Genomic DNA, 56,790 nt, shown 5'->3' with positions numbered 1-56,790 from the left:
CGGCGAGTACGTCGTACTCCTCTTCCCCGAGCACCGCGTCGAGGAGGGAGACGCCGATGTTGCCGACGGCCGCGGTGCGCAGCCCCGCCGCTTCCAGGATGGAGGCGAGCATCTGGACGGTGGTGGTCTTGCCGTTGGTGCCGGTGACCGCGAGCCAGGGGGCCGCGCCGGGCTTCCTGAGCCGCCAGGCGAGTTCGACGTCGCCCCACACCGGCACCCCGGCCTCGTCCGCCGCCGCGAAGAGCGGCTTGTCCGGCTTCCAGCCGGGGGCGGTGACGATCAGTTCGGTGCCTTCGGGCAGGGTCGCCCCGTCGCCGAGGCGGACGGTGACGCCGAGCGCCTCCAGTTCGGCGGCCTGCTCACGCGCGCGGGCGTCGTCCCCGTCGTTGACGACGGTGACCTTCGCGCCGAGCCCGTGCAGCACCTTCGCCGCCGGCACTCCGGAGACGCCGAGGCCGGCGACGGTGACGTGCTTCCCCTGCCAGTCGGTCACTTGTCCGCTGCCCATCCCGCATAGAAGAGGCCCAGTCCGACGATCACACAGATGCCCTGGATGATCCAGAAGCGGACCACCACAAGGACTTCGGACCAGCCTTTGAGTTCGAAGTGATGCTGGAGTGGCGCCATCCGGAAGACCCGCTTACCGGTGAGCCGGAACGAGCCGACCTGGATGACCACCGACATGGTGATGAGGACGAACAGACCGCCGAGGATGGCCAGCAGCAGCTCGGTGCGGGAGCAGATCGCGAGGCCCGCGAGCACACCGCCGAGCGCCAGCGAACCGGTGTCGCCCATGAAGATCTTGGCCGGGGAGGTGTTCCACCACAGGAAGCCGAGGCAGGAGCCCATCAGCGCGGAGGCGACGACGGCGAGGTCCAGCGGATCGCGCACCTCGTAACAGGCGCCCGGATTGGTCAGCGTATCGCCGTTGGCGCAGGACTCCTGGAACTGCCAGACGCCGATGAAGGTGTAGGCGCCGAAGACCAGGACGGAGGCGCCGGTGGCGAGGCCGTCCAGACCGTCGGTCAGGTTCACGCCGTTCGACATGGCGAGGATCATGAACAGCGCCCAGACGACGAACAGCACCGGGCCGATGGTCCAGCCGAAGTCGGTGATGAACGACAGTTTCGTGGACGCCGGGGTCTGCCCGCGGGAGTCCGCGAACTGCAGCGAGAGCACCGCGAAGGAGATGCCGACGATCAGCTGGCCGGCCATCTTCGCCTTGGCCCGCAGACCCAGCGAACGCCGCTTGACGATCTTGATGTAGTCGTCCAGGAAACCGACCATGCCCATGCCGACCATGAGGCCGAGCACCAGCAGTCCCGAGAAGGTCGGGGGTTTGCCGGTGATCACCTTGGACAGGAAGTAGGCGGCGAGCGTCGCCAGGATGAAGGCGATACCGCCCATCGTCGGCGTGCCGCGCTTGCTGGCGTGCTCGCGCGGGCCGTCGTCGCGGATGTACTGCCCGTATCCCTTGCGGGCGAGCAGCTTGATCAGCAGCGGGGTGCCGATCAGCGTGAGGAAGAGGCCAATGACGCCTGCGAACAGGATCTGATTCATCATCGGGCGGCGACCTCACCCTCGGCACCGGTCTCGAGCAGCGCCTGCGCCACACTCTCGAGCCCGACCGAACGGGACGCCTTCACGAGTACGACATCCCCCGGGCGCAATTCGCTGCGCAACAGGTGGACCGCCCCCTGTGCGTCGGACACGTGCACCGACTCCTCACCCCACGAACCCTCGTTATATGCGCCCAGTTGCAGCCAGGCGGCTTCCCTGCCCCCGACCGCGACGAGCTTGCTGACGTTGAGCCGGACGGCGAGCCGTCCGACCGCGTCGTGCTCGGCGAGCGCCTCGTCCCCGAGTTCGGCCATCTTGCCGAGCACCGCCCACGTACGCCGCCCTCTGCCCATGGCCGCCAGCGCGCGCAGCGCTGCCTTCATGGACTCGGGGTTCGCGTTGTAGGCGTCGTTGACGACCGTCACGCCGTCCGGGCGCTCGGTGACCTCCATCCGCCAGCGGGAGAGGGAGCCCGCCTCGGAGAGCGCGGTGGCGATCTCGTCTGCGGACATGCCCAACTCGTGGGCGACGGCGGCCGCGGCGAGCGCGTTCGACACGTGATGCTCACCGTACAGGCGCATGGTCACATCGGATGCACCGGAGGGTGTGTGAAGCCTGAAGGAAGGCTGTCCGCTGTCCGTGAGTCGCACGTTCTCAGCCCGAACGTCCGCTTCGTCGGACTCTCCGAAAAGGATCACCTTCGCCTTCGTACGGGCGGCCATGGCCCGTACGAAGGGGTCGTCCGCGTTGAGGATCGCGGTGCCGCCCTCCTCGGCCGGGGGCAGGGACTCGACCAGTTCGCCCTTGGCCTGGGCGATCTGCTCCCGGCCGCCGAACTCGCCGATGTGCGCGGAGCCGACATTCAGGACCAGGCCGACCTTCGGCGGTGTCAGGCCGGCGAGGTAGCGGATATGGCCGATTCCGCGCGCTCCCATCTCCAGCACGAGGAACTTCGTCTCCTCGGTGGCGGTGAGCGCGGTCAGCGGCAGTCCGATCTCGTTGTTGAGCGAGCCGGGGGTGAAGACGGTCGGCGCCCTGCTCCCGAGGACCTGGGCGATCAGGTCCTTGGTGCTGGTCTTGCCGGCCGAGCCGGTGAGCGCGACGAGGGTGGCGCCGAGCCGGCCGACGACATGCCGGGCGAGGGCGCCGAGGGCCGCCTGGACGTCCTCGACGACGATCGCGGGCACCCCGACGGGCCGGGAGGCCAGCACGGCGGCCGAGCCCGCCTCGACGACGGCGGCCGCGTAGTCGTGTCCGTCCACGCGCTCGCCGACGAAGGCGACGAACAGACTGCCGGGCCCCGCCTCCCGCGAGTCGCGGACCACTGGTCCGGTGACCTGGACGGACGGGTCCGGTATGTCATGGGTCTGGCCGCCGACGACTTCTGCGATCTCGGCGAGGGAGAGGGCGATCACAAGTTCATCCCTGGGTCTTCTTGATGGCTTCGCGAAGCACCTGGCGGTCGTCGAAGGGACGCACCACCCCGGCGATGTCCTGGCCCTGCTCGTGGCCCTTGCCCGCGACCAGCACGGTGTCGCCGGGCCGCGCCCGGGTGACGGCGGCGGAGATCGCGGCGGCCCGGTCCTCGAAGACCTGCACCTCACCGCGCTCGTGGGCGGGCACCGAGGCGGCGCCCTGGAGCATGGCGGCGAGGATCCGGAGGGGGTCCTCGGAGCGGGGGTTGTCGGAGGTCAGTACGGCGGTGTCGGCGAGCCGTGCGGCGGCGGCGCCCATCGGCTCCCGCTTGGTGACGTCGCGGTCACCGCCGCAGCCGAGCACGATGTGCACCCGGCCCTCGGTGACCTTGCGCAGGGCGCGCAGCACCGATTCCACGGCGTCGGTCTTGTGGGCGTAGTCGACCACCGCGAGGTAGGGCTGTCCGGCGTCCACGCGCTCCAGCCGGCCCGGCACACCCGGCACGGCGGCGACGCCGTCGGCGGCGGCCTGCGGGTCGAGTCCGGCGACGGCGAGGGCCACGATCGCGGCCAGGGTGTTGGCCACGTTGAAGGGGCCCGGCAGCGGTGAGCGGGCGGTGATCCGCTCGTCCTCGGGGCCGACCACGGTGAACGTGGAGTCCATCGGGCCGACCTCCACGTCCTCCGCGCGCCAGTCGGCGTCGGGGTGGCCCTCGGCGGAGTAGGTGACGACCGGGACACCGGCCTCCTTGACGAGCCGGCGGCCGTACTCGTCGTCCACGTTGACCACGCCGAGCCGGCTGCGCGCGGGCGTGAACAACTGCGCCTTGGCCTGGAAGTAGTCCTCCATCCCGGAGTGGAACTCCATGTGCTCCGGGCTGAGGTTGGTGAAGACCGCGATGTCGAAGACGCAGCCGTCGACCCGGCCGAGGACCAGGGCGTGGCTGGAGACCTCCATGGTGACCGCGTCGGTGCCGCGTTCGCGCATGACCGCGAAAAGTGCCTGGAGGTCGGTGGCCTCGGGAGTGGTCCGCTCGGACCTGATGCGCTCGTCGCCGATGCGCATCTCCACCGTGCCGATGAGTCCCGTACTGCGGACGGTCTTCAGGCCGCCCTCGACGAGATAGGCGGTGGTGGTCTTGCCGGAGGTGCCGGTGATGCCGATCTGGAGCAGGTCACGGCCCGGGTGGCCGTAGATGGTGGCGGCCAGCTCGCCCATCCGCGCACGCGGGTCGTCGACGACCAGCGCCGGCAGTCCGGTCGCGGCGACACGTTCGGCGCCGGACGGATCGGTCAGCACCGCGACCGCGCCGAGGCCGGCGGCCTGGGTGACGAAGTCGGCTCCGTGGGCGCGGGCGCCCGGGAGGGCGGCGTACAGGTCCCCGGGGCGGACGGCGCGCGAGTCATGGGTGATGCCCGTGACCCCGGCGGCCTGCTCGGGCGTGGCGGCACCCAGCTGACCGGCGAGTTCCGCGAGGGGTGTGGCGGAGACCCGGTCCGGGCGGGGCGGTCCCGGATATGTCACGGGGTGACCCTTCTGGGTGGTTCGGTACTGATCAGCGTGTGGCACGGCGGTGAGCGTACCGGGCGTACCGGCCGGGGGGCGAAGCGAGGGGCGGCTGCCGTGGTTCCCGGGGGCGGGGCTGTTCGTTGTCACGAGGTGGTTCCTGGTGGCTCGGTGCTCGGTGTACGGATCAGGGGGTGAAGGTGACCGGAAGGTTGGCGGGGGCGGCGCCGGTCGGCGGCACCTGGAGGGTCTTCAGGGTGAACTCCATGACCTGCTTGTACACGGGTCCGCAGATCTGGCCGCCGAAGTAGCTGCCCCGGGTGGCGTTCTGGATGACGCAGTAGACGGTGACCCTGGGCTTGTCGGCGGGGGCGAACCCGGCGAAGGACGAGGTGTAGCCGTGGTACTTGCCGGTGGCCGGATCCACGCGGTTCGCCGTACCGGTCTTCCCCGCGACCCGGTAGCCCGGGATGCGCGCCTTGGTGCCGGTGCCCTCCTCGTCGTCCACGACGGACTCCAGCATTCGGGCGAGCGTCTTCGCGGTCTTCTCGCTGACGACCCTGGTCTCCTTGGGCTTCGGGGCGGGGGTGAAGCGTCCGTCGGGTCCCGTGGAGCCGCGGACGAGGGTGGGTTCGACCCGGACGCCGCCGTTGGCGATGGTCGAGTAGACGGAGGCGGCCTGCATGGCGTTGACCGACACGCCCTGGCCGAAAGGGATCGTGTACTGCTGCGAGGTGGACCAGGTGTCCGGCGGGGCGAGGATGCCCTTGGTCTCGCCGGGGAAGCCGAGGCCGGTGTGCTCGCCGAGGCCGAACCTGCGCAGGTAGTCGTAGAGGACCTTGTTGGCCGCGGTCTGGGTCCTGCCGAGCTGGCCGGTGGCGAGGATGGTGCCGATGTTGCTGGACTTGGCGAGCACGCCGTTGAGCGTGAGGTACCAGGTCGGGTGGTCGATGTCGTCCTTGAAGAGCCGGTCTCCGCGGTGCAGCCGGTTGGGCACCACGACATGGGTGCCCGGAGTGGCCGCGTTCTCCTCGAGGACGGCGGCCATCGAGAGGACCTTGGCCGTGGAGCCGGGTTCGAAGGCGTCCTGGACGGCCGCGTTGCCGAGTGCCTTGGGATCGGCCTCGGCGAGGTTGTTGGGGTCGAACCCGGGAGCGTTGGCCATGGCGAGCACCTCGCCGGTGCGGGTGTCCTGGACGATGACGTAACCGCGGTCGGCCGCGGACTCCTCCACCTGCTTGCTGATGGCGTTCTGCGCGGCCCACTGGATGTCCCGGTGGATGGTCAGCTCGATGTCGCTGCCTGGCACGGCCGGGGTCTCGGTGGCACCGCCGGCGGTCGGGACGAGACGGCCGCCGGACTGGGCGTAGCGGATCTTGCCGTCCTCGCCGGCCAGCCGCTTGTCCAGCTGGAGCTCGATGCCGCCGCCGCCCTCGCCCTCGGCGTTGACCCAGCCCAGTATCCCGGCGGCGAGCTCACTGTTGGGGTACACCCGCTTGCTGGTGGGGACGGAGAAGACCCCGGCCAGGACGTTGGCGGTGCTGTCGTCCTGTTCCGCCTTCTTGGCGAGGGCGGCCTTGAGGTCCTTGATCTGCGTCCAGACCTGGGGGGTCTGGCGGCCGGCCAGCTTGACGTAGCGCAGGGCCTTGTTCTCCGGCCGGAGCTTCCTGACCAGGTCGTCCTGGTCCTCGCCGATGATCGGGGCGAGGAGGGCGGCGGCCTGCTCGGGGCCGTCGGCGATGTCCAGTTCCTCCGGCGCGAACATCGTGGGGTCAGCGGTGATGTCGTAGGCGTCGTCGCTGGTCGCGAGAGCCACACCGGTGCGGTCGGTGATCTCGCCGCGTTCGGCGGCCAGCACCTGGCCGACGTAGCGGTTCTGCTCGGCCTTGCCGGCGTAGGTGCTCGCGTCGACGGCCTGCACCTGGAACAGACGGACGACGAAGGCGAGCAGGACGAGGGTCAGGGTCACGCCGACCAGGCGCAGCCGGGGGCGCGGGCTGCCCAGACGGATGACCTTCGGGCCCGCCGGACGGGGGCCCGCGGGCCGGCGGGCGCCGGGTCCTGGGCGTCGTCCGGCACCCGGCCTGGCGGGCCTGGCGGGGCCGGGCACCCGGCGGCGGGGCGGTTCCCTGTCGGACACTTCCGTCACCTGCCGGGGGTCGGGGTCGATGCGGAGGCGGGCGCGGGGGCGGCGGAGGCGGCCCCGGGTACGCCCCTGACCTTGCCGTCGGGGGACAGGAAGGCGGGATCACCGCCGGGCACCATGCCCAGTTCGAGGGCGCGGCGCTGGAGGGCGTCGGGGGCGGAGTAGCCGCCGATGTCCCGCTGCAGGGCCTGTTCCTCGTCGGTGAGGTCCTTGGTTTCCCGCTGGAGGTCGTCGAGCCGGAAGGCGCCCTCGCTGAGGGCGGAGTTCAGCACCAGGAGACCGATCAGGCCGCCGCCGAGGAGCAGGACGACGAGCAGGACGAAGGGGGTGCGGGCCGCCTGGGCGCGGCCGGTGGGCAGGAGCCGCGCGAGCCGGGCCGCCCGCCCCGTCAGCTCGGGCCGCCCTGTCAGTCCGGGTTTCCTACTCACTCACGCTCCCCTGAGTTCGCTTGTCCCGCCCGTACGCCGGCCCGTCACCCGCCTCGTGCGCCGTCCGTGCCCTTGTGCCGCGTGTGCCCGGTACGGTCGGCGGCTCACCCGACGTCCTCCCGGATCCGCTCGGCGCCGCGCAGCCGCGCGGGGGCCGCACGGCGGTTCTCGGCGATCTCCTCCTCGGTGGGAAGTTCGGCACCGCGCGTGAGCAGCTTGAGCCGGGGCAGGTACTGCTCGGGGACGACCGGGAGCCCGGGCGGGGCGGTGGTGGCGGCGCCCGCCGCGAGTACCTGCTTGACGAGGCGGTCCTCCAGGGAGTGGTACGACAGCACGGCGATCCGTCCGCCCACGGCGAGGGACCCGACGGCCGCCGGGATCGCCCGCTCCAGCACCGACAGTTCGCCGTTGACCTCGATCCGCAGGGCCTGGAAGGTGCGCTTGGCCGGGTTGCCGCCGGTGCGCTTGGCGGCCTGCGGCAGCGCGTCCCGGATCAGCTCGACCAGGCGCGCGCTGGTGCTGAACGGCTCCTTCTCACGCTCACGCACGACGGCGGACACGATCCGCTTGGCCTGCTTCTCCTCGCCGTACGCGCGCAGGATGCGGACGAGTTCGCCGGGCGGGTAGGTGTTCAGGACCTCGGCCGCGCTGATCCCGGTCGTCTGGTCCATGCGCATGTCGAGCGGGGCGTCCTGGGCGTAGGCGAAGCCGCGGCCGGCCTCGTCGAGCTGCATGGAGGACACCCCGAGGTCGAACAGAACACCCTGCACGCGCGGGGTGCCGACCCGGACGAGGACGTCGGGGAGCTCGTCGTAGACGGCGTGCACCAGGGTGGCCCGCTCACCGAAGGGGGCCAGCCGCTCGGCGGACAGCCGCAGGGCTTCCTTGTCACGGTCCAGCGCGACGAGCCGGGCCTCGGGGAACCGCTGGAGCAGGGCCTCGCTGTGGCCGCCGAGGCCGAGGGTGCAGTCGACCACCACCGCTCCGGGCCGCTCGAGTGCGGGTGCCAGCAGGTCCAGGCACCGCTGGAGCATCACCGGGACGTGTCGACTCTCGCTCAAGTGGCCCTCTCAGATACCGGCCCGGCGTGCACGCACCGTCGGTTCCCCGCCGCGCCCTCCCCCGGTGAAGGGGCGGCCGGCACCAGAGGCGTCGGCCGAGCGGCGGCGGGAGGAGGCCGAGCCGTACGTACGCGCCGCGCACGCGGGGAGACTCCCTGGTCGTGGCCTGGGTCTCCGGGGGAAATCAGTGCAGCGGGCAGTGTCGCCTCCCGCTCGGCGTCACTTTAGTCCACCGTCCCGCCCGGTCAATCAACCGGCCTGACCGCGTCGCGGCCCGCTCGGCGGGTCAAGGGATACATCGGGTGAATCATCCTCAGGAGGGGACTCACACCACTCGTGTGGATTACCTCACAACAAGGATCGTTGACCTTCTTTGTCCCGTCTCACAACGGGCCCGCCGCCCTCGTGACCATTACCGTCAGGAGTATGACGACTTCCGCATCGGTTCCCGCAGGCCCCCCGAACACCCCCGTCTCCCCCCGCAAGGTCACCGACCGTCTGGTTGAGGCCAACGAGCAGTACGCGGCCGCTTTCACCGACCCCGGGATGGACGCCCGCCCGATCCTGCACGTGGCGGTGGTGGCCTGTATGGACGCGCGCCTCGACCTGCACGACGCGCTGGGCCTCTCGCTCGGCGACTGCCACACGATCCGCAACGCGGGCGGCGTCGTCACCGACGACGTGATCCGTTCGCTGACCATCAGCCAGCGGGCGCTCGGCACCCGCAGCGTGGTCCTCATCCACCACACCAACTGCGGCCTGGAGTCCCTCACCGAGGAGTTCCGGCACGATCTGGAGATGGAGGTGGGCCAGCGCCCCGCATGGGCCGTGGAGGCCTTCCGGGACGTCGACCAGGACGTACGCCAGTCGATGGCCCGGGTGCGCACCTCGCCGTTCCTGCTGCACACCGATGACGTGCGCGGATTCGTCTTCGACGTGAAGTCGGGCCTGCTGCGCGAGGTCGACCCCGTCTGACCCGGCCGCGCGCCCGCCCCGGGATCCGCTGAACTCCGGAGCCGTTCCGGTCGTAAGACCTGACATATCGCTGTCAGTTGTCCACAGGCGAGTGACACGAATCGGTAACGGCGGCAAGAATGCGGGAGTGGTGTCACGCGGAACTTTTCCCGCGTGGTGTCCGTGATTCGGTGGGCCGGTCCTTGGAGAAGGGTGTCGGCCCGGGACATTTGGGGTGCCCCGCTCCTTCATGGAGCGTGGGAGAAGGCCGAGGAGGGCCGGGTGACGACCTATGACGATCGAGCGAGCCTCACTGATCTGACCGCCGTGGTGGAACGCGTGCGGAATTCGGTGGAAGGCGTGATCGAGGGAAAGCCTGAGGTCGTACGGCTCTCGCTGACCGTACTGCTCGCCGAGGGACATCTGCTCATCGAGGATGTGCCGGGGGTCGGCAAGACGATGCTCGCCAAGGCGCTGGCGCGGTCCATCGACTGCTCGGTGCGGCGGATCCAGTTCACGCCGGACCTGCTGCCCTCGGACATCACCGGTGTGTCCATCTGGGATCAGCAGCGCCGTGACTTCGAGTTCAAACCGGGTGCCATCTTCGCGCAGGTGGTGATCGGCGACGAGATCAACCGCGCGTCACCGAAGACACAGTCCGCGCTGCTGGAGTCGATGGAGGAGCGCCAGGTCACCATCGACGGCAAGACCTACGAGCTGCCCAGCCCGTTCATGGTCGTGGCGACGCAGAACCCGGTCGAGATGGAGGGCACCTATCCGCTGCCGGAGGCCCAGCGCGACCGTTTCATGGCCCGCGTCTCGGTCGGCTACCCGAGTGTGGAGGCCGAACTGCAGATGCTGGACGTGCACGGCGGCGTCTCCCCCCTGGAGGACCTCCAGCCGGTGGCGCACGCGCACGAGATCCTGAAGCTGATCGAGGCGGTGCGCGACGTGTACGTGGCCGAACCGATCCGCCGGTACGCGGTCGACCTGGTCGCCGCCACCCGCACGCACCCCGATCTCAGACTCGGCGCCTCCCCGCGCGCGACGCTGCACCTGCTGCGCGCGGCGAAGGCCGCGGCGGCCCTCGGCGGCCGCGATTACGCCCTGCCGGACGACGTGCAGGCACTCGCGCCGGCCGTCCTCTCCCACCGGCTGCTGCCCACCGCCCAGGCCCAGCTCAACCGCCGGACCGCCGAGCAGGTGGTGCAGGAGATCCTGCAGCGCGTCCCGGTGCCCGCCGGCACCCCGCCGCAGAGCGCCCTCGGTCACCGTGGTCCGGAGTTCGGCCAGCAGCCTCCCCGGAGGCTGTGATGACGGACGCCGGCGCCGTCCACACGGACGGCGACACGGGCGACCGGAGCGGCATCAGGACGGCCCTGGCGGGACTCACCACCCGCGGGCGTTCCTTCCTGGCCGCCGGCGTGGCCGCCGCGCTCTGCGCCTATGTGCTCGGCCAGAGCGACCTGCTGCGCGTCGGGCTGTTGCTGGCGGTCCTGCCCCTGGTGTGCGCGAGCGTGCTCTACCGCACCCGCTACCGGGTCGCCGGCAGCCGCCGGCTCTCCCCCGGGCGGGTGCCCGCCGGTTCCGAGTCGCGGGTGCATCTGCGGATGGACAACGTCTCGCGGCTGCCCACGGGCCTGCTGATGCTGCAGGACCGGGTGCCCTACGTGCTCGGCCCACGCCCGCGGTTCGTCCTGGACCGGGTGGAGGCGGGCGGCCGCCGCGAGGTGTCCTACCGGGTCCGCTCCGATCTGCGCGGCCGCTATCCGCTGGGCCCGCTCCAGCTGCGGCTGTCCGACCCGTTCGGGATGTGCGAGCTGACCCGGTCCTTCTCGACGTACGACACGCTGACGGTGATCCCGCGCGTGGAGCCGCTGCCGCCGGTGCGGCTGAGCGGCGAGGCGATGGGGTACGGCGACGGGCTGCAGCGCTCGCTGGCGCTGGCCGGTGAGGACGACGTCATCCCCCGCGGCTACCGCTACGGCGACGATCTGCGCCGGGTGCACTGGCGCTCCACCGCGCGCTACGGCGAGCTGATGGTGCGCCGCGAGGAGCAGCCGCAGCGCGCCCGGTGCACGGTACTGCTGGACACGCGGGCCATCGCCTACGAGGGCGCGGGACCGGACTCGGCGTTCGAATGGGCGGTGTCGGGCGCGGCCTCCGTGCTGGTGCACATGCTGGAGCGGGGCTTCTCGGTGCGGCTGCTGACCGACACCGGCACATCGGTGCCGGGCGAGGGGTCCGACGGTTTCGCGGGGGTGAACAAGGAGTCGGCGGACGCGGCCGGGCTGATGATGGACGCCCTCGCCGTGGTGGACCACTCCGACGAGGAAGGTATGTCCCGCGCCTACGACGTGCTGCGCGGCGGGAACGAGGGGCTGCTGGTGGCCTTCCTCGGCGACCTCGACGAGGAGCAGGCCGCGGTGCTGGCCCGGATGCGGCAGCGTGGCGGCGGTGCCCTCGCCTTCCTGCTGGACAGTGCGACGTGGCTCCGGGAACCGGCCGGTGTGCCCGGCCCGTTGGACAAGGGCGAGGAACGACTGCGGATGCTGCGCGAGGCGGGCTGGACCGCCCTGGGAGTACCGCGGGGCGCCTCGCTGAACGAGCTGTGGCGGCAGGCGGACCGGGAGCGGTCGGGCCTGGCCGCGGCGAGCGGTGGGGAGGGACCGTGATCAGCGGGCGGGCGAGGCTTGCCATCTGCGCGTGGGCGGCCACTCTGATGGCGGCGTGCGCCTTGGTGCCGCTGGTCGACAAGGCGACCTGGCTCGTCCAGTCGACGCTGCTGCTGGCGGTGCAGTCGGGCGTCGGCGCGGCCGCGCGGCGGGTGCCGCTGGCACGGCCGCTGACGGTGGCGGCGCAGCTCGCCGTCACCCTGGTGCTGCTGACCCTGGTCTTCGCGCGGGAGCACGCCTTCGCCGGGCTGATACCCGGTCCGGACGCCTTGCGGTACTTCGCCGAACTGCTGGAGCAGGGCGGGGACGATGTCAGCCGGTTCGCGATCCCGGCCCCCTTGTCCGACGGCATCCGGCTGATGCTGGTCGGCGGGGTCCTGGTGATCGGGCTGCTGGTGGACACCCTCGCGGTGACCTTCCGCAGCGCGGCCCCGGCCGGGCTTCCGCTGCTCGCGCTGTACTCGGTGGCCGCCGGGCTGTCCGACAACGGCATCGAGTGGCTGTGGTTCCTGCTGGCGGCGGCCGGCTATCTGATGCTGCTGCTCGCCGAGGGGCGCGACCGGCTCTCCCAGTGGGGCCGGGTGTTCAGCGGGACGGCCCGTGGTCCGGGCGCCGACCAGCCGGGGGCCGTCGCGCCGGTGCGCACCGGACGGCGGATCGGGGTGCTCGCGGTGGGCATCGCGCTGGTGGCGCCGCTCGGCCTGCCGGCGATGAACGGCGGGCTGCTGGGCCCCACCGGCGCGGGCGTCGGCTCGGGCGACGGCGGGGGCGGCACCATCTCCGCGGTGAACCCGCTGGTGTCGCTGCGCGACTCACTGAACGTGAACGAGGACCGCCAGGTGCTGTCGGTGCGCACCGAGATGGCGGACACATCGGAGCTGTACCTGCGGATCGTGTCCCTGGACGACTTCGACGGCACCACGTGGAAGCCGTCGAAGCGGTCCATCACCACGGTGCCCGACGGCAGGTTCCCGACCCCGCCCGGTCTCGGCCCCGACATCGCGCGCACGGAGGTCGCCACGTCGGTCTCGACCGCCGACTGGTACGGCCAGAGCTGGCTGCCGATGCCGTACCCGCCGAGCGAGGTGAGCATCGAGGGGAAGTGGCGCTACGAACCCGTGGGCATGACGCTGGTCGGCGACCACGGCCAGAACACCCGCGATCTGACGTACGAGGTGCGCAGCCTCCAGGTGCAGCCCACCGCGGAGCAGCTGGCAGGCGCGCCGGAGCCGTCACCCGTCCTGAAGCACGAGTACACCGAGTTGCCGGAGTCGCTTCCGGCCGTGGTGTCCCGGACCGCCCGTGAGGTCACCGAGGGCGCGGACAACGCCTATGACCAGGCGGTCAAGCTCCAGGAGTACTTCACGCTGAACGGCGGCTTCGAGTACGACACCCAGGTCGACGTCGGCAGCGGCTCGCAGGCGATCGCCCGCTTCCTGCGGGACAAGCAGGGCTTCTGTGTGCACTTCTCCTTCGCGATGGCGTCGATGGCCCGCTCCCTGGGCATACCGGCGCGGGTCGCGGTGGGCTTCGCGCCCGGCACCCCGCAGGCCGACGGCACGATCTCGGTCGGGCTGCGGGACGCGCACGCCTGGCCGGAGCTGTACTTCGAGGGCGTGGGCTGGACCCGCTTCGAGCCGACTCCGACCCGGGGTTCGACGCCGCCGTACACGGTGCCGAACGCGGCGGACAACACGCTGCCCGATCCGGCGCGGCCGTCCCAGGCCTCGCCGGACGAGCCGTCCGCGGCTGCCTCGGAAAGCGAGAGCTGCTCGCCCGAGCGCAGGAGGCTGGACGGGTGCGGGAGCGAGTCGCCGCAGGCCGCCCTGGGCACGGGCGGTGACGGGCCGAAGTGGTACGCGCTGCTGTGGTGGGCACTGGCCGGTCTCGCCGTCCTGGTGCTGCCGCTGTCGCCGATGCTGTGGCGGCTGCGGACCCGGGCGGTGCGCCTCGGCGGCCACGGCCGGTCGGAGGCGGACGCGGCACCGTACGTGCTGGCCGTCTGGGACGAGCTGACCGACACGGCGTGGGACTACGGCATCTCGCCGGACGAGTCGCTGACGCCGCGGGGGGCGGCCGACCGGATCGTGCGGCTCGGCCGTCTCGACCGGGGTGCGGCGGAATCGGTGCACCGGGTCGCCGGCGCGGTGGAGCAGGTCCTGTACGCGCCGCGACCGCGGCCGGCCGCGGGTCTTGCGGACGAGGTGCGCCGGGTGATCGCGGGGCTGCGGGACTCGGCGGGCCGGCGGACGCGGCTGCGGGCGCTGCTCACCCCGCGGTCGGCGGTGCGGGTGGTCTGGTCGGCGTCGGCCCGATGGTCGGGCTTCCGCGCTCGCCTGCCGGCCCTGCGCCCGGCCTGGCGACGACCGTCCCGGCAGCAGAGCTGAGGCAGGCGGCCGGCCCGCGGGGACACCTCCCGCGGGCCGGCCTTCCGCGTCCGCGAAGCGGACCTGCAGCGGGGACCCGGACCGGGGCACGCCCGGTTGCCGGAAATCGCCGTCCGCGCCCTCGCTCGGTCAGCCGAATCATCACGTCGTCCCCGGCCTTGCTCCCGGACCCGCCCTGTCCACCCCGTCCGGGCCCAGGACGCCCTCCGCCGCACCACCGCGCGCCGGCCCGGCCCACCGGCCCTCTCCGCCGCCGCTCCCCCTCCCGGCCGTCTCCGCCACCCGCCCGCGGACCGCCCCGTGTGCGGCCTCCCGATCACACCGACGCCGGGCGACCGGTGACGCGCGGGCCGTGCAGCCCACCGCACGGGGCCGCACGGCAGGTGGACATGGTTGAGGGGGTGACCACCACTCAGGTGGTCACCCCCTCAACCATGTCTCAACGCGCCAGAGGGCGGACCTACCGCCCGCCCTGTTCGTCACGGCGCCGCTGCCAGCGCTCTTCGATACGGTCCATCATGGAGCGACGCTGTCTCCCCTGACGCCCCGCCTGCGGGGCACCTGTCGCGCCGGCGGCCTGCTCACCCGGCTTGGGCGCCTTGCGCCAGCCGGTCACCGCGAGGACCGCGCAGCCGAGCATCACGAGGAATCCCACGACGCTGAGCCAGACCTGCTGGGCGACCATACCGGCCATGAGGAGCGCAATACCCACGAGGAAGCCGGCGACCGCCTGGTAGACCCGTCGCCGGGTGTACGTACGCAGCCCGCTTCCCTGGAGCGCCGTCGCGAACTTGGGATCTTCGGCGTACAGCGCTCGCTCCATTTGCTCGAGCATGCGCTGCTCGTGCTCCGAGAGCGGCACGGAGTCCTCCTCATCGTGCAGTCGCCGGGGCGACCCGGGGGTCCCTTCAGGATAGGCGGGGAATCGCCCCCGTGAAACCCGCCCCTCTACGCCAATTGGCCAACCGGTACCAGCGATCACGTCCCGGCCCGCTGAGGCTTCTCATTCCCCGGCGGCCGACCCGTCATGCCGGGCGGTCTCCCTCGATCATACGGCGCGCAGCCGCCATTCGGGGGGCCTGTGGCGGAGTCCATGCGCGGGGGGACGGCCGGACGCGTCGCTGATCAGCGGCGCGTCACAGGACGCGGCTCAGGCCCCCGCGGTCCCCGGCGTCTCACCGAGCACATGAAGCTGGGTGGCCACGGCGTGGAAGGCGGCGACCTCGGCCGCGGCGGCCTCCAGCTTCAGCAGGGCCTCCAGGGCTCCGGGCTCGGTGTCGACGAGCACACCGGGGACCAGGTCGGCGAAGACCCGCACCCCGTGCACGGCGCCGACCCGGAGGCCCGCGTCCTCCACGAGCGAGGTGAGCTGTCCGGCCGTGAAGCGGCGCGGTACGGGGTCGCCCGAGCCCCATCGGCCGTTCGGGTCGTCGAGCGCCCGCTGGGCCTCCGTGAAGTGACCGGCGAGGGCGCGGGCGAGGACGGCGCCGCCGACGCCCGCGGCGAGCAGGCTGAGCACGCCCTCGGGACGCAGCGCGGCCACCGCGTTGCGTACGCCCTCGGCCGGGTCGTCGACGTACTCCAGGACTCCGTGACACAGCACGACGTCGTAGCCGCCGCGCTCGACCACGTCGAAGAGACCGTGGGCGTCCCCCTGGACTCCCCGAACCCGGTCGGCGACATCGGCCTCGGCCGCACGGCGCTCCAGCGCGAACAACGCGTTCGGGCTGGGGTCGACGACGGTCACCCGGTGGCCGAGGCGCGCGAGCGGCACCGCGAAGTTGCCGCTGCCGCCGCCGGTGTCGAGGACGTCCAGCGCCTGTCGCCCGGTCGCCTTGACCCGGCGTTCCAGGGCGTCCTGGAGGACCTCCCAGACCACGGCGGTACGGAGAGCGGCGCGGGGTCGCATCGGGTCCGACACGGTAGTGACTCCTCGGCGGGGTCCCACCGGGAATGCGGCGGGGCGGTTGGGCTTGGGGTGCTCGCTGTCCACCTTATGGCCTGCGCCGTGGTGGTCGGGGCTCCGCCCCCGGCCACCGTTCGCGCGGCTCCCCGGCGCCCCTGCGGTGAGGGCTCAGCCGGCGTCCGGCATGTGGCCGGGGCCTTCGGGGTCGGTGCGTGGCTGGGGCAGGACCGGCTGGGGGGCCAGCATGCGCTCCACCAGGCGGAGGAAGGTCGTCACGTCCCGTATGAGGTCGTCGGCGTCCCGGGCGGTCGCCGCGCCCTGGATGCCCGCCTCGGCGCGGGCGCGGCGCCGGGCCCCGGAGGCGAACAGCGCGCTCCACTCGGTGAGCTCGGGCGCGATCTCGGGGAGCACGTCCCAGGCGCTGCGGATCCGGGCGCGGCCCCGGGGCGAGCCCTCGGGCCGCCCACGCGCGGCGAGCACGGCGGCGGCGGCACGCAGGGCGGCGAGGTGGGCCGTCGCATAGCGGTCGTTCGGTGTTTCGAGGACGGTGGTCTCGTCGAGTCCGGCACGGGCCTTGGCGAGCAGGTCGAGGGCGGCGGGCGGGGCCGTGGCGCGGCGCAGCACGGGGTGGACGTCGCTCGCCGGACCGTTCAGTGAGGGGGCAGGGCCGGCTGCACGGCGCCGACGGGCGACGGGTGCGGACGAGTTGGCCATGACGAACCTCCTGTCGTCTTCGTGACGGCACGCCCCGAGACGGGATGCCGTATGTGCACATCGTGAGGTATGCCACTGACAATCCGTTCTGACCTGGGCTTTTGCTTCGATCGGCCGTTCGGGCTAGGTTTTTGCACTGACCAGTCAGTTCAAAGCAAAAGCCGGTTCGACAGACAGAGGGGGGACTGTGGACGATCCGCTCGGACTCGCCGTCACGGCCCACGACTTCGGCCTCGAGGGGCCACGAGGCTGGGCGTTCCGCGGCGTCTTCGCCGACGCGGGACCCGGTTCGCTGATCGCGGTGGAGGGGCCGTCCGGTTCGGGCCGCACCTGTCTGCTGCTCGCGCTCACCGGCCGGATGCGGCCCACGGAGGGCCGGGCCGCCGTGGGCGGGCTGGAACTGCCCGGGCGGATAGCCGCCGTACGCCGGCACAGCGCCCTCGCCCATGTCACCGGCGTGACCGACCTCGATCCGGCCCTCACCGTCGGCGAGCACCTGCGGGAACAGGCGCTGCTGCGGCGTCGTTTCGCCGGCCCGTTCACCGATGTCCTGCCGCGCCCGCGCGGGGAGCGCGTGCGCGAGGAGAAGCGGCGCATCGACACCGCGCTGACCACGGCGGGACTGGACCTCGTGACCCTGCCCAAGGGCCCGCGGACGGCGGTACGGGATCTGGAACGGGTGGAAGGGCTGCGGCTTTCGCTCGCCCTGGCACTGCTGGGCCGTCCCCGGCTGATCGGCGTCGACGACACCGATCTCAAGCTCTCCCCCGCCGAACGGGAGGAGATCTGGACCCTTCTGAGGTCCGTCACCGACACCGGCGTCACCGTGCTGGCGGTGTGCAGCGAGGCGCCGCGCGACGCGGTGGCCGTCCGCACCGGAACCGGCCCGCGCGACGAGGCGAAGGAGGCGGCAGCCGATGCGCTCGCCGAAACTGGCCGCTCTTGAACTCCGGCGCTTCGGCCGGGGCACACTGCCGCGCGCGGCACTGGTCGCCCTGCTGGTGCTGCCCCTGCTGTACGGCGCCCTGTACCTGTGGTCGTTCTGGGATCCCTACAGCCGGCTGGACCGGATCCCGGTGGCCCTGGTGAACGACGACAAGGGGGCGAGCGCCGACGGCAGGCGGATCACCGCGGGCGACGACATCGCCGAGGGCCTGCGCGACAGCGACACCTTCGACTGGCGGGAGGTGAGCGCGGACGAGGCCCGGCGGGGCGTCGAGGACGGCACCTACTACCTGTCGCTGACCGTGCCCGCCGACTTCAGCCGCCGTATCGCCTCCAGCTCGGGCGACTCCCCCGGGACCGGCGCCCTGCGGGTGCGGACGAACGACGCCAACAACTACCTCGTCGGGCAGATCTCCCGGACGGTGTTCGGCGAGGTGCGCCGGGCCGCGTCCACCAGGACCGCGCGCTCCTTCCTGGACAAGATCTTCGTCTCGTTCTCCGGCATACACGGCGAGACCGTGAAGGCGGCGGAGGGCGCGGACGAGCTGAACGGCGGCATCGGGAAGGCGGAGAAGGGCTCCAAGGACCTCGCGGACGGCCTGACCGACGCCCGTAAGGGCAGCGGGAAACTGTCCAAGGGCCTCAAGGACCTGCACAGGGGCGCCGGCGACCTGGAGGACGGCTCCCGGAAGGTCGCCGACGGGACACGGCGGCTCGCCGACAGGGTGAACGCGCTCGAAGCCGGGGTGGGCCCGTTCCTGAAGGACAACGAGAAGGCCATCGGCGACACCGCGCGGTTCGTCGCCGACTCCGCCGGCCGGCTCCGCGGCGGCCTCGACGCGATCGAGGAGCGGGCGCCGGCCGCGGCGAAGGACGCCCGCGCGGCGTCCGGCACCATGGACGACGTCCACAGGGCACGCTGCGAGGACCCCGCCCTGCCCGATCCCGCCTGCGCGGATCTGAAGAAGGCCAGGGACGCGGTGGCCACGGCGTCGGCCGTCGCCGAGGACGTCGCCGCCCTGGTCACCGACCGTCGCGAGGATCTGAGGAAGCTCGACGGGCGGCTCGCCGCCCTGGAGAAGCAGGCCCGGGCGCTCGCCGCCCGTGCCCCGCACCTCTCCGAGGACCTCGACGACGCCGTCACCCGGATCAACAAGCTCGACACCGGGGCCGGCAAGGTCGCCGCCGGGGCGAAGAAGCTGAACGCGGGCCTCGGCACCGCCGAGTCCGGCGCCCGGGATCTGGACAAGGGCGTCGGCGCGCTGAAGACCGGTGCGGACGATCTCCGGAGCGGTCTCCACAGGCTCGTCGACGGTTCCGGCGAGCTGGCCGGAGGCCTGCACGACGGTGCCGGGAAGATCCCCGACTACGACGAGCGGGACCGCGACCGGCGCACCGAGGTGATGTCCGACCCGGTACGGCTCGTCTCCAGCGACCCGCACAAGGCGCCCGACTACGGCACCGGCTTCGCCCCGTACTTCATCCCGCTGTCGCTGTGGGTGGGCGCGATGGTGGCGTACATGCTGATCGCCCCGATGAACCGGCGCGCGCTCGCGGCGGGTGCCCCGGCCTGGCGGATCGCGTTGGCGGGCTGGCTTCCGGTCGCGGCGATCGGGGTGCTGCAGACGGTCGCCCTGATGTCGGTGCTGCACTGGGCGCTCGGGCTGCGGATGGCGCGGGCCGCCGGAACGGTGGGCTTCCTGTTCCTGGTGACGGCGTGCTTCGCGGCGATCGTGCAGTGGCTGAACGCGCGCTTCGGCGCGGCCGGCCGGATCCTGGTCCTCGCCCTGCTGATGCTCCAGCTGACCTCGGCGGGCGGCACCTACCCCATCCAGACGAGCCCGGCGTTCTTCAACGCGCTGCACCCGTTCCTGCCGATGAGCTACGTGGTCGAGGCGCTGAGGCGGCTGATCACGGGCGGCGGTCTCGGACCGGTGTGGCAGGCCTGCGCCGTGCTGGCGGCCTTCACCGCGGGCGCCCTCGCGCTGACCGCGCTGTCGGCCCGCCGCCGCCAGGTGTGGACCCTGGACCGGCTGCACCCGGAGCTGAGCCTGTGAACGGGCGGACCGGCACTCCTGTGACAATCGGGGTCATGGAAAGCAGCAGCACCACGCCGGGCGGCAGTGCCCGCCGCGAGGCCACCCGGCAGAAGCTCTACGAGGCGGCCGTCACCCTCATCGCCGAGCAGGGCTTCTCGGCCACCACCGTGGACGAGATCGCCGAGCGGGCAGGGGTCGCGAAGGGCACAGTCTACTACAACTTCGCGAGCAAGTCGGTCCTCTTCGAGGAGTTGCTGCGGCACGGGGTCGGTCTGCTGACCGCCTCGCTCCGGGAAGCCGCCGAGAGGACCGCAGGGGAGGGCGGCGGCAAGGTCGACGCGCTGGACGCGATGATCCGCGCGGGGCTGGTCTTCATCGACCGCTACCCGGCCTTCACCCAGCTGTACGTGGCCGAGCTGTGGCGCACCAACCGAGCCTGGCAGTCCACGCTGCTGGTGGTGCGGCAGCAGGCCGTGGCGGTGGTCGAGGGGGTGCTGCACGAGGGTGTCGCGAACGGCGAGTTCAGCGAGGACATCGATGTCCCGCTGACGGCCGCGGCGCTGGTGGGCATGGTGCTGGTGGCCGCGCTCGACTGGAAGTCCTTCCAGCCCGAGCGCACCCTGGACGACGTGCACGCGGCGCTGTCCAGGCTGCTGCAGGGTCGGGTCAGCGGCCGCCCCTGACTCCTCCGGTCCACCGGCACATGAAGGCGCCGGTCCCCCGGTGGCCGCGTCCCCCCGCGAGCCACCGGTCGGACCGGCGCCTTCCGTGCTCCCCCGTACGTCCCCCGTGAACCCCCGTTGCGGTCGTCCCCCGGGTCCCCCCGTGCCTCACCTCCGCCGACGGCGCCGGCGGAAGGAGCGGATCGCGGGCCGGGTCCGGCTCCGGCGCCCCGTGTCGCCGGTCCCGGGGCCCTGGCCCTTCTCCGTGGTCCCCACTCTCTCGTTTCCGCAGGCCGGGGCCCATCCGCGCGCGTACTCAAGTGCGCGGCTGGGTACAGGTACTCAGGGGTGCGCACCCAGGCCCACGGCTCCGTGCGGGCGGCTGGTCACCCGGTCGGGGGCGCGGGTACTCGGGGACGAGTTGTCGGTGCCTGCGGATAAGGTCCCTGGCATGGCACGAATTGCGGTGATCGGCGCCGGGGCGGGCGCGCTGGCGGCCGCCGCCAGGCTGGCCGTCGCGGGCCACCGGGTGGTGGTGTACGAGCGGACGGACACGTACGGCGGTGCGCTGCGCCGTGTGGAGCGGGACGGGTTCTCCTTCGACACCGGGCCGGGGCTGCTCCCCCTGCCGGCGGTCTACCGCGATCTGTTCCTGAAGACCGGCAAGGAGCCGCTGGAGGAGTGCGTCGAGCTCGTCCAGGTCGATCCGTCGTCGCACCACGTGTTCGCGGACGGCACGCGCGTGTCGCTGCCCAACGCGTCCCGCGCGGGTGTCGTCTCCGCCCTGGAGGACGCCCTCGGCCCGGTGGCCGCCCGGCGCTGGGGCGACTTCCTGGTGCGGGCCCGGGAGGCCTGGGACCGCTCGCGCCGGCCGCTGCTGGAGGAGCCGCTGTGGCCCAACTGGCAGGTGCTGGCCGAGCGCGAGCCCTACCCGGCGGCCGCACACCGGAGGCTGCTGCGCACGCGCACGGCGGGCACAGTCGCCGAGGTCGGCGCGTGGGAGCTGCGCGACCCCCGGCTGACCGCGCTGCTGGAGAGTCACACGCTCGCCTGGGGCCTCGATCCCCGCGACACCCCGGCGAGCGCGGCCGTACTGCCGTACCTGGAGCACGCCTTCGGCACCTGGTACGTGCGGGGCGGTATGCGGGAGCTGGCGCGGGCGCTGTACGAGCGGTGTCTGGCCCGCCGGGTGGAATTCCACTTCGGCGCGGAGGCCACCGGGGTGCGGGAGAAGGACGGGCGGGCGGCGGGGTTGGAGCTGGCCGACGGCTCGGTGGCGGAGGCCGACATCGTGGTCGCCGGGGTGTCCCCCGGGGTGCTGGACCGGCTGAGCAGGGGCACCCGGGTGCGCGGCGAGGGCGGGGTCCCCGCCCGGCGGGGGGCGGCGAGCCGGGTGACGGTGCTGCTGGCCCTGCGGGGAGGACGCCCGGAGGGCACCCCGCACCGTACGGTCGTGCACGCCCAGGACCGTCGGGCGGAGCTGGAGTCGCTGTTCGGCGCCCCCTCGGACCTGCCCGCCCGTCCCACGGTCACGGTGCTGCGGCCGGACGACCCGACGCTGGTCCCGGACGAGGACCACGAGGCGGTCACGGTGACCTCCGTGGTGCCCGCGGGCGCCGGGGACGCCCTGGACGCGCACGCGGAGAACCTGATCACCGTCGCCGGACGGGCGATACCCGGGCTGCGGGACCGGCTGCTCCGGTACGAGGTGCGCACCCCTGCCGACATCGCCGGGGAGACCGGCGCGGAGGGCGGCGCGGTGCCGGCGCCGGCGCTGGCCGCGGCGGGCGGGCGGCTGCTGCACCCGTCCAACAGCACAGGTCTGCCGGGGCTGTTCACGGTCGGCGGCTGGTCGCATCCCGGCGGCGGACTACCGCACGCCGGGATGTCGGGAGCGCTGGTCGCGGGGCTGATCGTGGAGGGGCCGGAGTTCCGCGGCTCCCAGTGAGCGCGCGTCAGTAGCGGTACTGCTGCTCGTCGTACCCGTTGCCGCCCGGGGGCGTCTGTCCGTCGCCCTGGTACGGGTACTGCTGCTCCGGCGGGAGTTCGCCGCCGTAGGGGTCGTCGGCGCTGCGCTGCTGCGGGACCCACAGCCCGCCGGCCGGGGTCTCCCCGCCGTAGCCGCCGGCGTACGGGTCCTGGGAGTAGGCCTGCTGAGCGTACTGCTGCGGATCGGCGTAGCCGGTGTCGTACGAGGTCGCCCCGTACGTCGGGTTGCCGATGTACGGGTCGGAGTACGCGGCGTACTGCTGGCCCGTGGTGTCGTAGCCCTGCTGCTGGCCGTAACCGGAGTAGTCGTAGGCGTAGTTCTGGTCGGTGCCCTGGGCGGTCGCCGCGTACTGGTCCTGGGACGGCGCCGCGTATCCGGTGTCGCCGCCGTACACACCGTAGGAACCGGTGTCGTCGGGCATGGGCTGCGGCTCGTAGACGGAGGTGGTCTCGGCGGCCGTCGTCCGGTCGGTGCGCGCGGCGGGGGTGAACACGTCGTCGCGGTCGTAGTCGTCGTCCGCGCCGTAGCCGGTGCGGTCGCGGTGGCCGTCGGCGTCGTCGTGGGACGGCTCCGGGTCGGAGAACTCCAGGCCGGGTTCCTCGCGGCCGCGGCCGCCGCGGCCGCCCTTGACGGCGGCCAGTTTCGGCGAGTTGACCGCCCAGCCCGCCGCGAACCCGCGGCGGAACGACAGCGTGACGTAGGTCTGGCCGACCGCGAAGGCCGCGGCACCCAGCCCGATGACGATCACGGACGGGATCAGCACACCGAGCACGACGCCGAGGAAGCCGGCGAAGGCGAGCAGCCGCCAGCGCAGCCGCGCCTTGTACTGCAGCAGCACCTCGCCGAGCAACCACAGCGCGACGATGCCGAACGCGATGTAGAGGACCGTCCAGCCCATGTACGCCCCTCTCCCAGTGGTCGCTACGCAGTGTGTCGTATGTCCGTGCGACCGGTCTAGGCCCGCGGTCGGTGGTGCAGGCCCAGGTTCTCGTAGATTTCCAGCGCCGCCGTGGAGTTGTTCAGCGTGATGAAGTGCAGTCCCGGCACTCCCTCGGCCAGCAACCGCGCGCAGAACTCCGTGGCGAAGTCGATACCGATGGAGCGTACCGCCGCCGGATCGTCCTTCGCTGCGAGGATCCGCTCTTTGAGGGCGTCGGGGAACTCGGCATTACTGAGTTTTGGCAACCTCTCCAGCATCTTCACGCTGGTCACCGGCATGACTTCGGGGATCACCGGGGTTTCGCAGCCCGCGGCGTGTACTCGGTCACGCAGGCGCAGATAGGAGTCGGGCCGGAAGAACATCTGAGTGATCGCGTAGTCGGCACCGGCCCGGCACTTGTCGACGAAGTGGGCCACGTCGGTGTCCCAGTCGGCGGAGCGGGGGTGCATCTCCGGGAAGGCGGCGACGCCGACGCAGAAGTCGCCGGACTCCTTGATGAGCCGGACGAGGTCGGCGGCGTAGGTCAGGCCCTGCGGGTGCGGCACCCACTCACCCATGGGGTCGCCGGGCGGGTCGCCCCGTACGGCGAGCATGTTGCGGATCCCGGCGTCGGCGTACTGGCCGATGATGTTGCGCAGTTCGGCGACGGAGTGGTCGACGGCGGTGAGATGGGCGACCGGGGTGAGGGTGGTGTCGGAGACGATCTGCTCGGTCTCCCTGACCGTTCCGGCGCGGGTGGAGCCGCCGGCTCCGTACGTCACGGAGACGAAGTCCGGGGCCACCGCCTCGACCCTGCGCAGCGCGCTCCACAGGTTCCGCTCGCCCTTGGGGGTCTTCGGCGCCGAGAACTCGAAGGAGTACGTCGTTCTGCCTGCGGCGAGCATGTCGCGCACGGTCCGTGCGCGGTCAGTCCACGTGGATGCGGTTCCGAGGGCCATACCGGCAGGTTAGCCAGGGGGCGGCGGTCCCCCAACCAGAAGCGGGATATTTGTCTGATTTGCCGACTTGCTGTCCACCCCTTGGACGGATGTGAGACGCGCGGTGGTCATCCGGCATCCGGAACGGCCTGCCGTATCCGCCGCGCGAACCCGGCGGCCGCCGCACCCGGGTCGTCGGCGTCGGTGATCGCGCGGACGACGACGACCCGGCGGGCGCCCGCGTCCAGGACCTCGTCGAGGTTGCCGAGGTCGATACCGCCGATGGCGAACCAGGGCCGGTCGGTGCCGAGGCCGGCGGTGTAACGGACCAGGTCCAGGCCCGGGGCGTGGCGGCCCGGCTTGGTGGGGGTGGGCCAGCAGGGGCCCGTGCAGAAGTAGTCCGTGCCGGGCTGGACGGCGGCCGCGGCGGCCTCGGACTCGGCGTGGGTGGAGCGGCCGATCAGGACGCCGTCGCCGAGCAGGGCACGGGCGGCGGGGACCGGGAGGTCGCCCTGGCCGAGGTGGAGGACATCGGCTCCGGCGGCGTGGGCGACGTCCGCGCGGTCGTTGACCGCGAGCAGCTTGCCGTGCCGGGCGCAGGCGTCGGCGAAGACCGCCAGGTGCTCCAGCTCCTCGGCGGCCTCCATCCCCTTGTCCCGCAGCTGCACGATGTCGACCCCGCCGGCCAGCACCGCGTCCAGGAACTCCAGGAGGTCCCCCTGTCGCTTGCGCGCGTCGGTGCAGAGATAGACCCGGGCGCCGGCGAGCCGGAGGCGTGCGGTGTCGGTCATACGAGTGTCCCCCCAGGGTGTCGTGGGCGTACGGACCGGACAGGCCCGACGGCTGGCGCCGGGCCTGTGCGGCCCGGCAGGTCGTGCGCGGGCGCGTCCCGCACCCGGCGGGCCGTCCACGGATGTCCCCCGCCGGCACACCGCCCACGGCGGGCCGACAGCTGGCACACGCAGACGCCTCAGCCGCGCCCAGGGTGTCATGAGCCTGCGAACCCGGTGGACCCGGCGGGCCTCGCCGGGCGGCCACCGCCCACGGCGAGCCGGGACGCGCAGCTCCCTCGGCCACCCCCGAAGCACCCTGCCCGTACGGACTCGGCGGGCCCGGCGGCCTCGTCACACAGCCCCACCCGGCACACCGCCCACGGCCGGCGGCCCACACCCGCAGCCCCCTCGGCCGCGCCCAGGGTGCCAGGCGCGCACGAACCGGTGGACCCGGTGGACCCGGCGCGCGGCCTCCGCCCGGCAGGTCGTCCGCGGATGCCGCCGGCCGAGACCGGAGCGGAGGGCTGCCCGCACAGGCGGGCCCCCGGCCGGGGCTCACCCGCCCCGGCCGGTGTGGTCCATGACTGCGGTCGGGTGCCGGTCAGACGGCGAGTGCCTGGGCCCGGCGCTTCACCTCCGTGCCACGATTCTCGCCGAGCGCCTGCGCGGGGGTGCCCGGCAGGCTCGGGTCGGGGGTGAACAGCCACTCCAGCATCTCTTCGTCCGTGAAACCGTCGTCCCGCAGGAGCGTCAGGGTGCCACTGAGGCCCTTGACCACCTTGTCCCCGTCGATGAAGGCGGCGGGGACGTGCAGCGCGCGGTTCTCACCTCGGCGTACGGCGATGAGCTGGCCGTCCTTGACCAGCTGCCGGACGCGCGTCACCTCGACGCCGAACTGCTCGGCGATGTCGGGGAGAGTGAGCCAGGCGGGGACGAGAGCATCGATCTTTGCGTCAATCTCGGTCACGGGACAAGCCTGCCACCTGCCACTGACAGTCGGAAGTCAGCCCCCACCACCTGGGCGGACGCCCGGGCCGGGCGCGCCGGTGGGGCGCGCCGGCCGGAAGCCCGTCAGGCCGTCGCCGACTTCAGCGGCCGCGCCGGGTCCGCCAGCAGGTCCGCGTCCATCGCCGTACCCGCCTCGATCAGCCGGCGCCCCTGCGCCAGGTCCCGGGGCCGCCCCACGGCGAGCAACGCGACCAGACGGGACTCCCGCAGCCAGCAGACGCTCCACGCCGCGTCCGCCGGGTCCCCGCGCCACATGGTCCGGTCGGCGTCCGCGTGGTGGCCCGCGTACTGGACGAAGCGGCCGAACTGCTCGGACCAGAAGTACGGCACCGGGTCGTACACCGCCGGGCCGCGCCCGGCCTGCCCGGCGAGGATGTTCGTCGCGACCGTGCGCGGCCCCTGGAGGGCGTTGTCCCAGTGGTGGACCAGCAGACGTTCGCCGTAGCGCCCGGACGGGAAGGACGCGCAGTCGCCGACCGCGTACACGTCCGGCAGGGAGGTCATCAGATGGTGGTCGGCGGCGACCTCGTCCCGTGCCCCGAGTTCGATCCCGGAACCCGCCAGCCACGCCGTGGCGGGCCGGGCCCCGATGCCGACGACCACCGCGCCCGCGGGCAGCCGCGACCCGTCGTCCAGGACCACGGCACCGGCCTCGACACGCTCCACGCGCGCATGCGTGCGCAGCGCGACACCCGCCTCGGCGTACCAGGCGGTCATCGGGGCGGCCACCTCGGCGGGCAGCGCCTCGGCGAGCGGCCGCTCCGCGGCCTCCACGACGGTGACTGCGCAGCCCGCCTCACGGGCCGCGGTGGCGAACTCCGCGCCGATCCAGCCGGCGCCGACCACCACGACGTCGTGCTGCCGCGCGAGCACCGGACGCAGCCGTTCGGCGTCGTCCAGGGTGCGCAGCAGATGCACGCCCCGGACGCCCTCCGCGCCGGGCAGCCGCACCGGCTCCGCGCCGGTGGCGATCACCAGCACGTCGTACGGGACGGGCCCGGCCTCCGTGTCCAGTTCGTGGTCGCCGGGGCGCAGGCCGCGCACCTCGCAGCCGAGCCGCAGTTCGATACCGAGTTCCTCGAAGTCGACGTCGAAGGCGGAGTCCTCGGCCTTGCCGAGCAGGACCGCCTTGGACAACGGCGGCCGGTCGTAGGGCTGGTGGGGCTCCGCGCCGATCAGGGTCACGGTGCCGGTGAATCCCTGTTCCCGCAGGGCGACCGCGGTCCGCACGCCTGCCATGCCCGCGCCCGCCACCACCACCCGCCGCGGTGCCGACCGTCCCGGTTCCAGCGTCTGCTCGCTCACCCGCTCACCCTAGTCACTCGGTCACCGACGGGACGGCGTGGTCCGGGAGCTGCTCCACCACGCTCGTCCCGCTGCCCGGCTGCGACTCCCACTCCCAGCGCTCCTCCAGCCGTACCCGCCCGTCGGGCAGCTCCACGACCGCGGACACACAGTGCCCGCAGGACGTCGTACCGTCCCGTTTGAGCTGTACGTACCGGAAGTCCAGCCGGTCCCCCTCGCGGGTGCCCACCAGGTGCCCGCGCACGACGTCGCCGCCCGCGTACTCGGCCCAGATCTCACCGCCCCGCTCGTGGTAGAGGAACCGGGTACGGGTGCCGACCTGGCCCGGAGCCTGGTCGGCCACAGGGGCGAGGACAAGTCCGTCGAGCGATCGGGCCACGTGGGGTCTCCCTTGCAGGCGCTAGGGTGGCCAACGTAAAGCACTCGCGGGAGCCCGGACGCACCGGGCTGAGAGGGAGGCTGGCGGCCTCCGACCGTACGAACCTGATCCGGGTCATGCCGGCGAAGGGAGGGGCTGGACGCCCATGTCGCCCACGCGTACGTCAGACGTCCTCGTCATAGGGGGCGGAATCATCGGCCTGGTCACGGCCTGGCGGGCCGCGCAGCGCGGTCTCGTCACGACCGTGGTGGACCCCGAGCCGGGCGGTGGCGCCGCCCAGGTGGCCGCCGGGATGCTGGCCGCCGTCACCGAACTGCACTACGGCGAGGAGACCCTGCTCGGCCTGAACCTCGCCTCCGCGCGGCGCTACCCCGACTTCGCGGCCGAGCTCACCGAACTCACCGGCCACGACCTCGGCTACCGCCGCTGCGGCACGCTCGCCGTGGCCCTGGACGCCGACGACCGCGCCCACCTGCGGGAACTGCACGCCCTGCAGCAGCGGTCGGGGCTGGACGCGCAGTGGCTGTCCGGGCGGGAGTGCCGGCGCCTCGAACCGATGCTCGCGCCCGGGGTGCGCGGCGGACTGCGGGTGGACGGCGACCATCAGATCGATCCGCGGCGGCTGGCGGCCGCGCTCGTCGCCGCCGGTGAGCGCGCGGGCGTCGCCTTCCACCGCGCGTGGGCCGAACGGCTCGTGGTCGCGGGCGGCCGCGCGAGGGGCGTTCTCACCTCCGACGGCACCGAACTGGGCGCCGGGCAGGTGGTACTCGCGGGAGGCAGTCTCAGCGGCCGGCTCGCGGGCGTCCCGGCGGACGTACTGCCGCCCGTGCGGCCCGTGAAGGGGCAGGTGGTGCGGCTGGCGATGCCGGAGGGCCCCGGCCCCTTCCTGAGCCGGACCGTGCGCGCCGTGGTGCGCGGCAGTCATGTCTACCTGGTGCCGCGCGAGAACGGTGAGTTGGTGATCGGCGCGACCAGCGAGGAGAAGGGCTGGGACACGACGGTGACCGCGGGAGGTGTGTACGAACTGCTGCGCGACGCCCACGAGCTGGTCCCCGGGATCACCGAACTGCCGCTGACCGAGACCCGGGCCGGGCTGCGTCCCTGCTCCCCCGACAACGCGCCCCTGCTCGGCCCGACCGGGCTCGACGGGCTGCTGCTGGCCACCGGCCACCACCGCAACGGCGTCCTGCTGACACCGGTCACCGGCGACGCCCTGGCGGATGTCCTGACCACCGGTGAACTGCCCTGGGAAGCCCGCCCGTTCAGCCCTCTCCGGTTCGGCGTCACCGCCCTCACGGAGCAGCCCGTATGAACATCTCCGTCAACGGGGAGCCCCGGGAGTACCCGCCCGGCACGGCTCTCCACCTCGTCGTGACCTCGCTCACCGCGGCGCCCTCCGGAGTGGCCGCCGCCCTCAACGAAACCGTCGTTCCCCGCGCGCAGTGGCCCACCACCCCCCTCTCCGAGGGAGACCGGGTGGAGGTCCTGACCGCCGTCCAAGGAGGCTGACCATGGCCGACGATCCGTTCGTCCTCGGCGGTACGTCCTTCACGTCCCGTCTGATCATGGGCACCGGAGGGGCGCCGAGCCTCGATGTGCTGGAGCGGGCGCTCGTGGCGTCCGGGACGGAGCTGACGACCGTCGCGATGCGGCGGGTGGACCCCTCGGTGCACGGGTCCGTGCTGTCGGTGCTGGAGAAGCTGGGCATCCGGGTGCTGCCGAACACGGCGGGGTGCTTCACCGCCGGGGAGGCCGTGCTCACGGCACGGCTCGCGCGGGAGGCGCTCGGCACGGATCTGGTCAAGCTGGAGGTCATCGCCGACGAGCGGACACTGCTGCCGGATCCGGTGGAACTGCTGGACGCGGCGGAGACGCTCGTGGACGACGGGTTCACGGTGCTGCCGTACACCAACGACGATCCGGTGCTGGCGCGGAAACTGGAGGACGTGGGGTGTGCGGCGGTCATGCCACTGGGGTCTCCGATCGGGTCCGGGCTGGGCATTCGCAACCCGCACAACTTCGAGCTGATCGTGGAGCGGGCGGGGGTGCCGGTGATCCTCGACGCGGGGGCGGGGACGGCGTCGGACGTGGCGCTGGCGATGGAGCTGGGGTGTGCGGGGGTGATGCTGGCGTCGGCGGTGACGCGGGCGCAGTCGCCGGTGCTGATGGCGTCCGCGGTGCGGGCGGCGGTGGAGGCGGGGCGGCTGGCGCGGCGCGCGGGGCGGATTCCGCGGCGGTGGTTCGCCATGGCGTCCTCTCCTGCGGAGGGCCTGGCGGTACTGGATCCGGAGCGACCGGCGTTCTAGGTGCCCTGCCCTGGCCGGGCGGGGGCCGGGTTCCGCTCGCCGACGCCTGCGAGGGGCCGCCGCGCGCTCCAGGGGCCGCCCAGGTACAGCTTGCCGGTGCGGGGCAGGGGCGGGTTTCACTTGCCGGCGCTTGCAGGGTGCCGCCGCGCCCACCCGTGCCGCCCCAGCGGCACGACTGCCCGCGGCTGGGGCGGCAGGCTGGCCGGCCCGCAGCCGGGGCGGCGGGCTGGCCGCGGCTGGGGCGTGGGCTCACAGCCCGACGGGAACTGCCCGCGGCCGGGGCGGCAGGCTGGCCCGGTGGGCTGTGCGTGGCTTCGGTTGGGAGGGCTGCACGTCACAGGTCCGCTGCAACAGAGGGTGAACAGGGCGGCGGTGTCGGTGCGGCCTCGTAGACTCGGCGCGTGGACACGACCCTTCAGGACCCTCTGGTCGGGCAGGTGCTCGACGGCCGCTACCGCGTCGACGCGCGGATCGCGGTCGGCGGGATGGCCACGGTCTACCGGGCCATGGACACCCGCCTCGACCGTATCCTCGCGCTCAAGGTGATGCACCCCTCCCTCGCCTCCGACGCCTCGTTCGTCGAGCGGTTCATCCGCGAGGCCAAGTCCGTCGCGCGGCTGGCCCACCCGAACGTGGTGCAGGTCTTCGACCAGGGCACCGACCGGGGGTACGTCTATCTGGCGATGGAGTACATCGCCGGCTGCACCCTGCGCGACGTGCTGCGCGAGCGCGGGGCGCTGCAGCCGCGGGCCGCGCTGGACATCCTGGAGCCGATGCTGGCCGCGCTCGGCGCCGCGCACCGGGCCGGGTTCGTGCACCGGGACATGAAGCCCGAGAACGTGCTGATAGGGGACGACGGCCGGGTCAAGGTCGCCGACTTCGGACTGGTCCGCGCGGTGGACTCGGTGACGAACACCTCGGACACCGTGCTGGGCACGGTCTCGTACCTGGCCCCGGAGCAGATCGAGAACGGCGTCGCCGACCCCCGTGTGGACGTGTACGCCTGCGGCATCCTCCTCTACGAGATGCTGACCGGCGAGAGGCCGCACGAGGGCGACTCCCCCGCGATCGTGCTGTACAAGCACCTGCACGACGACGTGCCGCCGCCGTCGGCCGTCGTGCCCGGCATGGCGTACGAGCTGGACGAGCTGGTGGCGTCGGCGACCGCGCGCAACCCCGAGGTGCGTCCGCACGACGCGGTGGCGCTGCTCGCGCGGGCCCGCGACGCGCGCGGCCGGCTCACCGGCGAGCAGCTCGACGCGATGCCGCCGCAGGCGCTGATGGCGGAGCACGCTCGGCACGACAACAGGGACGACCGTACGAGCGTCATCCCGCGCGCCCTCACTGTCCCCCGCCCGTTGCCCGTCAACGAGGACGAGGGCGCGGGCCCCGTGCATCACACCAGCCGGTTCGCGTCACCGCCGCCGCTGCCGCCCCGGCGCCGGACCACCGCGCTGTGGCGCGGCCCGACGGCGATCGCCGTGGCCGTGCTGCTGGTCCTCGGGCTCGGCGCGGGCGTGTGGTACATCAACTCCGGCCAGTTCACCAAGGTCCCGCCGCTGCTGACGAAGACCGAGCAGCAGGCCCGGGACCGGCTGGCCGAGGCCGGGCTGGACGTCGGCCAGGTGGAGGAGGAGTACAGCGACACGGTGGAGCGGGGCAAGGTGATCAGCACCGACCCGAAGGCCGGCGCCCGCATCCGGGGCAACGACTCGGTGTCGCTGACCCTCTCCAAGGGACCGCGGACGGTGCGGGTGCCCGACCTCGACGGTTACCCGCTGGACACGGCACGCTCGATGCTGGAGGACGAGGGCCTGAAGCCGGGCATGGCCACCAGGGAGTTCAGTGACACGGTGCCCGCGGGGTCCGTGATCTCCACGGAGCCGGGCAAGGGCACCGAGGTCCGCGCGGATTCCGCGGTGGCGCTGACCGTGAGCAAGGGAAGCCCGGTGGACGTGCCCGATGTGACGGGTGACGCGCTGGAGGACGCGCGCGCGGAGCTGGAGGAGGCCGGCCTGAAGGTGGAGGTCGCCGCCGAGCGGGTGAATTCCGAACACGACGCGGGCGAGGTGGCCCGGCAGACCCCGGCCCCCGGCGGGGAGGCCGCCGAGGGCGACACCGTGACGCTGACGCTGTCCAAGGGCCCGGAGATGGTCGAGGTGCCGGACGTGGTCGGCGACAGCGTGGGCGACGCCAGGGAGCGGCTGGAGGGCGCCGGTTTCCGGGTCAAGGAGGACCGCGGGCTGTTCGGCCTGTTCAGTGACACCGTCAAGGGCCAGTCCGTGGACGGCGGCGACACCGCGCCGAAGGGTTCGACGATCGTCATCGAGATCGGCTGACGGGAGGGGCCGGACGGGGGACTTCCGCGCTCATGTCACCCTTGACGCGTGAAGAGTCACCCGTCCGGCCCCGCCCGCAACCCGATCGGCGGCCACGTTCCCGTGGCCGGCGGCCTGCACTCCGTCGGCCTGTCCTACGCCCGTGAGCTGCGCGCCGAGACCGTGCAGGTCTTCGTCGCCAATCCGCGCGGCTGGGCCACCCCGGCCGGTAACCCGAAGCAGGACGAGGCCTTCCGCGCGGCCTGCGCGCAGGGATCGATCCCGGCGTATGTGCACGCTCCCTATCTGATCAACTTCGGGTCCCACACCGAGGCGACCGTGGAGCGGTCGGTGGAGTCACTGCGGCACTCCCTGCGGCGCGGCCGGGAGATCGGCGCGCGGGGCGTGGTGGTGCACACCGGCAGTGCGACCGGTGGCCGGGAGCGGTCCGTCGCCCTGCGGCAGGTACGGGAGCGCCTGCTGCCGTTGCTGGACGAGCTCACCCATGACGACGACCCGTTCCTGCTGCTGGAGTCGACCGCCGGCCAGGGCTCCTCACTGTGCTCACGGACCTGGGACTTCGGACCGTACTTCGAGGCGCTGGACGCCCACCCGAAGCTGGGTGTCTGCCTGGACACCTGCCACGTCTTCGCCGCCGGACACGATCTGACCGGGCCGGACGGGATGCGTCAGACGCTGGATCTGCTGGTGGGCACGGTCGGCGAGGGGCGGCTGAAGCTGATCCACGCCAATGACTCCATGGACGTGGTCGGCGCGCACAAGGACCGGCACGCCAACATCGGCGCGGGGCACATAGGCGAGGATCCCTTCCGGGCGCTGATGACGCATCCGGCGACCGAGGGCGTACCGCTGGTCGTCGAGACGCCCGGCGGCAGGGAAGGACACGCGGCGGACGTGGAGCGGCTGAAGAAACTCCGGGACTCCTGAGCGCGCCCCCGGGTCAGATCTCGGGGCCCTCTCCGGGCTGCTCCTGGTAGGAGTAGCGCTGCTCCCGCCACGGGTCACCGACGTTGTGGTACCCGCGCTCCTCCCAGAAGCCCCGGCGGTCGGCGGTCATGTACTCCACACCGCGCACCCATTTGGGGCCCTTCCAGGCGTACAGATGGGGGACGACCAGCCGCAGCGGGAAGCCGTGCTCGGCGGTCAGCAGCTCGCCGTCCTTGTGGGTGGCGAAGAGGGAGCGCCCGGAGGTGAAGTCCGCGAGCCGCAGGTTGGAGCTGAACCCGTACTCCGCCCAGACCATCACATGGGTGACGTCGGGCGCGGGCGGTGCGATGTCCACGATGGTCCGCGCCGGGATGCCGCCCCACTCGGCACCGACCATGCTGAACTTGGTGACGCAGTGCAGATCGGCCACCACGGTGGCGTACGGCAGTGCCGTCAGCTCCTCGTGGTTCCAGCAGTGCTTCTCACCGTCGGCGGTGGCGCCGAAGACCCGGAACTCCCAGCGCTCGGGACGGAACTTGGGGACCGGTCCGTAGTGCGTGACCGGCCAGCCCTTCTGCAGCCGCTGCCCCGGCGGGAGCTCGGGATGCGCCGCTCCTTGTGCCGCGTGCTCCCCCGTTTCGCGTTCCGCCGGCTGACCCATGTCTCCATCCTGACAGACCGGGGGCGATGCCCCTGAACCGGGCCAAGCAGAATCCGGCAATCAAGGACACTCAGGGGCGAAAATCGCCAAGTATTCCTTTACTCACTAAGTCAACACTTACTGGACGATCTTCCGCATCGGGTGCCATCATGCGCCCCAACCCGCCAGTTCCCCCGCGCGGAAGGAGTCCATGCGATGCAGGGCGACCCCGAGGTCATCGAATTCCTCAATGAGCAGCTGACCGCCGAGCTCACGGCGGTCAACCAGTACTTCCTGCACTCGAAGCTGCAGGACCACAAGGGCTGGTCCAAACTCGCCGAGTACACGCGCGCCGAGTCCTTCGACGAGATGCGCCACGCCGAGGTGCTCACCGACCGCATCCTGCTGCTCGACGGCCTGCCGAACTACCAGCGCCTGTTCCACGTACGGGTCGGGCAGACCGTCACCGAGATGTTCCAGGCCGACCGGGAGGTCGAGCTCGAGGCGATCGACCGGCTGCGCCGCGGGGTGGAGGTCATGCGCAACAAGAACGACATCACCTCGGCCAATATCTTCGAGGCGATCCTGGCCGACGAGGAACACCACATCGACTACCTCGACACCCAGCTGGAACTGATCGAGAAGCTGGGCGAGGCGCTGTACCTGTCGACGGTCGTCGAGCAGTCCCAGCCCGACGCGTCGGGCCCGGGCACGGGCGGCTTCTCGACCCGCTAGGTGCGGTGAGGCCCCGGCGGGCGGACCCTCAGGCGGCTTCCGGAAGCTCGGCGGTGAGCGGCTGGTCGCCCTGGTCGATCAGTTGCCGGCGGGGGCAGGAGCCGCGGCCGAGCAGCGCCTGGATGCGCCGTACACAGCCGCCGCAGTCGGTGCCCGCCTTGCAGGCGGAGGCGATCTGCCGGGGCGTGCACGCTCCGGCCTCCGCGTGCCTCTTCACCTGTTCCTCGGTCACGCCGAAGCAGCTGCAGACGAACACGCTGGTCACCTCCCGACGAAGTGCTGGGCCGAGCCGTACCGACCCCTGATCGGTGAGGCTAACCTAACCTTACCTGCCGCTCGGAGGGCACAAAAGAGGGGTGGGACGCGATCCGATGTGATCCGCGCCCCACCCCGTGCCGCCGGGTCACCGGCCGGTCCCGCTACTGGTCGCGGTACATCTCCGCGACGAGGAACGCCAGGTCCAGGGACTGGCTGCGGTTGAGCCGCGGGTCGCAGGCCGTCTCGTAGCGCTGGTGCAGATCGTCGACGAAGATCTCGTCGCCGCCGCCCACGCACTCGGTGACATCGTCTCCCGTGAGTTCCACGTGGATGCCGCCCGGGTGGGTGCCGAGCTCCTTGTGGACCTCGAAGAAGCCCTTCACCTCGTCGAGCACGTCGTCGAACCGGCGGGTCTTGTGACCGGAGGCCGCCTCGTAGGTGTTGCCGTGCATCGGGTCGGTGATCCAGGCGACGGTGGCACCGGACGCGGTGACCTTCTCGACCAGCTCCGGAAGCCTGTCGCGGATCTTGTCCGCGCCCATCCGGACGATGAAGGTCAGCCGGCCGGGCTCACGCTCCGGGTCGAGGCGCTCGATGTACTGCAGCGCCTCCTCGGCCGTCGTGCTCGGGCCGAGCTTGATGCCGACCGGGTTGCGGATCTTCGAGGCGAACTCGATGTGCGCGTGGTCCAGCTGCCGGGTGCGCTCGCCGATCCACACCATGTGCGCGGAGACGTCGTACAGATGCCCGGTGCGGGAGTCCACGCGGGTGAGCGCGGACTCGTAGTCCATCAGCAGCGCCTCGTGCGAGGAGAAGAACTCGACGGTCTTGAACTCCTCCGGCTCCGCGCCGCAGGCCTGCATGAAGTTCAGCGCCTGGTCGATCTCGCGGGCGAGCTGCTCGTAGCGCTGGCCGGACGGGGACGACTTCACGAAGTCCTGATTCCAGGCATGCACCTGGCGCAGGTCGGCGTAACCGCCGGTGGTGAAGGCGCGCACCAGGTTCAGCGTGGAGGCCGACGCGTGGTACATGCGCTTCAGCCGCTCGGGGTCCGGGATTCGGGCCTTCTCGGTGAAGTCGAAGCCGTTGACGGAGTCACCCCGGTACGTGGGCAGCGTCACCCCGTCACGGGTCTCGGTCGGCTTGGAGCGGGGCTTGGAGTACTGGCCCGCGATCCGCCCGACCTTCACCACGGGCACGGACGCGGCGTACGTGAGCACGGCGCCCATCTGGAGGAGCGTCTTCAACTTCGCCCGGATGTGCTCGGCGGACACCCCGTCGAAGGATTCGGCGCAGTCACCGCCCTGGAGCAGGAACGCCTCACCCCGGGCGACCGCCGCCATACGCGCGCGCAGCTGGTCGCACTCGCCGGCGAACACCAGAGGGGGATACGTTTCCAGCTCGGCGATCACATCGCGCAGAGCCTGGGCATCCGGGTACTCGGGCTGCTGCGCCGCGGGCAGGTTCCGCCATGTCGCCTGAGCGGCGAGGCTTCGAGAGTCAGCGTTCACGGTCACAGGCTCAACATTACGCGGTCGGTTCGGGTGCCTTTCGCCTCGCTCATCCAGTGAGACGGCTCCGTGGGACCTCACGCGGCGCACGTCACATCGTGTAGCGTGCCTGCCATGTTCGCGCACTCGACCCGCACCTGGTGGTGGACCGCTCTCCCGGCGGCCCACTGACTGCGCGTACGCATCAAACTTCGCGAAGGCCGCCCGAGGGGCGGCCTTCGGTGTTTCCCGGGGTCGTTCCTCTCCCCCTGACGAGACGAGGAACGCACGATGGACCTGGCACGGCTCCCCCACGACGACCGTCCCTTCGCCCTGCTGCGCCGCCGCACGCCGGGCCACGACCACGACATGGTCGAGCTGCTGATCGGCCCGGTCGGCACGCGCGAGCACCTGGCCGACCTCCCCGACGAGGGGCTGGCGCTCGTCCCCTTCCGGCAGATCCGCGAGCGCGGCTTCGATGTGCGCGACGACGGCACCCCGCTGCTGGTGCTGACCCCCGAGGAGCGCCACGAGATCCCCCTCGCCGAAGCCCTCGACCGGCTTCCCGCCCATGACGTCCGCGTTGAGGGCGGCGGCTTCGACGTCGGTGACGAGGAGTACGCGGAGATCGTCGGGCGGGTCCTCGACGAGGAGATCGGGCGGGGCGAGGGCGCCAACTTCGTGATCCGCAGAACGTACGAGGGCGAGATCTCCGGGTTCGGGCGGGCCGACGCGCTGGCGCTGTTCCGGCGGCTCCTCGTCGGCGAGCGGGGCGCGTACTGGACGTTCGTCGTCCACACCGGGGAGCGGACCCTGGTCGGGGCCAGCCCCGAGGTGCATGTCAGGGCCTCCGGCGGGACGGTCGTGATGAACCCGATCAGCGGGACCTACCGCTACCCGGACGGGGGACCGACCCCCGAGCACCTGCTGGAGTTCCTGGCCGACGGCAAGGAGATCGAGGAGCTGTCGATGGTCGTCGACGAGGAACTCAAGATGATGTGCACCGTCGGCGACATGGGCGGGGTGGTGATCGGCCCCCGGCTGAAGGAGATGGCGCACCTCGCCCACACCGAGTACGAGCTGCGCGGCCGGTCCTCGCTGGATGTGCGCGAGGTGCTGAAGGAGACCATGTTCGCGGCGACCGTCACCGGGTCGCCGGTGCAGAACGCCTGCCGGGTGATCGAGCGGCACGAGGTCGGCGGACGCCGCTACTACGCGGGCGCGCTGGCGCTCATCGGCCGCGACGAGGGCGGCGCCCAGACGCTCGACTCCCCCATCCTCATCCGGACCGCCGACATCGACGCGGCCGGACGGCTGCGGGTGCCGGTCGGGGCCACGCTGGTGCGCGGCTCGGACCCGGCCGACGAGGTCGCGGAGACGCACGCCAAGGCGGCCGGGGTACTGGCCGCGCTGGGCGTGCGCCCCGGGCGCCCGCGCGAGGAGTCCGTACGGCCGAAGCTGGCCGACGACGCGCGGGTGAGGGCGGCGCTGGACGGGCGCCGCTCCTCGCTGGCGCCGTTCTGGCTGCGGATGCAGGAGCGGTCGGACGCACTCACCGGTCATGCCCTGGTGGTCGACGGGGAGGACACCTTCACCGCGATGCTCGCCCATGTGCTGCGCGCCGCCGGCCTCGAAGTGACCGTGCGCCGCTACGACGAACCGGGCCTGCGCAGGACGGTCCTGGCGCACGAGGGGCCCCTGGTGCTGGGACCCGGCCCCGGCGAGCCGTCCGACACGACGGACCCGAAGATGCGGTTCCTGCGCGCGCTGACCGCCGACGTGATCCGGGAGGACCGGCACGGCGTCCTCGGCGTCTGTCTCGGCCACGAGCTGATCGCGGCCGAGCTGGGCCTGGAGATCGTCCGGAAGGACGTCCCGTACCAGGGGGCGCAGACCCAGATCGATCTCTTCGGGCGGCCGGAGACGGTCGGCTTCTACAACAGTTTCGTGGCGCACTGCGACGACGACACCGCGCGGGAGCTGGCCGCGCACGGCGTCGAGGTGAGCCGCACGGCGGGCGGTGAGGTGCACGCGCTGCGGGGCGCGGGGTTCGCGTCGCTGCAGTTCCATCCCGAGTCGGTGCTGACCCTGAACGGCGCGGCGGTGGTGCGGGAGCTGATGGGTCAGCTGCGCGGCACCAGCACGTTCTCGGAGCGCCGGCCCGCGGTGTAGTCGAGGACGTTGTTCACGGTGGTCTCGACGATCTGCCCCACGGCGTCCTCGGTGTAGTACGCCTGGTGGGAGGTCATCAGCACGTTGGGGAAGGTGACGAGGCGGGCCAGGGTGTCGTCGTCGACGGCCTCGAGGGACTTGTCGAGGAAGAACAGGCCCGCCTCGGCCTCGTACACGTCGAGGCCGACGCCGGTGAAGCGGCCCGCGCGCAGCTCGGTGACGAGAGCCGCGGTGTCGATGAGGCCGCCGCGGCTGGAGTTCACCAGGATCGCGTCGTCCCGCATCGTCTTCAGGGCGTCGGCGTCGATCAGGTGCTGGGTCTGCGGCAGCAGCGGGACGTGCAGGCTGATCAGGTCGGACTCGGCGAGGAGCTGCTCCTTGGGGACGTAGGTCATGCCGAGTTCCCGGCAGGCGGGGTTCTCGGCGATGTCCCAGCCGAGCAGCCGCATGCCGAAGCCGTGGGCGATCCGGGCGAACGCCTCGCCGATCTTCCCGGTGCCGAGGACGCCGACGGTGCGGCCGTGCAGGTCACGGCCCATCAGTCCGTTGAGCCGGAAGTCGAAGTCGCGGGTGCGGATGGAGGCGCGGACGACCCGGCGGTTGACCGCCATGGCGAGGGTCCAGGCGAACTCGGCGACCGAGTACGGGGAGTAGTACGAGACCCGGGCGACCGTCAGGCCGAGCCGTTCGGCGACCTCCAGGTCGATGTTGTTGAAGCCGGTGGAGCGCTGGGCGACCATCCGGGTGCCGCCGGCCGCGAGGTCGGAGAGCACCTCGGCGCCCAGGTCGCAGTTGACGCTGGTGGAGATGATCTCGTGACCGGCGGCGATGGGCGCGGTGTCCGTGTTGAGGAAGACGTCCAGCCCGCGCACCGGGTGGTGGCCCTCGAAGGCCCGCTCCACCAGGGGCTTCTCGTCGGCCTGCACACCGAACGCCAGGATCTCCACAGGTTTCCTCCGGGGGTTGCGCCGGGCCCATTGTCGTACCGGCGACGAAGTGACGAATATACGGGAGTCCCAGAGCCGTCCAAGGCAGGCGCGGTGACGCGCTACTCGTCGTCCAGGCCGCGCTCTATGGCATAGCGGACGAGTTCCACGCGGTTGTGCAACTGGAGCTTGCCGAGGGTGTTCTGTACGTGGTTCTGCACCGTGCGGTGGGAGATGACGAGCCGTTCGGCGATCTGTTTGTAGCTGAGGCCCTTGGCGACCAGGCGCAGCACCTCGGTCTCACGGTCGGTCAGCCGGGGCGCCCCCGGCTCGCCGTCGGCGGGCGCGGCACCGGCTGGTTCGGAGGCCAGGCGGCGGTACTCGCCGAGGACCAGCCCGGCCAGGCCCGGGGTGAACACCGGGTCACCGACGGCGGTACGGCGCACCGCGTCCTGGAGGTCCTCGGTGGAGGCCGACTTCAGCAGATAGCCGGTGGCGCCGGACTTCACCGCCTCCAGGACGTCGGCGTGCTCACCGCTGGCGGAGAGGACGAGCACACGGACGGCGGGGTTCCCGGCGACGACCTCCTTGCAGACCTGGACGCCGGGCTTGCCGGGCAGGTTCAGGTCCAGGACGAGGACGTCCGGTGCGGCGGCCTTGGCGCGGCGCACCGCCTGGTCGCCGTCGCCCGCGGTGGCGACGACCTCGAAGCCGGACTCGGAGAGGTCGCGGGCGACGGCGTCGCGCCACATGGGGTGGTCGTCGACGACCATCACCCTGATCGCCGGGTCCGTGTGCTGTCCGGTGCTGTCCGTCATCGCTGCTCCGCCTTCCCCCGCGGGTCGTTCACGTTCTTCGTCTCCTTGGGCACCCTGAGCTCGACCTCCGTGCCCTGCCCCGGTACCGAGACCAGGTCGGCGCTGCCGCCGAGGTCGCGCAGCCGCCCCCGGATGGAGAGGGCCACGCCGAGCCGGCCCTCGCCCTCGGCCTGGGCGAGCCGGCCTTCGGGGATGCCGGGTCCGTCGTCGCGGACGGTGACGATCACCTCGTCCGGTTCGTCCTCGACCAGGATCCACGCTCGGGCCCGCTCACCGGCGTGCCTGCGCACATTGTCCAGGGCGGCCCCGACGGCGGCGGCGACCTCCCGCGCGGCGGCCGGGGCCAGCCGGACCGGCGCTCCGGGCTCGGCGAGGCTGACCAGGGCTCCGGCGTAGGGGGCGAGCAGGGGACGCAGGTCGACCGGCCCGTCGTCCCCGGTGCCGTCCCCGTCGTCCTCCGGGTCCACGGCCCGCACGACGGCGCCCCGGCCGGCGTCCTCCGAGGCGCGGGAGACCGGGACGAGGCCGCCGGAAACGAGCGTGCGCAGGGCCACCTCCTGTTCACCGGCCATCCGGCCCAGCTCCGCGGCCTCGCCACCGATCACGGCGCCGCGCCGCTGGACCATCGCGAGCACCTGGAGGACGCCGTCGTGGATGTCCCGCGCCAGCCGCTCCCGTTCCCGGGTCGCGGCCTCGATCTCCAGGGCGCGGGCGAGGGTGCGCTCGGAGGCGCGGGCGACCTCGACGACGTAGCCGATGGCGATGGAGGCGACCCAGACCAGGATCACGTTGTGCACGGTGTCGCGGGCGGGGCCGCCGCGCTCGACGAGGTTGGCGGCGGCGACGAGGGTGGAGGCGAGGGCCGCCCAGCGCCAGCCGCCCTTGATGGCGAAGGCCAGCACGGATCCGGCGGTCCAGATCGACGGCAGGGTGGGGCCACCCGCGTGGACGCGGTCGGGGTCGTCGGCGAGGGGGGTGAGCAGGACGCCGGTCAGTGCGATGGTCAGGTCGGCGGTGAGGAAGGGTTTGGTGCAGGCGGCGGCGCTCGCGACCTTGGGCAGCGTGGCGAGGGTCCACACCGCCAGCACGGCGAAGAACGAGACGGCGAGCCAGGGGCGGGCGAATTCCCGGTGGGCGGCGGCGAACAGGCCGACCGCGTACATCATGGTGAGGACCCGGTAGCCGGCCAGCGCCCGCCACAGCGGCTGCTCGACCGACATGCGCATGACTCTCTCGCGTCCGGCCATGTCCCCCACGCCCCCCACTGACGTCCGGCCCGGTTACGGGCCGGACGGTCTCTCGGTCTGCTCCCGGTCGGCCTGCTCCATCGCGGCCCTCAGTTTCTCGGCCTGTTCCTTCTCCGCGCGGGCGAGGGCGGCCTTCGCCGCCTTCTCCGCCTCCTTCTCGGCCTTGACCGCCTCCGCCAGCCGGCGCTTCATGGCGGTGGCGTACATGTCGACGTACTCCTGGCCGGAGAGCTTCATGATTTCGTACATGACCTCGTCCGTCACCGCGCGGAGGACGAAACGGTCGTGCTCCATGCCCTGGTAACGGGTGAAGTCCAGCGGCTTGCCGATCCGGATGCCGGGTCGCATCAGCTTCGGCCTGACCTGCCCGGGAGGCTGGATCTTCTCCGTGTCGATCATCGCGACCGGGATCACGGGTGCCCCGGTGGCCAGCGCCACGCGCGCGAGGCCGCCCGGCTTGCCGCGGTAGAGCCGGCCGTCGGGCGAGCGGGTGCCCTCCGGGTAGATCCCGAACAGCTCGCCGCGCTCCAGCACCTCTATGCCGCTCTTGATCGCGGCCTCACCGGCGCCGCGCGCACCGGAGCGGTCCACCGGGAGCTGGCCCGCGCCCTTGAAGAAGGCGGCCGTCAGCCGGCCCTTCATCCCCGGTGTGGTGAAGTACTCCGCCTTGGCGATGAAGGTGACCTTGCGGTGCAGTACGGCCGGAAGGAAGAAGGAGTCGGAGAACGACAGGTGGTTGCTGGCCAGGATGGCGGGGCCCTCGGCGGGGATGTTCTCCAGGCCCTCCACCCAGGGCCTGAAGGCGAGCTTCAGCGGCCCTCCGATGGCGACCTTCATCGTGCCGTACAACAACCGAGTGCCTCCTGTGTGTGTAGGTCAGACCATATCCCGGGACACCGTCAATGGCTCCGACGGCCCTGGTCGGTGTCAGTACCGTCGCGTACGGTGAAGGTCCTGCAATCCGTGTGCCCTACCGCGCTTCGCGCGACCCTTCATGCCTACTTTCATCACGTACCTTCCTACGAACAGGAGGCCGAGCGTGTCGGTCCTGACCGGAGCCGAGCCGTTCCGCCACGAGGGCGGGGAGACCGCCGTGCTCCTCTGCCACGGCTTCACCGGTTCGCCGCAGTCGCTGCGCCCCTGGGCGGAGCACCTCGCCGGACACGGCCTCACCGTCTCGCTGCCGCTGCTGCCCGGACACGGCACCCGCTGGCAGGACCTCGCGGCCACCGGCTGGCAGGACTGGTACGCGCAGGTGGACCGCGAGCTGCGGCTGCTGCGGGACCGCTCCGAGCGGCTGTTCGTGGCCGGGCTGTCGATGGGCGGCGCGCTGGCGCTGCGGCTGGCGGCGCGGCACGGGGACGCGGTGAGTGGGGTGATGGTCGTGAACCCGGCGAACAAGGTGCACGGCGCGGCCGCACACGCCCTTCCCGTACTGCGTCATCTTGTCCCGACGACGAAGGGCATCGCCAGCGACATCGCGAAGCCGGGGAGCAGTGAGCTCGGGTACGACCGGGTGCCGCTGCACGCGGCGCACTCCCTGCGGAACTTCTTCCGGCTCGTCGACGGCGAGCTGCCCCAGGTCACCCAGCCGCTGCTGCTGATGCGCAGCCCGCAGGACCATGTGGTGCCGCCCGCGGACTCGGCGCGGATCCTCGGCCGGGTGTCGTCGACGGACGTGACGGAGGTCCTGCTGGAACAGAGCTACCACGTGGCGACGTTGGACCATGACGCGGAGCGGATCTTCGAGGAGAGCACCGCGTTCATCGGCCGGCTGGCGCCCGGCGCCGTGAAGGAGCAGGAGCCCGGCCTCGGCAAGGAAGGGACGACCACAGGTGGCTGAGAACGACTCGGACCGTGAAGGCCGCGAGCCGGAGGAGAAGGGCGTGCCCTTCGACGAGGCCGCCGCGTGGGAGGCGATCGTCTCCGGGTACGGCGAGGAGCCGCCGGACCCGCCGGGCGCCAAGCCGTTCAAGTCGATCGAGGATCTGGCGCTGCTGGAGGCGGAGACCAACGACGAGGACGGCGGCGACACGAAGACGTCGCCCCGCAAGGCCGAGGACAAGCCGGCCAAGCCGCTCGGCGGCTCCGTCTCCTTCGCCCCCGGCGTCGGCGGCGCGGGCCCCCGCGACTACAGCGTGGCCGAGCCGGCGGAGGACGACCTCGACGAGTCCGACGAGGGCCACTTCGTCCCGCCGGAGCCCCCGCCCCTCCCGGAGGCCGACGTCACCTCCCGGTTCGCCTGGCTCGGCGTCCTGGGCGGCCCGCTGCTCCTGCTGCTCGCCGTGCTCCTCGGCTGGGACATGACCTGGTGGCTGACCACGCTGTGCATCGGCGGCTTCCTGGGCGGCTTCGCCACGCTGGTGATGCGCATGCGCACGGACGACGACGATGATGACGACCCGGGGCGGGGCGCGGTGGTCTGAGGGTTCCGGCGTCTACCCGGCCGGAATCCGCAGGGCCGCCAGCACCGGCAGATGATCGGTGGCCGCCGCGAGGTCGCGCTCGCTCACCCCGGGCTGCTCCAGCGGCACGCCGCACCCCAGCACCTCGACGCCCTTGCTCACGAAGAGGGCGTCGATCCGGCGCTGCGGTTCGGTGCGGGTCCAGGTGGGCTCACCGCCCCAGGGAGCGGCGTCCCAGCAGTCGGTCAGGGACTCACCGAGCCGCCGGAAGGTCCGCCCCTCCGGCCCCTCGTTCAGATCCCCGCCCGCCACGGCATGCTCCACACCCATCCCGGCGATCCGGTCGAGCAGCATGCTCCCCTGCTCGTACCGCTCGCGCTTGTCCAGCGACAGATGACAGCTCACCACGCCGACCCGCGCCCCGCCGAACCGTACGACGGCGGTGGCGAACCCGCGCCGGTGCTGCCCCGGGGTGAGCGGCAGCAGCACGTCCTCGGTCCGCTCGACGGTCGCCCGCAGCGAACACAGGAGGGCGGGCCCGGCGGCGGTGGCGCCCCCGGAGAGCATCACCAGCCCGGACTCCGAGGCCAGCGTCGCCAGCTTCTTCCGCCACCGGAAGAACCGCGGTGCCTCCTGCACCAGCACCAGATCGGGCGCACAGGCACCGATCACCCGGGCCAGCGCGTGGACGTCGTCCCGCATCGAACGGATGTTGTAACTCAGCACCCGGACAACGGCCGAACCGTCGGACTCGGTCCGGGAGTCGGGCAGCAGCTGACTCATCGTCATGAGATCAAGATAGTCCGCCCCACAGCCCTTGCCGCGGGTCAGCGCCCCACACGGCCGAGGAAGTCACGCCAGGCGGCCGAGGAGGCTACGAACCCCGGCCGACCCCTCTCCTTGGAGTCCCGCACGTGTACAGCACCGAACGCGTGGGCGACCTCGACGCAGTCGTCTCCCTGAGACCCGCTGTAGCTGCTCCTGAACCAGTTCAGCTGCTGATGCGAGTTCATGACGCTCCTCAGTGACTCACTCGCTCAAGGAAGTCACGCCACGCAGCCGAGGAGGCCACGAACCCCGGCCGACCCCTCTCCTTGGAGTCCCGCACGTGTACAGCACCGGCCGCGAACGCCACCTCGACACAGCTGTCGCCCTCAGACCCGCTGTAGCTGCTCTTGAACCAGTCCAGCTCGCTGTAGATGCTCATAGCGCTCCCCTCAACCGCTGCAACAACTCCACCGAGTCCGCTGGGGACAGGGCTTGTGAGCGCATCTTGGCATAACGCATCTGCATGACGCTCACTGCTTCTCGGTCACAGACGAGCTGCCCCGTCTTCTGCCCTTCCGCGTAACCCACCCACTGCCGCTCCGAGGTCTCGAGAAGCTGCATGGGCCCATCCGTACCGGCGTGATACGGCTGCCGCAACGGCATGATCTGCAGCTCCACATTCCACAACTCGGTGCACGCGAGGAGGTGGCCGATCAGCTCCCGGGTGACCTCCTCACCCCCCGTGTGCCGCAGCAGCACCGACTCCTCGACGATGAAGCTGAACGCGATCGGCGGCCGGCGCCGGAGCAGTTCCTGCCGCGCCAGCCGGGCCGCGATCCGCTGCTCCAACTGCTCCTCGCTGGGCGGAGGCGGCACGTTGAGCATCACGGCCCGGGTGTACGCCTCGGTCTGGAGCAGCCCCGGCACCACCCGGCACTCGTAGGTGCACAGGCCGACCGCCATCTCCTCCAGCTGGGCCCACTCGCGGAACCACACCGCGAGCCCCCGCTGCCGCCCGAGGTGCCGGACCATGGCCCGCAACACCCCGAACGCCTCCAGCTCCTCCTCCGCCCGCTCGACGAAGGCGGCGGTCGGCATGCGCCGCCCCTGCTCGACCGAAGCGACGGACGCGTGGGAGTAGTTGAGCCGCTCGGCGAGCTGCTCCTGCGTCATCAGGGCACGTTCTCTGAACGTCTTCAAGGCCGCCCCGAATGCCTTGAGACTGTCGGACGACTCAAGCGTGCTGCCGTTCGCCATGGACGACGACCCCCTTGTCGCGTTACCGGCACACCGTGCAGCCGTACAACGCGCGGGCATCCGGGCGGGGTTACGCGCCGAGCGCGGCCACAGCCCGTACACGCCCTCGTGTACGGGCTCCCGTCACATGTGGACGCTCCGTGAACACGCCACAAGCTGATCTTTATATGAGTAATATGCCGCCTGATCTGCCCGTTGCTGTTCGGAGCGAAATGTCCTCCCTCCCCCTACTCAAGGCGCGCTCGGCGTGTCCGCCCCTCGTTCTTCGGCGGGAGCACGCCACGAACAGAGGCTCTGAGCTGGGACTTCGGGCAGCAGGCCGCCACAGACGGTGGCGGGACGGACGTGCCCTCTTCTTATCCACATCGCCAAGTCCGCCGGCCGAGCGTGGGTGTCCCCTCGTCTCCCGACATGTGCAGGCGGCTGGCCCTCACTCTGCGAGGACCCCCAATCCGTGACCCCGAATCCCGAAGCCGCCGTTGCGGTGCTGGGCGCGACAACCGCCGTGGGCGCCGTGGCCGTGGTGGCTCTGGCCAGATCCCGTGCGGTCCTCTCGCGTCGCTGTGCGGTGCTCAGCCGGCAAATAGGCGAGCAGAACCAGGCGTTGGCCACACTTCAAGCCCGTGAAAAGGCGCAGTTCGAGGAACTGCGCCACCTCGTGAACAGCCGGCTGCCGGCCGCGGCCCTGCACCTGATCAGTGATCACCATCCCGTTCCCGGCGCCCTGCTGGACGACGGCAGCGACTACGCCGCCCAGATGCAGGCAGCGCACGATCTGTTCGTGGAGACGCTGGTCAGTGAGCACAGGCGTATCGACGCCGCCGCTCGGGCCGCGCTGCGTGGAGCCTGTACCGCCATCCAGGCACAGAGCTTCCGGCTGCAGACGCTCATCGACGAATTGCAGCGCGACTGTCGTGACCCGAGGGTCCTGCAGGAGTACTTCCGTATCGATCAGCTCAACGAGCAGGTCCTCCGCCTGGTGCAGAAGGCGGCCATCGTGAGCGGTTCCTGGCCCGGCCTGGTCCGGCCGGACACTCACCTCCCGGACGTCGTCGCGGGCGCCACATCGCGTCTGCATGGCTTCGAGCGCGTCCAGGTCCACACGAAACTCCTGGTCGACGGGGTGGGTGTGGTCGGACGGGCAGCGGAACCGGTGGCGGTGGCCTGTGCCGAACTGATGGCGAACGCGCTGGAGTCGTCGCGCGGTGATCTGGCGGTCGAGGTCACCCTGCTGCAGACGGACAACGGCAGCGTGTGCATCCAGATCGACGACGCGGGCAAGGGCATGACCCGCGAGGCCGTGCGGCGCGGCACCCGGCTGGTGTCGGGTGAGAATGCCGGCAACCTGCTGATCACCGAGCTCGGCGACCCTCCGGCTCTGGGTTTCGCGGCCATCGGACAGTTGGTCGCCGACCACGGTTTCCACGTGTCGGTGGACCAGGTCTCGCCCTATGGCGGGGTCCGTGCGGTACTGGCGGTCCCGAAGCATCTGCTGACCACGATCGATGAGACGGCGGAACCGCCGTCGGCGATGGCAGCCATGCCGACCCCGGCGCCCCGCACGCCGATACCTCCCGTCGCCTCGGTGCCGGCGGAGCACGTGGAAGGACTGCGTGATGTCAGTGCACCCTCGCTGAGCGACGCCAGTGCGCTGCCCCAGCGCCGCCGCCGCAGCGGTTCCTCCCGCAGCCGCTCAGCGGCCCGCGCCCCTCGACCGGTCGACCCGGACGAAGCCCGCACCGCGTGGGGTGACTTCGAGCAGGCAGTTGCCGCCGGACGCGACGGCACCGATTCCGATAACAAGGACAAGTCTTGAGCCAGTCAACTCTCAGCCAGCAGATCCCTGACCCTTCCTGGGTCCTGGGCCCGATCATCGAGGTCGGCGTCCGGCACGCGCTGATTCTGTCTGCCGACGGCATCGTCGTGGGAGCCTCCGGCAGCCTCGGCCGTGACGAATCCGAGGGCATGGCAGCGATGGTGTCCGCACTGCACGGTGCCGCGCGCGCGGCAGGCGTGGTGTCACTCGAGGCGCCCGACGAGACCCCGATCTCCACCATCACGGTCCAGCTCGACGCCGTTGGAACGCTCATGGTCATGCCGGCCGGCGGGGCCAACGCGTTCATCGCCGCTTCCTTCGGCACCGATGTGCCGATGAACATCGTCGCGCACACCCTCGCGCGGCAGGCGAAGAACCTCGGCGAGGCGCTGATGTCCGTGCCCACGCGCTCGCACGACCGCGCATCATGAGCCCGGGCCCGGCACGACGACTGGTCCCCAGTTACCTGGCCACCGGAGGCGTCAGCACACCCGAGCACAGCGTGCTCGAAGAACTGACCGCGTTAACGGCCACCGGCCGGTCCGCGCTGCCCCATCACACGCCGGCTCATCGGCGACTTCTCGACCTGGTCGGTGACGGCGGGCTGACGGTGATGGAGATCGCGGGATATCTGCGTCTTCCGGTCGGCGTGGTGAAGATGCTCGCCGCACAGCTGGTGTCCGACGGCCTGCTGCGCGCCGCCGCGCCGCTTCCTGCCGCCCTTGCTCCCAGCACTACTGCCGGACGGCCCAACAGGGCCCTCCTGGAGGAGGTTATGCATGGGCTCCTCGCCCTCTAGCCCGCCGGTCTACCTGCCGGATGCAGACCACGAACGGGTCAAGGTACTGGTGGCCGGGCCATTCGGTATCGGCAAGACCACGATGATCCGCACACTCTCGGAGATACCGAGTCTTCACACCGAAGAGGTGATGACGGACGCGGCGGCCCACATCGACGAGCTCGCCGTGACGGACAAGAAGACCACCACGGTGGCCATCGACTTCGGCCGTCTCACCATCGCCCAGGGGCGCATCGTCCTGTACTTGTTCGGCACGCCCGGACAGCGGCGGTTCAAGCCCCTGTGGACCGACTACGCCCGGGGCGCCCTGGGCGCGCTGGTCATCGTCGACACCCGGAGGCTGGCCGACTCCTTCGAGGTCATCGACCTCATCGAGGAGAGCGGTCTGGACTACGCCGTCGCGGTGAACCAGTTCCCCGAATCCCCCGAGTACGACGAGGAGACCCTCCGCCTCAAGCTCGACGTGGAGGACCACACCCCCTTGGTCATCTGCGACGCACGGGACTGGGACTCCAGCCTCGGCGCACTGCGGGCGCTCGCCGCCCATCTCGTCTCGCGTGCGGCAGGCAGCCTGTGAACACCGCCCACGACGCCGTTCCGCTGTACGGCCCTGAGCACGCCGCCGACCCCGGCCGAAGCTACGAACTCCTGCGCGCGCAGGGCCCGGTGGGCCGCGCCGAGATCGACCCCGGACTCGTCGTGTGGGTGATCACCGACTACCGGGCCGCTCTCGATCTGCTGCAGGACACCGCCAACTGGACCAAGGACACCCGCGGCTGGGACACGACGGTGCCGGCGGACAGTCCGGTCAAGGAGCCCCTGCAGTGGCGGCCCAGCCTGTTCTTCGCCGACGGGGAGGAGCACGCGCATCTGCGCAAGGTCGTCACCGACAGTTTCGCCCTCCTCGACCCGCAGTACCTGCGCGAGGTGACCAGACGTCACGCGGACTCCCTGCTGGACGAGTTCAGTCACCTGGGGCGGGCCGACCTGGTCGCCCAGTACGCCCGCAGGCTGCCGCTCATGGTCCTGAACACCCTGTTCGGCATGCCGGACGAGGGTGCGGACCAGCTCATGTCGGCGATCGAGGCGCTGATGAGTACGGTTCCCCAGGCCAAGCAGGCAGGTGAGCAGGCCCTCACCGCCTACCTGGGCAGCCTGTACGCCATGAAGACCGCCCGGCGCGGCCGCGATCTCACGTCCTGGTTCATGGACCACCCGAACGGCCTCTCCGCCGAGGAGGTGATCAACCAGGTACTCATCACCCAGGGCGCCGCCTACGGCACGCTGTCCGGACTGATCGCCAACACCCTCGCGCAGATCCTCTCCGACCAGCGGTACCGAGGCACCCTCACCACCGGGAGTCTGCCCATCCGGCACGCGATCGACGAGGTGCTCTGGGCGGACCCGCCGCTGGCCATGTACAGCCTCCACCGAGCCCGGCGCCCCCTCATGTTCCACGGCCGCGCCATCGAGGTCGGAGACCCCGTCATGGTCTCCTACGCCGCGGTCAACACCTGCCCCCATGCCCAGCAGGTGCCCGATGAGCAGCGCTCCGACCACAAGGCACACCTCGCCTTCGCCGCCGGGCCGCACGCCTGCCCCGCCGAGAACATCGTGTTCGTGGTGTCGGTCGCCGCCATCGAACGGCTGATGGGCAGGCTGCCGGACATCGAACTCACCGTCCCGGCAGCCACACTGACCTACCAACCAGGTCCCATCTACCGGGTCCTCACCGCACTCCCCTGCCGTTTTACTCCGCAGACTCCGGATTCCCGGAGGCCAACGCCGGGTAGCGTCTCCGCGTCCGCCTGATCCGTAACACCGACACCAGAACCAACAGCTGACCCACAGACCGCCCCCGGGATCCACACCCCGGGGGCCGCGTTCTGCCCGACCACGAGGAAAAGGGCGACTCCGCATGAAGTTCACACGTCACGGAAGGTATGCGCCTCGATGCCCGGGACCATACGGGACACCACCCATATCCCGACCCTCATATCCGTTCGTCACGAGGTGGACGCGATACTCGCCGAGTTCATCGACGAGCAGGAACGGTCGGCGCTAGGCCCGGAAACGGCACCCCTGTTCGCCGCCGTCCGCCGGCTGATCTTCTCCAACGGCAAGCGGCTGCGCCCTTTGCTGTGTGTGGCGGGATGGCGTGCCGGAGGCGCACCGGGAGACTCTCACGCGGTCCTCCGCGTCGCCGCCGCCCTGGAACTGTTCCAGGCGTTCGCCCTCGTCCACGACGACGTCATGGACGACAGCGACTCCCGCCGCGGACTGCCGTCGGCCCACCGCGCGCTGGCCGCCGACTACCTGAGCGGCGGTGGACGGCACGGCAGGGCCGAGGCACACGGCCAGGGCGCCGCCATCCTCCTCGGCGACCTCCTGCTCGTGTGGTCGGACGAGATGCTGGCAGGCACGGAACTGGAAGCCCATACACGAAGCCGGGTCCTCCCGTTGGTGGCCGGCATGCGCACCGAGCTGGTCTACGGACAGTACCTGGACCTGCTGTCCACCGGCCGGATCTCCGGAGACGTCGGCGCCGCGCTACGGGTCGCCCGGTACAAGACGGGGAAATACACCGTGGAGCGGCCCCTGCACCTCGGCGTCTGCCTGGCCGACGGCGGGCCGCAACTGCTGCGGATGTGCACCGACTTCGCCATCCCGCTAGGAGAAGCGTTTCAGCTGCGCGACGACCTGCTCGGTGTCTTCGGTGATCCGGCAAAGACCGGCAAGCCGGTCGGGGACGACATCCGTGAGGGCAAGGCCACCGTGCTCCTCGCTCTCGCGTTCCAGAACGCCTCCAGGGCCGAACGGCGTGTGCTCCGCGGCCTCTTCGGCAGCACGAACCTGAGCAGTGAGGACATCGACCGGATCCGCAGCGTCCTGGAGGGCACCGGCGCCCGGCAGCGGGTCGAAAGGATGATCACCTCCAGGCGCCGTGCCGCACTCGCCACCCTGGACACAGCCGGCCTGCCGCCGGACGTCGCCGAAACGCTGAGACAGATCGTATGGACGGCTACGGAAAGGCACGCATGAACTCCCCGCACCGCCAAGCACCTCACATACCGGTCAGTCACCCCGAAACCTACGCACAACGAGCTCACGAGTTGGTGACCTCAGTCGACCAGGACGCCTGGGGCGATGTGCGTCCCTCCGTGTACGAGACCGCCCGGGTGGTGTCCTGGACACCGTGGCTGGAGGGACACGAGCGCCGTCTGGCGTGGCTGCTGGAGCAGCAGACCGCCACGGGCGGCTGGGGAGAGGGCCCCACGCCGTACCGACTGCTGCCGACACTCGGTGTCACCGAGGCTCTCCTGTCCGCGCTGCGCCATGACACCGCGGCGGGCGTCCCGCGCGAGCGGCTCGCCGCGGCTGCCGACAACGGGCTCGCCTCGCTCCGGGACCTGTCCGGGGCCGACGGGTGGCCGGACACGGCGGCCATCGAGATCCTCGTCCCGGACCTGGTCGCCCTGATCAACGAGCACCTGGGTCAACCGGACGTCGCCGCCTTCGGCCGGCTCGGTCCATGGGCCCGTGGGCAGCGCCTGCCGTTGCCGCGCGGGTTCCGGGAGGCGCTGCCCGAGCAGGTGGCCGCGCGGTGCCGAGCGGCCGGTCGTGTGCCGGTCAAGCTGCACCACACCTTCGAAGGCATCGCCCGCCACCTGCCGCGGATGGTGCCCGCGGTCCCGGGCGGGCTGCTGGGCAGTTCCCCCGCCGCCACCGCCGCCTGGCTGGCCACCGGAGCCGAGGCGGGCCGGGAGCGGGCGGTCACCGCGCTGACCCGCGTGGCGGAGCGCTACGACGGTCTTTTCCCGGAGGCCTCGCCCATCTCCGTCTTCGAACGGCTCTGGGTCGCCGCCGCCCTCGCCCGTCCCGGACTGCCCGCCGGCTGTGTGCCGCGCGTCCGCGCCTGGGTGGCGGAGATCTACGACGCCGCAGGAGTGCGAGGTGCTCCCGGCCTGCTGCCCGACACCGACGACACCGCCATGGCGGTGCTGGTGTCCGCCCTCGCCGGTTCGCCCCGCGATCCCGCCCCGCTGTCCGCCTTCGAGACCGGCGACCACTACGACTGCTATGTCGGCGAGGACACCGGCTCCATCACGGCCAACGCCCACGCCCTCCAGGCACTCACCGCCTGGCTGAGCAACCGCCCCACGACAGGTGACGTGCTCCGGACCCGTAGGGACCTGACCCGCGACTGGCTCCTCGCACAGCAGCGACCCGACGGCTCCTGGCACGACAAGTGGCATGCCTCCCCCTACTACGCCACCGAGCGGTGCGTCACCGCTCTCTCCGGACACACCGGCCCGACCACACACGACGCCGTCCGCTCGGCCGGCGACTGGGTCCTGGCCACGCAGCGCGACGACGGCTCCTGGGGGGTGTGGGGCGGCACCGCCGAGGAGACCGCCTACGCCGTCGACATCCTCCTGGCTTCCACGCGCCACACGGCCGGTTCGGCGGTCACCGAGGCGCTGAAGCGGGCCGAGCACGTCCTTCACGACGCCTCCCACCCGTCGTCCGGCCACCACCCTGCCCTCTGGCACGACAAGACCCTCTACGCCCCCCGGGCCATGGCGCGGGCCGAGGTGACCGCCGCGCTAGAGCTGCTGCGGGCACACCGGCACTGAACCCCACCGACCCCTCCAGCCCGGATTCTCAACGGAGGCATCACACGTGAACGCCGCTCCCCACGTTCCGCCGTACGCTCCAGGTCGCGTGCCGCTCATCGGACACGCGGTACCCCTGGTGAGGGACCGCCTGGCCTTTCTGCAGGACCTGCGCAGGCACGGGCCGATCGTGCGTTTCTCGGTCGGCCCGAAGACCGTGACCGCCATCAACTCCCCCGATCTGCTGCAGGAGATGCTCACCACCAAATCGAGGCACTTCAGCAAAGGGCTCCTGTTCGAGAAGCTGAAGCTCTTCGGCAACGACGCCCTGCCGGTGGCGGAGGGCAGCCGGCACCTGACGCGCCGCCGTCTGCTGCAGCCCGCGTTCCACCATCAGCAGATCGACCACTACATCCGGACCATGTACACCACGGTCGATCCGATGATCGCGGCATGGCGGAGCACGGGCCCTCTGGATCTGAAGACCGAGATGCAGCTGATGACGCAGAACGTCGTCATGGCGGCCCTGTTCTCCACCACCCCCGACCGCGAGACCGGGCACGCGATCCTCAAGAGCGTCGACACGCTGTTCGCCGCGGCGCTCCGCCGTGCCCTGCTCCCCCTCCCCTTGCTCGAGCGGCTGCCGACCCCGGGAAACCGGCGGGCCCGGCGGGCCGGCCGGGTGATGCGTGCCGCCGTGGGCCAGATCATCGCCGACCACCTGGCACATCCGGACGCCCACGACGACATCGTGTCCCTGCTGCTGTCCGCCCGCGATCAGGACGGTACGCCGCTGGCCGACGAGGACATCCTGTCCGAGGTCACGGGCCTGCTCGCGGCGGGTTCGGAAACCACCGCGGTCACCTTGACCTGGCTCTTCCACGAGCTGGGCCGCAACCCGGACCTGGAGCGGCGGCTGCACGACGAGGTCGACGCGGTCCTCACGGACGAGCCCCTGACCACACAGTCCCTGACCCGGCTCACGTTCACCCGCAGACTGGTCAACGAGAGTCTGCGCATGTACAGCCCGGCATGGCTGGTGACCCGTCAGGCCACCGAACCCGTGCGGCTCGCGGACGTGGATCTGCGGGTCGGGGAGGACATCGTGTGGAGCCCCTACACGCTGCACCGCGATCCCGCCCTGTACCCGGACCCGCTCCGCTTCGATCCCGACCGTTGGCTGCCGGAGCGTCCGCAACCCCCGAAGGGGGCGTTCCTCCCCTTCGGTGCCGGAAAGCGGCAATGCATGGGCAACGAGTTCGCCCTGGCCGAAGCGACCCTGATCACCGCGCTGATCGCGTCCCGCTGGCGGCTGCGGCCCGTCCCGGGACCCGCGGTCCGGCCGATCGGAGCGATCACCCTGCATCCGTCCGCGCTGCACATGACCGCACAGGCACGGACGCCCGGCCGCCGCCACGAGGAGGCAGCGTGACCGGCACCGACCCTACGGTGACGACGCTGCCAGGACCGGACTTCGCCGCCACCTTCCCCGGCCCGTTCCCGGCGGGCCCGCACAGCGAGCACACGGAGCGCCGACTCCTGGGCTGGTTGGAGGAGTACCCGCTGCTCCCCTCCGCCAAGGCCAGGGGTGTGCTGGTGAACATCACGAGTCACGGAGTATCGCGCACCTTCCCCACCGCGGACCCGGACCGTCTGGTTCTGTTCGCGGAACTCCTGCTGTGGCTCACCGCGTTCGACGACATCCACGCCGAGGCGAACGCCGTCGGTGACCCGGCTGCCCTGGTCGACCGCACCGGCGAACTGATGCTCGTCCTGGCAGGCGGCGACCGGCCTCCCGCGAGTACACCCTTCCCCGCCGCCCTGCACGACCTGCTGGCCCGATTCCGCGCCCGCACGGGCCCGGCCGCATACCTCCGACTCGCCGCAAGCCTGCGTGACACCCTCATGGCGCTGGTCTGGGAGGCGCACCACGTCGCCCGACCGGAGGAGGTCACGCTCGCGACCTATCTGGCGATGCGTCCCCACACCGTGTTCATCAGGACGATCACGGCTGCGGCGGAGATCGTCCTGGGCTACGAACTGACGGACGCCCAGCGGGATCTGGCACCGGTGCGCCGGCTGGAGACCGCCGTGTCGAATCTCGCGGGCTGGATCAACGACCTTGCCTCCTACCAGCGTGAGGTGGCACGAGGACCGGTCCAGCCCCTGAGTCTGCCCACCCTGCTGCGAGCGCGGCACGGCGGGACCGTCGAGGACGCTTTCGCACGCGCAAGCACCATGTGCGAGAACGAGGCGGCCACCGCCCGGCAGGGCATCACCGACCTCACCCGCGATCGTCCGAGCACGCTCACCACTCATGCCCGGGCGCTGGAGGACATCATCCGCTCGTTCATCTGGCACACCGGCCACGCCCGGTACCAGGAACCGGGCAGAAGAGCCGCGGCTCCGATACCGGGCCGGCCAGGGCGGTGAGGAATTGAGGCCGAGTCAACCGGCCCAGCGGGTCCCGGTACCCACGCATCCGGGCGCTGTCACCTGCTCACATCGCGCAGGGCCGTAGCGGGCGGGCCGTCGAGCCCGCGTACCCGGCCGGGCCGACCGACCCTGGGGTCACCGGCGCCGCCGACTTCTTCCGCCACCGGAAGAACCGCGGCGCCTCCTCCACCCACACCAGGTCCGGCGCACAGGCACCGATCACCCGGGCCGGCGCGTGCACATCCTCCCGCATCGAACGGATGTCGCAATTCAGCACCCGGACAGCGGCCGAACCATCGGACTCGGTCCGGGAGTCGGGCAACAGCGGAGTCATCGCCATGGCATCAACATGCGCCGCCCCGCACCAACCGACCCGGGTCAGCGCTCGACGCAAACGCGGAAGTCACGCCAGGCGGCCGAGGATGCCACTGACCTCGGCCGTCCCCCCTCCTTGGAGTCCCGCACGAGTACGGCTCCGGCGGCGAAAGCCACACCTCCACGCAGTCATCGCCCTGGGAACCGGTGAGCTGCTCTTGAACCAGCCCAGCATGGACGACGACCCCCTTGTCGCGTTACCGGCACACCTTCCAGCCGTACAACGCCAGGACAGCAGACCAGGGTTACGCGCCGACCACGCCCACAGCCCGTACAAGCCCCGATGTACGAGTCACCCGCATCACGCCTTCCGCCTCAGGGCACTCCCCAGCCCTACGGCATATACTGATCTTTATCTATCTGCTTGACAATATTTCCTCCGTTTTCAGGCCGGTGCCGCAGAGGAATCCGTCGAGGAGGTCAGGGCGTTTCCTGACTCGGCCAAGGGTGGCAGCGATGGCATCGCCGAGCTCGGTAATCGAACGAAACGCCCGGTTGGCGATCTCGTCCTTCACGATCTTCCACAGGAGCTCGACCGGGTTCAGCTCCGGTGCGTAGGCGGGCAGTTGGACGATCTCCAGCCATGATTGTTGACCGCTGCTCCAGCTGGTGACGTCGCGGGCGAGGTGGCTGGAGTGGTTGTCCCAGACCACTGTGAGCTTCCCGCCGAGGCGGATCTTCAGAGCCGTCAGCAGGAGCGGGAAGTCCTCCTTCGTGTAGCCCTTGCCTGCCTTGTACCAGGAGAAAAG

The 56,790-nt window shown here is 71.7% G+C and carries 55 protein-coding genes, 1 pseudogene and 1 riboswitch (1 of these 57 only partly in view); of the genes and pseudogenes, 27 read left to right on the top strand and 29 right to left on the bottom strand.

All coding sequences use genetic code 11. The annotated features are described in order from the left end of the window. From murD to rsmH, 7 genes are all read right to left on the bottom strand, one after another. A protein-coding gene (gene murD / locus ACIF9R_RS04390) for a UDP-N-acetylmuramoyl-L-alanine--D-glutamate ligase (protein ID WP_399974155.1) crosses the window boundary here: on the bottom strand, positions 1–508 show its start. The gene continues 911 nt to the left of window position 1, outside the view; 508 of the gene's 1,419 nt are visible here — the first part of the coding sequence; the start codon lies at positions 506–508; its stop codon lies off the left edge, out of view. Then, complete coding sequence (mraY, locus tag ACIF9R_RS04385; protein WP_399974152.1) at positions 490–1,563, bottom strand: phospho-N-acetylmuramoyl-pentapeptide-transferase; 1,074 nt, start codon at positions 1,561–1,563, stop codon at positions 490–492. Before mraY ends, murD begins: the two co-directional genes overlap by 19 nt. Continuing rightward, on the bottom strand, positions 1,560–2,975 hold the full coding sequence (murF, locus tag ACIF9R_RS04380; RefSeq protein ID WP_399974149.1) for a UDP-N-acetylmuramoyl-tripeptide--D-alanyl-D-alanine ligase: 1,416 nt from the start codon (positions 2,973–2,975) through the stop codon (positions 1,560–1,562). Before murF ends, mraY begins: the two co-directional genes overlap by 4 nt. Before the next feature lie 4 nt (positions 2,976–2,979). After that, on the bottom strand, positions 2,980–4,500 hold the full coding sequence (locus tag ACIF9R_RS04375; protein WP_399974146.1) for a UDP-N-acetylmuramoyl-L-alanyl-D-glutamate--2,6-diaminopimelate ligase: 1,521 nt from the start codon (positions 4,498–4,500) through the stop codon (positions 2,980–2,982). Between the two features lie 169 nt (positions 4,501–4,669). Next, on the bottom strand, positions 4,670–6,622 hold the full coding sequence (locus tag ACIF9R_RS04370; RefSeq protein WP_399974142.1) for a peptidoglycan D,D-transpeptidase FtsI family protein: 1,953 nt from the start codon (positions 6,620–6,622) through the stop codon (positions 4,670–4,672). Positions 6,623–6,627: 5 nt separating this feature from the next. Further along, the gene (locus tag ACIF9R_RS04365) at positions 6,628–7,056 is read right to left on the bottom strand and encodes a hypothetical protein (RefSeq protein ID WP_399974139.1); all 429 of its coding nucleotides are present in this window, start codon (positions 7,054–7,056) and stop codon (positions 6,628–6,630) included. Positions 7,057–7,160: 104 nt separating this feature from the next. After that, a complete protein-coding gene (gene rsmH, locus ACIF9R_RS04360) occupies positions 7,161–8,117 on the bottom strand; it encodes a 16S rRNA (cytosine(1402)-N(4))-methyltransferase RsmH (RefSeq protein WP_399974136.1) in 957 nt (318 codons plus the stop codon). Between the two features lie 426 nt (positions 8,118–8,543). Here rsmH and ACIF9R_RS04355 point away from each other — a divergent pair, with 426 nt between their 5' ends. The 4 genes from ACIF9R_RS04355 (at position 8,544) to ACIF9R_RS04340 (ending at position 14,133) form a co-directional block, all read left to right on the top strand. Continuing rightward, entirely contained in the window at positions 8,544–9,092 is a 549-nt protein-coding gene (locus tag ACIF9R_RS04355) for a beta-class carbonic anhydrase (RefSeq protein WP_399974134.1), read from the top strand. A 261-nt stretch (positions 9,093–9,353) separates the two neighbouring features. Next, positions 9,354–10,385 (top strand): AAA family ATPase, encoded by a 1,032-nt coding sequence (locus tag ACIF9R_RS04350; protein ID WP_399974131.1) that lies wholly within the window; start codon positions 9,354–9,356, stop codon positions 10,383–10,385. After that, positions 10,385–11,746 (top strand): DUF58 domain-containing protein, encoded by a 1,362-nt coding sequence (locus ACIF9R_RS04345; RefSeq protein WP_399974128.1) that lies wholly within the window; start codon positions 10,385–10,387, stop codon positions 11,744–11,746. Before ACIF9R_RS04350 ends, ACIF9R_RS04345 begins: the two co-directional genes overlap by 1 nt. 47 nt (positions 11,747–11,793) lie before the next feature. Continuing rightward, on the top strand, positions 11,794–14,133 hold the full coding sequence (locus ACIF9R_RS04340) for a DUF3488 and DUF4129 domain-containing transglutaminase family protein (protein WP_399974931.1): 2,340 nt from the start codon (positions 11,794–11,796) through the stop codon (positions 14,131–14,133). A 460-nt stretch (positions 14,134–14,593) separates the two neighbouring features. On the opposite strand, the gene ACIF9R_RS04335 is transcribed toward ACIF9R_RS04340, so the two are convergent. From ACIF9R_RS04335 to ACIF9R_RS04325, 3 genes are all read right to left on the bottom strand, one after another. Beyond that, the gene (locus ACIF9R_RS04335; RefSeq protein ID WP_399974125.1) at positions 14,594–14,995 is read right to left on the bottom strand and encodes a DUF3040 domain-containing protein; all 402 of its coding nucleotides are present in this window, start codon (positions 14,993–14,995) and stop codon (positions 14,594–14,596) included. 288 nt (positions 14,996–15,283) lie between these two features. After that, positions 15,284–16,054, bottom strand: a complete 771-nt coding sequence (locus ACIF9R_RS04330) for a methyltransferase (protein ID WP_399974122.1) — start codon at positions 16,052–16,054, stop codon at positions 15,284–15,286. Between the two features lie 153 nt (positions 16,055–16,207). Further along, on the bottom strand, positions 16,208–16,753 hold the full coding sequence (locus ACIF9R_RS04325) for an SAV_6107 family HEPN domain-containing protein (RefSeq protein ID WP_399974119.1): 546 nt from the start codon (positions 16,751–16,753) through the stop codon (positions 16,208–16,210). A 187-nt stretch (positions 16,754–16,940) separates the two neighbouring features. Between ACIF9R_RS04325 and ACIF9R_RS04320 the strand changes: the two genes are divergently transcribed. The 4 genes from ACIF9R_RS04320 to ACIF9R_RS04305 all read left to right on the top strand — a co-directional run bounded on the left by ACIF9R_RS04320 (position 16,941) and on the right by ACIF9R_RS04305 (position 22,347). Then, a complete protein-coding gene (locus tag ACIF9R_RS04320; RefSeq protein ID WP_399974117.1) occupies positions 16,941–17,699 on the top strand; it encodes an ATP-binding cassette domain-containing protein in 759 nt (252 codons plus the stop codon). Then, entirely contained in the window at positions 17,671–19,755 is a 2,085-nt protein-coding gene (locus ACIF9R_RS04315; protein WP_399974114.1) for a YhgE/Pip family protein, read from the top strand. The genes ACIF9R_RS04320 and ACIF9R_RS04315 overlap by 29 nt, the downstream gene beginning before the upstream one ends. 35 nt (positions 19,756–19,790) lie before the next feature. After that, entirely contained in the window at positions 19,791–20,420 is a 630-nt protein-coding gene (locus tag ACIF9R_RS04310) for a TetR/AcrR family transcriptional regulator (RefSeq protein WP_399974112.1), read from the top strand. Between the two features lie 430 nt (positions 20,421–20,850). Continuing rightward, a complete protein-coding gene (locus ACIF9R_RS04305) occupies positions 20,851–22,347 on the top strand; it encodes a phytoene desaturase family protein (RefSeq protein WP_399974109.1) in 1,497 nt (498 codons plus the stop codon). Between the two features lie 7 nt (positions 22,348–22,354). Here ACIF9R_RS04305 and ACIF9R_RS04300 read toward each other — a convergent pair whose 3' ends face one another. From ACIF9R_RS04300 to ACIF9R_RS04275, 6 genes are all read right to left on the bottom strand, one after another. After that, the gene (locus tag ACIF9R_RS04300) at positions 22,355–23,287 is read right to left on the bottom strand and encodes a hypothetical protein (protein ID WP_399974106.1); all 933 of its coding nucleotides are present in this window, start codon (positions 23,285–23,287) and stop codon (positions 22,355–22,357) included. Between the two features lie 56 nt (positions 23,288–23,343). After that, the gene (gene metF, locus ACIF9R_RS04295) at positions 23,344–24,267 is read right to left on the bottom strand and encodes a methylenetetrahydrofolate reductase [NAD(P)H] (RefSeq protein ID WP_399974103.1); all 924 of its coding nucleotides are present in this window, start codon (positions 24,265–24,267) and stop codon (positions 23,344–23,346) included. Between the two features lie 107 nt (positions 24,268–24,374). After that, positions 24,375–25,037: a thiamine phosphate synthase gene (gene thiE / locus ACIF9R_RS04290; protein ID WP_399974100.1), complete on the bottom strand. Its 663-nt coding sequence runs from the start codon at positions 25,035–25,037 to the stop codon at positions 24,375–24,377. A gap of 583 nt (positions 25,038–25,620) precedes the next feature. After that, entirely contained in the window at positions 25,621–25,986 is a 366-nt protein-coding gene (locus ACIF9R_RS04285; protein ID WP_399974098.1) for an Rv2175c family DNA-binding protein, read from the bottom strand. Positions 25,987–26,090: 104 nt separating this feature from the next. Continuing rightward, positions 26,091–27,332: an NAD(P)/FAD-dependent oxidoreductase gene (locus ACIF9R_RS04280; RefSeq protein WP_399974095.1), complete on the bottom strand. Its 1,242-nt coding sequence runs from the start codon at positions 27,330–27,332 to the stop codon at positions 26,091–26,093. Between the two features lie 13 nt (positions 27,333–27,345). Continuing rightward, positions 27,346–27,711 carry a hypothetical protein gene (locus ACIF9R_RS04275; protein WP_399974092.1) on the bottom strand — a complete coding sequence of 122 codons (366 nt, stop codon included), beginning with the start codon at positions 27,709–27,711 and terminating at the stop codon, positions 27,346–27,348. A 36-nt stretch (positions 27,712–27,747) separates the two neighbouring features. Then, positions 27,748–27,859, top strand: a riboswitch (TPP riboswitch). Between ACIF9R_RS04275 and thiO the strand changes: the two genes are divergently transcribed. From thiO to ACIF9R_RS04250, 5 genes are all read left to right on the top strand, one after another. Beyond that, entirely contained in the window at positions 27,857–29,023 is a 1,167-nt protein-coding gene (gene thiO, locus ACIF9R_RS04270) for a glycine oxidase ThiO (protein WP_399974090.1), read from the top strand. Its footprint overlaps the riboswitch before it by 3 nt. Beyond that, positions 29,020–29,220, top strand: coding sequence for a sulfur carrier protein ThiS (gene thiS / locus ACIF9R_RS04265; protein ID WP_399974087.1), 201 nt, complete (start codon positions 29,020–29,022; stop codon positions 29,218–29,220). Before thiO ends, thiS begins: the two co-directional genes overlap by 4 nt. 2 nt (positions 29,221–29,222) lie before the next feature. Continuing rightward, positions 29,223–30,017 carry a thiazole synthase gene (locus ACIF9R_RS04260; RefSeq protein WP_399974084.1) on the top strand — a complete coding sequence of 265 codons (795 nt, stop codon included), beginning with the start codon at positions 29,223–29,225 and terminating at the stop codon, positions 30,015–30,017. A 401-nt stretch (positions 30,018–30,418) separates the two neighbouring features. Beyond that, positions 30,419–32,356 carry a Stk1 family PASTA domain-containing Ser/Thr kinase gene (gene pknB / locus ACIF9R_RS04255; RefSeq protein WP_399974082.1) on the top strand — a complete coding sequence of 646 codons (1,938 nt, stop codon included), beginning with the start codon at positions 30,419–30,421 and terminating at the stop codon, positions 32,354–32,356. A 48-nt stretch (positions 32,357–32,404) separates the two neighbouring features. Next, positions 32,405–33,283, top strand: a complete 879-nt coding sequence (locus tag ACIF9R_RS04250; protein ID WP_399974079.1) for a deoxyribonuclease IV — start codon at positions 32,405–32,407, stop codon at positions 33,281–33,283. A 13-nt stretch (positions 33,284–33,296) separates the two neighbouring features. Here the strand turns inward: ACIF9R_RS04250 and ACIF9R_RS04245 are convergent, their stop codons facing one another. Continuing rightward, complete coding sequence (locus ACIF9R_RS04245) at positions 33,297–33,944, bottom strand: sulfite oxidase-like oxidoreductase (protein ID WP_399974077.1); 648 nt, start codon at positions 33,942–33,944, stop codon at positions 33,297–33,299. A 195-nt stretch (positions 33,945–34,139) separates the two neighbouring features. Here ACIF9R_RS04245 and bfr point away from each other — a divergent pair, with 195 nt between their 5' ends. Beyond that, positions 34,140–34,658 (top strand): bacterioferritin, encoded by a 519-nt coding sequence (bfr, locus tag ACIF9R_RS04240; protein ID WP_399974074.1) that lies wholly within the window; start codon positions 34,140–34,142, stop codon positions 34,656–34,658. Between the two features lie 28 nt (positions 34,659–34,686). On the opposite strand, the gene ACIF9R_RS04235 is transcribed toward bfr, so the two are convergent. Then, on the bottom strand, positions 34,687–34,914 hold the full coding sequence (locus ACIF9R_RS04235) for a bacterioferritin-associated ferredoxin (protein WP_399974071.1): 228 nt from the start codon (positions 34,912–34,914) through the stop codon (positions 34,687–34,689). Between the two features lie 163 nt (positions 34,915–35,077). Continuing rightward, positions 35,078–36,433: a class II 3-deoxy-7-phosphoheptulonate synthase gene (locus tag ACIF9R_RS04230; RefSeq protein ID WP_399974065.1), complete on the bottom strand. Its 1,356-nt coding sequence runs from the start codon at positions 36,431–36,433 to the stop codon at positions 35,078–35,080. 108 nt (positions 36,434–36,541) lie between these two features. Here ACIF9R_RS04230 and ACIF9R_RS04225 point away from each other — a divergent pair, with 108 nt between their 5' ends. Together ACIF9R_RS04225 and ACIF9R_RS04220 are read left to right on the top strand one after the other, a co-directional pair. Then, positions 36,542–36,598: a trp operon leader peptide gene (locus ACIF9R_RS04225; RefSeq protein WP_125510426.1), complete on the top strand. Its 57-nt coding sequence runs from the start codon at positions 36,542–36,544 to the stop codon at positions 36,596–36,598. A 99-nt stretch (positions 36,599–36,697) separates the two neighbouring features. Further along, on the top strand, positions 36,698–38,578 hold the full coding sequence (locus ACIF9R_RS04220) for an anthranilate synthase family protein (protein WP_399974062.1): 1,881 nt from the start codon (positions 36,698–36,700) through the stop codon (positions 38,576–38,578). Here the strand turns inward: ACIF9R_RS04220 and ACIF9R_RS04215 are convergent. The 4 genes from ACIF9R_RS04215 to ACIF9R_RS04200 form a co-directional block, all read right to left on the bottom strand. After that, entirely contained in the window at positions 38,530–39,525 is a 996-nt protein-coding gene (locus ACIF9R_RS04215) for a 2-hydroxyacid dehydrogenase (RefSeq protein ID WP_399974059.1), read from the bottom strand. The two genes, ACIF9R_RS04220 and ACIF9R_RS04215, sit on opposite strands and share 49 nt — an antisense overlap. A gap of 101 nt (positions 39,526–39,626) precedes the next feature. Next, positions 39,627–40,322 carry a response regulator gene (locus ACIF9R_RS04210; protein WP_399974056.1) on the bottom strand — a complete coding sequence of 232 codons (696 nt, stop codon included), beginning with the start codon at positions 40,320–40,322 and terminating at the stop codon, positions 39,627–39,629. Further along, the gene (macS, locus tag ACIF9R_RS04205) at positions 40,319–41,569 is read right to left on the bottom strand and encodes a MacS family sensor histidine kinase (RefSeq protein ID WP_399974054.1); all 1,251 of its coding nucleotides are present in this window, start codon (positions 41,567–41,569) and stop codon (positions 40,319–40,321) included. Before macS ends, ACIF9R_RS04210 begins: the two co-directional genes overlap by 4 nt. A 33-nt stretch (positions 41,570–41,602) precedes the next feature. Next, on the bottom strand, positions 41,603–42,406 hold the full coding sequence (locus ACIF9R_RS04200; protein ID WP_399974928.1) for a lysophospholipid acyltransferase family protein: 804 nt from the start codon (positions 42,404–42,406) through the stop codon (positions 41,603–41,605). Positions 42,407–42,608: 202 nt separating this feature from the next. Here ACIF9R_RS04200 and ACIF9R_RS04195 point away from each other — a divergent pair, with 202 nt between their 5' ends. Next, the gene (locus ACIF9R_RS04195) at positions 42,609–43,412 is read left to right on the top strand and encodes an alpha/beta hydrolase (RefSeq protein ID WP_399974051.1); all 804 of its coding nucleotides are present in this window, start codon (positions 42,609–42,611) and stop codon (positions 43,410–43,412) included. Beyond that, positions 43,405–43,995 carry a hypothetical protein gene (locus ACIF9R_RS04190; RefSeq protein ID WP_399974048.1) on the top strand — a complete coding sequence of 197 codons (591 nt, stop codon included), beginning with the start codon at positions 43,405–43,407 and terminating at the stop codon, positions 43,993–43,995. Before ACIF9R_RS04195 ends, ACIF9R_RS04190 begins: the two co-directional genes overlap by 8 nt. A 12-nt stretch (positions 43,996–44,007) precedes the next feature. Here ACIF9R_RS04190 and ACIF9R_RS04185 read toward each other — a convergent pair whose 3' ends face one another. Genes ACIF9R_RS04185 through ACIF9R_RS04170 form a run of 4 tightly spaced genes read right to left on the bottom strand, consistent with a single transcriptional unit; the run spans position 44,008 to position 45,999 of the window. Beyond that, on the bottom strand, positions 44,008–44,763 hold the full coding sequence (locus ACIF9R_RS04185) for an endonuclease/exonuclease/phosphatase family protein (RefSeq protein ID WP_399974045.1): 756 nt from the start codon (positions 44,761–44,763) through the stop codon (positions 44,008–44,010). A 38-nt stretch (positions 44,764–44,801) separates the two neighbouring features. Continuing rightward, positions 44,802–44,987: a DUF397 domain-containing protein gene (locus tag ACIF9R_RS04180; protein WP_399974043.1), complete on the bottom strand. Its 186-nt coding sequence runs from the start codon at positions 44,985–44,987 to the stop codon at positions 44,802–44,804. Positions 44,988–44,995: 8 nt separating this feature from the next. Next, on the bottom strand, positions 44,996–45,181 hold the full coding sequence (locus ACIF9R_RS04175) for a DUF397 domain-containing protein (protein ID WP_399974041.1): 186 nt from the start codon (positions 45,179–45,181) through the stop codon (positions 44,996–44,998). After that, positions 45,178–45,999: a Scr1 family TA system antitoxin-like transcriptional regulator gene (locus tag ACIF9R_RS04170; RefSeq protein ID WP_399974039.1), complete on the bottom strand. Its 822-nt coding sequence runs from the start codon at positions 45,997–45,999 to the stop codon at positions 45,178–45,180. Before ACIF9R_RS04170 ends, ACIF9R_RS04175 begins: the two co-directional genes overlap by 4 nt. Before the next feature lie 454 nt (positions 46,000–46,453). Between ACIF9R_RS04170 and ACIF9R_RS04165 the strand changes: the two genes are divergently transcribed. The 9 genes from ACIF9R_RS04165 to ACIF9R_RS04125 all read left to right on the top strand — a co-directional run bounded on the left by ACIF9R_RS04165 (position 46,454) and on the right by ACIF9R_RS04125 (position 55,663). Continuing rightward, positions 46,454–47,815, top strand: coding sequence for an ATP-binding protein (locus ACIF9R_RS04165; RefSeq protein WP_399974037.1), 1,362 nt, complete (start codon positions 46,454–46,456; stop codon positions 47,813–47,815). Continuing rightward, on the top strand, positions 47,812–48,246 hold the full coding sequence (locus ACIF9R_RS04160; RefSeq protein ID WP_399974034.1) for a roadblock/LC7 domain-containing protein: 435 nt from the start codon (positions 47,812–47,814) through the stop codon (positions 48,244–48,246). Before ACIF9R_RS04165 ends, ACIF9R_RS04160 begins: the two co-directional genes overlap by 4 nt. Next, positions 48,243–48,614, top strand: coding sequence for a DUF742 domain-containing protein (locus ACIF9R_RS04155; RefSeq protein ID WP_399974032.1), 372 nt, complete (start codon positions 48,243–48,245; stop codon positions 48,612–48,614). The genes ACIF9R_RS04160 and ACIF9R_RS04155 overlap by 4 nt, the downstream gene beginning before the upstream one ends. Next, the gene (locus ACIF9R_RS04150; protein WP_399974029.1) at positions 48,595–49,191 is read left to right on the top strand and encodes a GTP-binding protein; all 597 of its coding nucleotides are present in this window, start codon (positions 48,595–48,597) and stop codon (positions 49,189–49,191) included. Before ACIF9R_RS04155 ends, ACIF9R_RS04150 begins: the two co-directional genes overlap by 20 nt. Continuing rightward, positions 49,188–50,426: a cytochrome P450 gene (locus ACIF9R_RS04145; RefSeq protein ID WP_399974026.1), complete on the top strand. Its 1,239-nt coding sequence runs from the start codon at positions 49,188–49,190 to the stop codon at positions 50,424–50,426. The genes ACIF9R_RS04150 and ACIF9R_RS04145 overlap by 4 nt, the downstream gene beginning before the upstream one ends. Before the next feature lie 141 nt (positions 50,427–50,567). Further along, positions 50,568–51,656, top strand: a complete 1,089-nt coding sequence (locus ACIF9R_RS04140; protein WP_399974024.1) for a polyprenyl synthetase family protein — start codon at positions 50,568–50,570, stop codon at positions 51,654–51,656. 74 nt (positions 51,657–51,730) lie between these two features. Further along, on the top strand, positions 51,731–53,251 hold the full coding sequence (locus ACIF9R_RS04135) for a prenyltransferase/squalene oxidase repeat-containing protein (protein ID WP_399974021.1): 1,521 nt from the start codon (positions 51,731–51,733) through the stop codon (positions 53,249–53,251). An 88-nt stretch (positions 53,252–53,339) separates the two neighbouring features. Next, entirely contained in the window at positions 53,340–54,662 is a 1,323-nt protein-coding gene (locus tag ACIF9R_RS04130; RefSeq protein WP_399974019.1) for a cytochrome P450, read from the top strand. Next, positions 54,659–55,663 carry a hypothetical protein gene (locus tag ACIF9R_RS04125; RefSeq protein WP_399974016.1) on the top strand — a complete coding sequence of 335 codons (1,005 nt, stop codon included), beginning with the start codon at positions 54,659–54,661 and terminating at the stop codon, positions 55,661–55,663. Before ACIF9R_RS04130 ends, ACIF9R_RS04125 begins: the two co-directional genes overlap by 4 nt. A gap of 147 nt (positions 55,664–55,810) precedes the next feature. On the opposite strand, the pseudogene ACIF9R_RS04120 reads toward ACIF9R_RS04125, so the two are convergent. Together ACIF9R_RS04120 and ACIF9R_RS04115 are read right to left on the bottom strand one after the other, a co-directional pair. After that, positions 55,811–56,006: pseudogene (locus ACIF9R_RS04120) on the bottom strand (endonuclease); the annotation flags it as partial. A gap of 391 nt (positions 56,007–56,397) precedes the next feature. After that, the coding region (locus ACIF9R_RS04115; protein ID WP_399974014.1) for a transposase at positions 56,398–56,790 on the bottom strand (393 nt) is incomplete at its 5' end.

Source organism: Streptomyces sp. NPDC086080 (genome assembly GCF_044540255.1).
Taxonomy (GTDB): domain Bacteria; phylum Actinomycetota; class Actinomycetes; order Streptomycetales; family Streptomycetaceae; genus Streptomyces.
Note: the sequence above shows the minus strand (reverse complement) of the source record. Positions and strands in the feature narration are given on the sequence as shown.

Coding starts and splice junctions, on each gene's coding strand:
- ACIF9R_RS04260 (WP_399974084.1), top strand. CDS start 29,223: ATGGCCGACGATCCGTTCGTCCTCGGCGGTACGTCCTTCACGTCCCGT.
- metF (WP_399974103.1), bottom strand. CDS start 24,267: ATGGCCCTCGGAACCGCATCCACGTGGACTGACCGCGCACGGACCGTG.
- macS (WP_399974054.1), bottom strand. CDS start 41,569: ATGGCCGGACGCGAGAGAGTCATGCGCATGTCGGTCGAGCAGCCGCTG.
- ACIF9R_RS04155 (WP_399974032.1), top strand. CDS start 48,243: ATGAGCCCGGGCCCGGCACGACGACTGGTCCCCAGTTACCTGGCCACC.
- ACIF9R_RS04345 (WP_399974128.1), top strand. CDS start 10,385: ATGACGGACGCCGGCGCCGTCCACACGGACGGCGACACGGGCGACCGG.
- ACIF9R_RS04170 (WP_399974039.1), bottom strand. CDS start 45,999: ATGGCGAACGGCAGCACGCTTGAGTCGTCCGACAGTCTCAAGGCATTC.
- bfr (WP_399974074.1), top strand. CDS start 34,140: ATGCAGGGCGACCCCGAGGTCATCGAATTCCTCAATGAGCAGCTGACC.
- ACIF9R_RS04325 (WP_399974119.1), bottom strand. CDS start 16,753: ATGGCCAACTCGTCCGCACCCGTCGCCCGTCGGCGCCGTGCAGCCGGC.
- ACIF9R_RS04140 (WP_399974024.1), top strand. CDS start 50,568: ATGCCCGGGACCATACGGGACACCACCCATATCCCGACCCTCATATCC.
- ACIF9R_RS04210 (WP_399974056.1), bottom strand. CDS start 40,322: ATGACGGACAGCACCGGACAGCACACGGACCCGGCGATCAGGGTGATG.
- thiO (WP_399974090.1), top strand. CDS start 27,857: ATGTCGCCCACGCGTACGTCAGACGTCCTCGTCATAGGGGGCGGAATC.
- ACIF9R_RS04150 (WP_399974029.1), top strand. CDS start 48,595: ATGGGCTCCTCGCCCTCTAGCCCGCCGGTCTACCTGCCGGATGCAGAC.
- ACIF9R_RS04245 (WP_399974077.1), bottom strand. CDS start 33,944: ATGGGTCAGCCGGCGGAACGCGAAACGGGGGAGCACGCGGCACAAGGA.
- ACIF9R_RS04305 (WP_399974109.1), top strand. CDS start 20,851: ATGGCACGAATTGCGGTGATCGGCGCCGGGGCGGGCGCGCTGGCGGCC.
- ACIF9R_RS04315 (WP_399974114.1), top strand. CDS start 17,671: ATGCGCTCGCCGAAACTGGCCGCTCTTGAACTCCGGCGCTTCGGCCGG.
- ACIF9R_RS04300 (WP_399974106.1), bottom strand. CDS start 23,287: ATGGGCTGGACGGTCCTCTACATCGCGTTCGGCATCGTCGCGCTGTGG.
- thiE (WP_399974100.1), bottom strand. CDS start 25,037: ATGACCGACACCGCACGCCTCCGGCTCGCCGGCGCCCGGGTCTATCTC.
- ACIF9R_RS04200 (WP_399974928.1), bottom strand. CDS start 42,406: ATGAAGGTCGCCATCGGAGGGCCGCTGAAGCTCGCCTTCAGGCCCTGG.
- ACIF9R_RS04355 (WP_399974134.1), top strand. CDS start 8,544: ATGACGACTTCCGCATCGGTTCCCGCAGGCCCCCCGAACACCCCCGTC.
- thiS (WP_399974087.1), top strand. CDS start 29,020: ATGAACATCTCCGTCAACGGGGAGCCCCGGGAGTACCCGCCCGGCACG.
- ACIF9R_RS04310 (WP_399974112.1), top strand. CDS start 19,791: ATGGAAAGCAGCAGCACCACGCCGGGCGGCAGTGCCCGCCGCGAGGCC.
- mraY (WP_399974152.1), bottom strand. CDS start 1,563: ATGATGAATCAGATCCTGTTCGCAGGCGTCATTGGCCTCTTCCTCACG.
- ACIF9R_RS04220 (WP_399974062.1), top strand. CDS start 36,698: ATGGACCTGGCACGGCTCCCCCACGACGACCGTCCCTTCGCCCTGCTG.
- ACIF9R_RS04185 (WP_399974045.1), bottom strand. CDS start 44,763: ATGACGATGAGTCAGCTGCTGCCCGACTCCCGGACCGAGTCCGACGGT.
- ACIF9R_RS04180 (WP_399974043.1), bottom strand. CDS start 44,987: ATGAACTCGCATCAGCAGCTGAACTGGTTCAGGAGCAGCTACAGCGGG.
- ACIF9R_RS04175 (WP_399974041.1), bottom strand. CDS start 45,181: ATGAGCATCTACAGCGAGCTGGACTGGTTCAAGAGCAGCTACAGCGGG.
- ACIF9R_RS04340 (WP_399974931.1), top strand. CDS start 11,794: ATGGCGGCGTGCGCCTTGGTGCCGCTGGTCGACAAGGCGACCTGGCTC.